54 protein-coding genes and 2 pseudogenes (2 of these 56 running past the window's edge) are annotated in these 55,983 nt (G+C 62.0%); 24 read left to right on the top strand and 32 right to left on the bottom strand.

Going from position 1 to position 55,983, the window contains the following annotated elements; all coding sequences use genetic code 11:
* The 10 genes and pseudogenes from hemH to BA011_RS16405 form a co-directional block, all read right to left on the bottom strand.
* On the bottom strand, nt 1-861 hold the 5' portion of the coding sequence (gene hemH / locus BA011_RS16450) for a ferrochelatase (protein ID WP_065281241.1). The gene continues 174 nt to the left of window position 1, outside the view; the window shows 861 of its 1,035 coding nt (coding positions 1-861); the start codon lies at nt 859-861; its stop codon lies beyond the left edge, outside the window.
* A gap of 124 nt (nt 862-985) precedes the next feature.
* On the bottom strand, nt 986-2,980 hold the full coding sequence (locus tag BA011_RS16445; RefSeq protein WP_065281240.1) for a bifunctional metallophosphatase/5'-nucleotidase: 1,995 nt from the start codon (nt 2,978-2,980) through the stop codon (nt 986-988).
* A gap of 175 nt (nt 2,981-3,155) precedes the next feature.
* A pseudogene (locus tag BA011_RS16440) lies at nt 3,156-3,436 on the bottom strand (hypothetical protein).
* Nucleotides 3,437-3,503: 67 nt separating this feature from the next.
* Nucleotides 3,504-3,872: an outer membrane lipoprotein Omp10 gene (omp10, locus tag BA011_RS16435; protein WP_065281239.1), complete on the bottom strand. Its 369-nt coding sequence runs from the start codon at nt 3,870-3,872 to the stop codon at nt 3,504-3,506.
* Nucleotides 3,873-4,043: 171 nt separating this feature from the next.
* Nucleotides 4,044-5,495 carry a homospermidine synthase gene (locus BA011_RS16430; RefSeq protein WP_065281238.1) on the bottom strand — a complete coding sequence of 484 codons (1,452 nt, stop codon included), beginning with the start codon at nt 5,493-5,495 and terminating at the stop codon, nt 4,044-4,046.
* A 197-nt stretch (nt 5,496-5,692) separates the two neighbouring features.
* Nucleotides 5,693-6,058 (bottom strand): DUF4440 domain-containing protein, encoded by a 366-nt coding sequence (locus BA011_RS16425; RefSeq protein ID WP_065282570.1) that lies wholly within the window; start codon nt 6,056-6,058, stop codon nt 5,693-5,695.
* 17 nt (nt 6,059-6,075) lie between these two features.
* Nucleotides 6,076-6,357, bottom strand: coding sequence for a YciI family protein (locus BA011_RS16420; protein ID WP_065281237.1), 282 nt, complete (start codon nt 6,355-6,357; stop codon nt 6,076-6,078).
* A 2-nt stretch (nt 6,358-6,359) separates the two neighbouring features.
* Entirely contained in the window at nt 6,360-6,989 is a 630-nt protein-coding gene (locus tag BA011_RS16415) for an aminotransferase class IV family protein (RefSeq protein ID WP_065282569.1), read from the bottom strand.
* Nucleotides 6,986-8,140: an aminodeoxychorismate synthase component I gene (locus BA011_RS16410; RefSeq protein WP_065281236.1), complete on the bottom strand. Its 1,155-nt coding sequence runs from the start codon at nt 8,138-8,140 to the stop codon at nt 6,986-6,988. Before BA011_RS16410 ends, BA011_RS16415 begins: the two co-directional genes overlap by 4 nt.
* 363 nt (nt 8,141-8,503) lie before the next feature.
* On the bottom strand, nt 8,504-10,357 hold the full coding sequence (locus tag BA011_RS16405) for a M3 family oligoendopeptidase (RefSeq protein ID WP_065281235.1): 1,854 nt from the start codon (nt 10,355-10,357) through the stop codon (nt 8,504-8,506).
* A 311-nt stretch (nt 10,358-10,668) separates the two neighbouring features.
* Here BA011_RS16405 and BA011_RS16400 point away from each other — a divergent pair, with 311 nt between their 5' ends.
* Entirely contained in the window at nt 10,669-12,216 is a 1,548-nt protein-coding gene (locus BA011_RS16400; RefSeq protein ID WP_065281234.1) for a sigma-54-dependent transcriptional regulator, read from the top strand.
* 178 nt (nt 12,217-12,394) lie between these two features.
* The gene (locus BA011_RS16395) at nt 12,395-14,239 is read left to right on the top strand and encodes a DUF882 domain-containing protein (protein WP_065281233.1); all 1,845 of its coding nucleotides are present in this window, start codon (nt 12,395-12,397) and stop codon (nt 14,237-14,239) included.
* A 152-nt stretch (nt 14,240-14,391) separates the two neighbouring features.
* On the opposite strand, the gene BA011_RS16390 is transcribed toward BA011_RS16395, so the two are convergent.
* The 3 genes from BA011_RS16390 to BA011_RS16380 form a co-directional block, all read right to left on the bottom strand.
* A complete protein-coding gene (locus tag BA011_RS16390; protein WP_003542853.1) occupies nt 14,392-14,655 on the bottom strand; it encodes a DUF2312 domain-containing protein in 264 nt (87 codons plus the stop codon).
* A gap of 91 nt (nt 14,656-14,746) precedes the next feature.
* A complete protein-coding gene (locus BA011_RS16385) occupies nt 14,747-15,052 on the bottom strand; it encodes a DUF1244 domain-containing protein (protein ID WP_065281232.1) in 306 nt (101 codons plus the stop codon).
* A gap of 15 nt (nt 15,053-15,067) precedes the next feature.
* Nucleotides 15,068-15,856: an N-formylglutamate amidohydrolase gene (locus BA011_RS16380; protein WP_065282568.1), complete on the bottom strand. Its 789-nt coding sequence runs from the start codon at nt 15,854-15,856 to the stop codon at nt 15,068-15,070.
* Nucleotides 15,857-16,057: 201 nt separating this feature from the next.
* On the opposite strand from BA011_RS16380, the gene BA011_RS16375 reads away from it, so the two are divergent.
* The 3 genes from BA011_RS16375 to BA011_RS16365 all read left to right on the top strand — a co-directional run bounded on the left by BA011_RS16375 (nt 16,058) and on the right by BA011_RS16365 (nt 18,748).
* On the top strand, nt 16,058-16,543 hold the full coding sequence (locus tag BA011_RS16375; protein ID WP_085996077.1) for a DUF1036 domain-containing protein: 486 nt from the start codon (nt 16,058-16,060) through the stop codon (nt 16,541-16,543).
* Nucleotides 16,543-17,982 carry a pyruvate kinase gene (gene pyk, locus BA011_RS16370; RefSeq protein WP_003542849.1) on the top strand — a complete coding sequence of 480 codons (1,440 nt, stop codon included), beginning with the start codon at nt 16,543-16,545 and terminating at the stop codon, nt 17,980-17,982. Before BA011_RS16375 ends, pyk begins: the two co-directional genes overlap by 1 nt.
* Before the next feature lie 130 nt (nt 17,983-18,112).
* Complete coding sequence (locus tag BA011_RS16365) at nt 18,113-18,748, top strand: LysE family translocator (protein ID WP_065281231.1); 636 nt, start codon at nt 18,113-18,115, stop codon at nt 18,746-18,748.
* Nucleotides 18,749-18,750: 2 nt separating this feature from the next.
* Here the strand turns inward: BA011_RS16365 and BA011_RS16360 are convergent, their stop codons facing one another.
* On the bottom strand, nt 18,751-19,305 hold the full coding sequence (locus tag BA011_RS16360; RefSeq protein WP_065281230.1) for a DUF4865 family protein: 555 nt from the start codon (nt 19,303-19,305) through the stop codon (nt 18,751-18,753).
* The gene (locus BA011_RS16355) at nt 19,302-19,721 is read right to left on the bottom strand and encodes a tautomerase family protein (RefSeq protein ID WP_065281229.1); all 420 of its coding nucleotides are present in this window, start codon (nt 19,719-19,721) and stop codon (nt 19,302-19,304) included. The genes BA011_RS16360 and BA011_RS16355 overlap by 4 nt, the downstream gene beginning before the upstream one ends.
* Before the next feature lie 117 nt (nt 19,722-19,838).
* On the opposite strand from BA011_RS16355, the gene BA011_RS16350 reads away from it, so the two are divergent.
* Nucleotides 19,839-20,765, top strand: coding sequence for a LysR substrate-binding domain-containing protein (locus tag BA011_RS16350; RefSeq protein ID WP_065282567.1), 927 nt, complete (start codon nt 19,839-19,841; stop codon nt 20,763-20,765).
* A 201-nt stretch (nt 20,766-20,966) separates the two neighbouring features.
* On the top strand, nt 20,967-21,773 hold the full coding sequence (locus tag BA011_RS16345) for a phytanoyl-CoA dioxygenase family protein (RefSeq protein WP_065281228.1): 807 nt from the start codon (nt 20,967-20,969) through the stop codon (nt 21,771-21,773).
* A gap of 39 nt (nt 21,774-21,812) precedes the next feature.
* Here the strand turns inward: BA011_RS16345 and BA011_RS16340 are convergent, their stop codons facing one another.
* The gene (locus BA011_RS16340) at nt 21,813-22,757 is read right to left on the bottom strand and encodes a GlxA family transcriptional regulator (protein WP_065281227.1); all 945 of its coding nucleotides are present in this window, start codon (nt 22,755-22,757) and stop codon (nt 21,813-21,815) included.
* Between the two features lie 125 nt (nt 22,758-22,882).
* Between BA011_RS16340 and BA011_RS16335 the strand changes: the two genes are divergently transcribed.
* Nucleotides 22,883-23,680 (top strand): SDR family NAD(P)-dependent oxidoreductase, encoded by a 798-nt coding sequence (locus BA011_RS16335; RefSeq protein WP_065281226.1) that lies wholly within the window; start codon nt 22,883-22,885, stop codon nt 23,678-23,680.
* A gap of 100 nt (nt 23,681-23,780) precedes the next feature.
* Here the strand turns inward: BA011_RS16335 and BA011_RS16330 are convergent, their stop codons facing one another.
* The 8 genes from BA011_RS16330 to BA011_RS16295 all read right to left on the bottom strand — a co-directional run bounded on the left by BA011_RS16330 (nt 23,781) and on the right by BA011_RS16295 (nt 30,898).
* Complete coding sequence (locus BA011_RS16330) at nt 23,781-24,755, bottom strand: threonine ammonia-lyase (protein ID WP_065281225.1); 975 nt, start codon at nt 24,753-24,755, stop codon at nt 23,781-23,783.
* A 157-nt stretch (nt 24,756-24,912) separates the two neighbouring features.
* The gene (gene ggt / locus BA011_RS16325) at nt 24,913-26,649 is read right to left on the bottom strand and encodes a gamma-glutamyltransferase (RefSeq protein WP_065281224.1); all 1,737 of its coding nucleotides are present in this window, start codon (nt 26,647-26,649) and stop codon (nt 24,913-24,915) included.
* 232 nt (nt 26,650-26,881) lie between these two features.
* Entirely contained in the window at nt 26,882-27,958 is a 1,077-nt protein-coding gene (locus BA011_RS16320) for an alpha/beta fold hydrolase (RefSeq protein WP_065281223.1), read from the bottom strand.
* A gap of 113 nt (nt 27,959-28,071) precedes the next feature.
* Nucleotides 28,072-28,707 (bottom strand): hypothetical protein, encoded by a 636-nt coding sequence (locus BA011_RS16315; RefSeq protein WP_065281222.1) that lies wholly within the window; start codon nt 28,705-28,707, stop codon nt 28,072-28,074.
* Between the two features lie 112 nt (nt 28,708-28,819).
* The gene (gene ykgO / locus BA011_RS16310) at nt 28,820-28,945 is read right to left on the bottom strand and encodes a type B 50S ribosomal protein L36 (protein WP_003542835.1); all 126 of its coding nucleotides are present in this window, start codon (nt 28,943-28,945) and stop codon (nt 28,820-28,822) included.
* A gap of 163 nt (nt 28,946-29,108) precedes the next feature.
* The gene (locus tag BA011_RS16305; protein ID WP_065281221.1) at nt 29,109-30,185 is read right to left on the bottom strand and encodes a 5-(carboxyamino)imidazole ribonucleotide synthase; all 1,077 of its coding nucleotides are present in this window, start codon (nt 30,183-30,185) and stop codon (nt 29,109-29,111) included.
* A complete protein-coding gene (gene purE / locus BA011_RS16300) occupies nt 30,182-30,676 on the bottom strand; it encodes a 5-(carboxyamino)imidazole ribonucleotide mutase (RefSeq protein ID WP_011653459.1) in 495 nt (164 codons plus the stop codon). The genes BA011_RS16305 and purE overlap by 4 nt, the downstream gene beginning before the upstream one ends.
* 18 nt (nt 30,677-30,694) lie before the next feature.
* The gene (locus BA011_RS16295; RefSeq protein WP_003542832.1) at nt 30,695-30,898 is read right to left on the bottom strand and encodes a YdcH family protein; all 204 of its coding nucleotides are present in this window, start codon (nt 30,896-30,898) and stop codon (nt 30,695-30,697) included.
* 228 nt (nt 30,899-31,126) lie between these two features.
* Here BA011_RS16295 and BA011_RS16290 point away from each other — a divergent pair, with 228 nt between their 5' ends.
* Entirely contained in the window at nt 31,127-31,300 is a 174-nt protein-coding gene (locus BA011_RS16290; protein ID WP_003542831.1) for a YdcH family protein, read from the top strand.
* A 206-nt stretch (nt 31,301-31,506) separates the two neighbouring features.
* Here BA011_RS16290 and BA011_RS16285 read toward each other — a convergent pair whose 3' ends face one another.
* Nucleotides 31,507-31,767, bottom strand: coding sequence for an ArsR/SmtB family transcription factor (locus BA011_RS16285; RefSeq protein ID WP_003552646.1), 261 nt, complete (start codon nt 31,765-31,767; stop codon nt 31,507-31,509).
* A gap of 164 nt (nt 31,768-31,931) precedes the next feature.
* Nucleotides 31,932-32,695: pseudogene (locus tag BA011_RS16280) on the bottom strand (sulfite exporter TauE/SafE family protein).
* A 106-nt stretch (nt 32,696-32,801) separates the two neighbouring features.
* On the opposite strand from BA011_RS16280, the gene BA011_RS16275 reads away from it, so the two are divergent.
* Complete coding sequence (locus BA011_RS16275) at nt 32,802-33,455, top strand: thiamine phosphate synthase (protein ID WP_065281220.1); 654 nt, start codon at nt 32,802-32,804, stop codon at nt 33,453-33,455.
* Nucleotides 33,456-33,465: 10 nt separating this feature from the next.
* Entirely contained in the window at nt 33,466-34,548 is a 1,083-nt protein-coding gene (locus tag BA011_RS16270) for a tetratricopeptide repeat protein (protein ID WP_065281219.1), read from the top strand.
* An 84-nt stretch (nt 34,549-34,632) separates the two neighbouring features.
* Here the strand turns inward: BA011_RS16270 and BA011_RS16265 are convergent, their stop codons facing one another.
* Nucleotides 34,633-36,375 carry a chemotaxis protein gene (locus BA011_RS16265; RefSeq protein ID WP_186806560.1) on the bottom strand — a complete coding sequence of 581 codons (1,743 nt, stop codon included), beginning with the start codon at nt 36,373-36,375 and terminating at the stop codon, nt 34,633-34,635.
* A 340-nt stretch (nt 36,376-36,715) separates the two neighbouring features.
* On the opposite strand from BA011_RS16265, the gene BA011_RS16260 reads away from it, so the two are divergent.
* The 13 genes from BA011_RS16260 to BA011_RS16200 all read left to right on the top strand — a co-directional run bounded on the left by BA011_RS16260 (nt 36,716) and on the right by BA011_RS16200 (nt 51,649).
* Nucleotides 36,716-37,045, top strand: coding sequence for an STAS domain-containing protein (locus BA011_RS16260; RefSeq protein WP_065281217.1), 330 nt, complete (start codon nt 36,716-36,718; stop codon nt 37,043-37,045).
* On the top strand, nt 37,042-37,410 hold the full coding sequence (locus tag BA011_RS16255; protein ID WP_065281216.1) for a response regulator: 369 nt from the start codon (nt 37,042-37,044) through the stop codon (nt 37,408-37,410). Before BA011_RS16260 ends, BA011_RS16255 begins: the two co-directional genes overlap by 4 nt.
* Entirely contained in the window at nt 37,407-39,452 is a 2,046-nt protein-coding gene (locus tag BA011_RS16250; RefSeq protein WP_065281215.1) for a chemotaxis protein CheA, read from the top strand. The genes BA011_RS16255 and BA011_RS16250 overlap by 4 nt, the downstream gene beginning before the upstream one ends.
* Nucleotides 39,449-39,958 carry a chemotaxis protein CheW gene (locus BA011_RS16245; protein ID WP_065281214.1) on the top strand — a complete coding sequence of 170 codons (510 nt, stop codon included), beginning with the start codon at nt 39,449-39,451 and terminating at the stop codon, nt 39,956-39,958. The genes BA011_RS16250 and BA011_RS16245 overlap by 4 nt, the downstream gene beginning before the upstream one ends.
* A 31-nt stretch (nt 39,959-39,989) precedes the next feature.
* Nucleotides 39,990-41,696: a methyl-accepting chemotaxis protein gene (locus BA011_RS16240; protein ID WP_065281213.1), complete on the top strand. Its 1,707-nt coding sequence runs from the start codon at nt 39,990-39,992 to the stop codon at nt 41,694-41,696.
* A 290-nt stretch (nt 41,697-41,986) separates the two neighbouring features.
* Entirely contained in the window at nt 41,987-43,912 is a 1,926-nt protein-coding gene (locus BA011_RS16235) for a HAMP domain-containing methyl-accepting chemotaxis protein (protein ID WP_065281212.1), read from the top strand.
* A 166-nt stretch (nt 43,913-44,078) separates the two neighbouring features.
* Nucleotides 44,079-45,896, top strand: a complete 1,818-nt coding sequence (locus BA011_RS16230; RefSeq protein ID WP_065281211.1) for a HAMP domain-containing methyl-accepting chemotaxis protein — start codon at nt 44,079-44,081, stop codon at nt 45,894-45,896.
* A complete protein-coding gene (locus tag BA011_RS16225) occupies nt 45,893-46,375 on the top strand; it encodes a chemotaxis protein CheW (RefSeq protein ID WP_003542818.1) in 483 nt (160 codons plus the stop codon). Before BA011_RS16230 ends, BA011_RS16225 begins: the two co-directional genes overlap by 4 nt.
* Before the next feature lie 30 nt (nt 46,376-46,405).
* Nucleotides 46,406-47,263 carry a CheR family methyltransferase gene (locus BA011_RS16220; protein WP_065281210.1) on the top strand — a complete coding sequence of 286 codons (858 nt, stop codon included), beginning with the start codon at nt 46,406-46,408 and terminating at the stop codon, nt 47,261-47,263.
* Nucleotides 47,264-47,325: 62 nt separating this feature from the next.
* Nucleotides 47,326-48,354 carry a protein-glutamate methylesterase/protein-glutamine glutaminase gene (locus tag BA011_RS16215; RefSeq protein ID WP_065281209.1) on the top strand — a complete coding sequence of 343 codons (1,029 nt, stop codon included), beginning with the start codon at nt 47,326-47,328 and terminating at the stop codon, nt 48,352-48,354.
* Between the two features lie 243 nt (nt 48,355-48,597).
* Nucleotides 48,598-49,398 carry an inositol monophosphatase family protein gene (locus BA011_RS16210; protein WP_065281208.1) on the top strand — a complete coding sequence of 267 codons (801 nt, stop codon included), beginning with the start codon at nt 48,598-48,600 and terminating at the stop codon, nt 49,396-49,398.
* A 112-nt stretch (nt 49,399-49,510) separates the two neighbouring features.
* Complete coding sequence (locus BA011_RS16205) at nt 49,511-50,614, top strand: MotA/TolQ/ExbB proton channel family protein (protein ID WP_065281207.1); 1,104 nt, start codon at nt 49,511-49,513, stop codon at nt 50,612-50,614.
* 3 nt (nt 50,615-50,617) lie between these two features.
* Nucleotides 50,618-51,649: a peptidoglycan -binding protein gene (locus BA011_RS16200; protein WP_065281206.1), complete on the top strand. Its 1,032-nt coding sequence runs from the start codon at nt 50,618-50,620 to the stop codon at nt 51,647-51,649.
* Between the two features lie 104 nt (nt 51,650-51,753).
* Here BA011_RS16200 and BA011_RS16195 read toward each other — a convergent pair whose 3' ends face one another.
* From BA011_RS16195 to BA011_RS16170, 5 genes are all read right to left on the bottom strand, one after another.
* On the bottom strand, nt 51,754-52,998 hold the full coding sequence (locus tag BA011_RS16195; protein ID WP_065281205.1) for an RNA polymerase sigma factor: 1,245 nt from the start codon (nt 52,996-52,998) through the stop codon (nt 51,754-51,756).
* A 7-nt stretch (nt 52,999-53,005) separates the two neighbouring features.
* On the bottom strand, nt 53,006-53,344 hold the full coding sequence (locus BA011_RS16190) for a YciI family protein (protein ID WP_065282566.1): 339 nt from the start codon (nt 53,342-53,344) through the stop codon (nt 53,006-53,008).
* 270 nt (nt 53,345-53,614) lie between these two features.
* Nucleotides 53,615-53,803, bottom strand: coding sequence for a YegP family protein (locus BA011_RS16185; protein ID WP_003542808.1), 189 nt, complete (start codon nt 53,801-53,803; stop codon nt 53,615-53,617).
* 263 nt (nt 53,804-54,066) lie between these two features.
* The gene (locus BA011_RS16175) at nt 54,067-55,059 is read right to left on the bottom strand and encodes a Bug family tripartite tricarboxylate transporter substrate binding protein (RefSeq protein WP_065281203.1); all 993 of its coding nucleotides are present in this window, start codon (nt 55,057-55,059) and stop codon (nt 54,067-54,069) included.
* Nucleotides 55,060-55,201: 142 nt separating this feature from the next.
* On the bottom strand, nt 55,202-55,983 hold the 3' portion of the coding sequence (locus tag BA011_RS16170; protein WP_065281202.1) for an ABC transporter transmembrane domain-containing protein. Its footprint extends 1,021 nt past the window's final position; the window shows 782 of its 1,803 coding nt (coding positions 1,022-1,803); its start codon lies beyond the right edge, outside the window — the gene reads right to left on this strand; it ends in the stop codon at nt 55,202-55,204.

The raw sequence follows: 55,983 nt of genomic DNA, 5'->3' as shown, positions 1-55,983 counted from the left end.
GGGATTGATGACGGCCATGCGCTTGACGCCGTCCCTGGCGAGCTTCTCCACCGTCTTGTCGGTGTAGGGTTGCAGCCATTCCTCCGGCCCGAAGCGGGACTGGAAGGTGACCATGAAGTTTTCCTTGGTGAGCCCGAGCCGCTCGCGCAGCAGCCGGCCGGTCTTCTGGCATTGACAGTAGTAGGGATCGCCCTGCTTGAAATAGGACATCGGAATGCCGTGGAAGGAGGCAAGCAGCATCTCGGGCTTCCAGTCGAGGGTCGAAAGATGCCTTTCGACCGACGCGGCGAGCGCCTCGATATAGGTCTCGTCGTCATGATAGGCGGGAACGGTGCGCAGCGCCGGCTGCCAGCGCATCGAGAGCAGCTTCTGAAAGGCTTTGTCGTTGACGGTGGCGGTCGTCGCCGCCGCATATTGCGGATAGAGCGGGAAGAGCACGATACGGTCGCAGCCTTCTTCTTTCAGCGCGTCGATGCGCGAGGCGATCGACGGTGTGCCGTAGCGCATCGCCCAGTCGACCTTGACGTTATCAAGATCCTTCAGGCGCTCAGCCATCAGTTCCGACTGATTGCGGGTGTAGGTGCGGAGATAACTTTCGTTCCGCTCCTTGTTCCAGATCAGCTCATAGGCCTTGCCGACCTTCTGCGGGCGGGTGTTGAGCACGATGCCGAACAGGATTGGATACCATTTCCAGGGCGACCATTCGATGACGCGGCGATCGGTCAGGAATTCCCTGAGGTAGCGGCGCATCGAGGTGTAGTCGGTGCCGTCAGGTGTGCCGAGATTGACCAGCAGGACGCCGACCTTGCCTGACCTGACGGGCGGATGATCCGCCGGGCGGAGTGAAATATCTGCTGTCATTCTGGCCCCAACGCTCTTTTGTCCCATCGGCTTATACGCAGCCTGGAGATCGTGGTTCACCCTATAGAAAGAAAAGCCGGCCCGGGAAACCCCGGACCGGCCAGTGGCGTCGAGACAAATCGTCTTACTTGGCGGGGACCTCGATCTCCTTGCCGACCGTCAGGTGACGCGGGTTCGGACTGCCATTGGCCTCCGAAAGTTTCCGCCACAGCGTGCCGTCGCCGTAGAAGGTCTCGGCAAGATCCCAGAAAGTGTCGCCCGCGGCGATGACGTGGGTGGAAGGCGTCGTCGCGGCAGGTGTGGAGGCTGCCGGTGCGGGTGCCGGTTCCGCGGCGGGTGCGGGTGCTGCTGGCGCCGGTGCCGCGGGTGCAGGAGTCGGTTCTGCAGGTGCCGCCGGCGCGGGAGCCGGTGCTGCTGGGGCCGGGGCAGCGGGTGCGGGAGCCGGCTCGGTGGATGGGGCGGGAGCAGCCGGTGCAGGGCTGGGTTCGGCAGAGGGAGCCGGAGCAGGCGCTGCCTGCGCCAGTTCGGTGACGCGGCCGTCCGTGTAGGGCTTGTAGGGCGAATGTGCTGCGACATATTCGGCGGTCACGTCGGCAAGGTCCGGGCCGTAATCATAGGCGTTCTTGCCGTCCTTGAAGATCGAATAGCCATCGCCGCCGGCCCGCATGAAGTTGTTGGTGGCGACTTTATAGGTCTTGGCAGGGTCGATCGGAGCGAAGCTGTCGGCTTCCTTCACCTGAACATCGCCGACGCGACTGCCGACGGGCTTCGACTGGTCGAACGAGAATTTCAGGCCGGCGACCTGCGGGAAGCGCCCGGCGCCCTGGTCGATCTGGCTGACACCATTTTCGAGCGCTTTGACGATGTCTGCGCCGGTCAGCTCAAACGTCGCGAGCGTGTTCTGGAAAGGCAGGACGGTGATGACCTCACCCTGGGTGACCTCGCCACCGTCGATCGAAGCGCGTAGGCCACCGCCGTTCTGGACGGCGATGGTGACGCCCTGGTTCTTGGTGCGATCGAGCATGGCGTCGGCCACCAGATTACCCATCGAGCATTCCTTGACGCGGCAGACCTTGCGGTCGCCTTCGATCGGACTTTCGGAGGAGCCGATCACCTTCTTGCGCAGTTCCTCGATCGGCTTTGCCAGTTCGGCAATGCGGGCAATGACGGCGGGATCGGGCGTGAAGGTGGAATCGATCAGGATCGGATCGCCCTTGGCATCCTTGACCACGCCGCTATCGTCGAAATTGACGACGAGATCGCCGAGATACTTGCTGTAGGAGGCAGCCTGGACGACCGGCACCTTGTAGCCGCCGGGATTGTCGACCATCGTCGGGTAGGGGCCTTCAGCCTTCGGATCGGTATTCGAGAGCAGGCTGTGCGAATGGCCGCCGACGACAATATCCACATCCGGGATTTTGGCGATCAGGGCGAGATCGCGGGGATAGCCGACATGGGTGAGCGCGATGATCTTGTTGACGCCCTGGCCTTTCAGATCCTGAATGGCTGCCGTGATGGTCTGGACGTCATCTTCAATCGTAACGTTCGGGCCGGGGGAGGAAAGCTCTGCCGTATCATTGGTGACCGCGCCGACGATGCCGATCTTCTGGCCGCCGACATCGAGCACCAGCGACGGCTTGATGCGGTCGCCGAGCTTGGAGGCGGTGGTCGCCTTGACGTTCGCCGTCACGACAGGGAACTGCACCTTGTCGAGGAAGGTTGCGAGCCCGTCCTCGCTGTCGTCGAATTCATGGTTGCCGACGGTCATGGCGTCGAACTTCATCAGGTTCAGGAATTCGGCTTCGGCCGCACCTTTGTAGGTCGTGTAGAAGAGCGAGCCCTGGAAATTGTCGCCGGCATTGAGGAGGACGATGTTCTTGCCGGATAGCGCCTGACGGCGCTGGTCGATCGCGATCTTCAGGCGGGCAGCACCGCCGAAGCATTCCTTCTTGCCTTCCTCCTCGGCGGAGCAGGTGGAGTCGAACTTGTTGATCGATTCGATGCGCGAATGGAAATCGTTGATATGAAGAATATTGAGTTCGTAATCCGCAAAGGCGGCGCCCGTGCTCAGCGCCAGCATGGACGCGGTCAAAAGACCGAAGCTGAAAGACTTCGTCATCCCTGTTCTCCTGATTGAGGCGAAAGATCCCCCTGATCCTCGCCTATCCCTTTCATCGTGCGCCGAGGCGGTCTCCCGGCGTGCGGATGTTCCATCAGACGATGCACGACCGCAAGAGAAAGCTGGGCCAGGCGGGCCGGTTTCCAAGGGGGCAGGGTAAAAAAGCCGGGTGGCTTTATTCCAGGCATTCGCCGTCGGCGGCGTTTCGGTAGAGTTCGTCTACGGCCTCTGCAATATTCGGAACCGTGGCGAGCGCGATGATCAAGCAGAGAAGGGAAACGAGGCGATGAAAGCGCCGGCCGGCCCGATAGGCAAGGAGCGCGCCTGCACCATAGATCAGTACTGCCGGCACGGCAAAGATCAGCACCTGCAGCGGCCCGTCGCAATCGGGAGCGGCGATACCCTGGGCACGATAGACATTGGTCGGAAAAACGACCGCAAGTGCCGCAGGGGCATGGGAAGCAGCAGGACGAGCTAAGAGGCGACGGCCCGCATGGTGTGCTCTAGCCTATCGCCGCATCTTTCAGCCGCGGCGGGTAAGCGTAAACTGTGCGCCGGAATCGGAGGTGCAATTGAGCTGGCTCGGGTTGACGAGGGCGCAATTGACCTTGGACTGCGTCTTGCGCACCAGTGAAGTCATGTTGATCTCCACCAGGGTCGGTGAGGTATTGATATAGGTGCCCGAGGCAAGAAGCTGGTTGCTGTCGGTCGTGCGGGTGGTGAAAGTACCGCCTTGGAAGGTGGAAACGATGCCGTTCGGATCGCTCCAGTTGCCTTCGACGCCGGTGGCGGCGGGCGCGGTTGCAACCGGCAGGCGACGCGGCTCCGATGAAACGCAAGCGGCGAGAGCGGCCGCTGCACCGACAAGAACGAGACCAGTTCTGATGTTCATAAGGCTTCTCCCGGCGAATCGGCGCGGCGGACAGCCGCCAAGTTCGGGCAAAACATGGCGCGCGCCCGGCATGAAGGCAAGCCTTGGTGGGGTGGCGAGCGGCATTTAGACAGCCGGCGTTACAAAAATGCCCGCCGCAAGGCGGGCATTGTCAAAGCCGTGCAGACAATCTCAGCGAACCAGAATGTTCCTGAACTGCCAGGGATCCTTGGTGTCGATATCCTCGGGGAAGAGGCCCGGGCGGCCGTCGAGCGGGGTCCAGTCGGTGTAGTGGCCTTCGACCGGGCCGAGATAGGGCATCTGCACTTCGAGGCAGCGCTTGTAATCGATCTCGTCGGCTTCGACGATGCCGGCATTCGGGTTTTCCAGCGCCCAGACCATGCCGGCGAGGACGGCGGAGGTCACCTGCAGGCCGGTGGCGTTCTGGTAGGGCGCGATGCGGCGTGTTTCTTCCAGCGACAGTCGCGAGCCATACCAGTAGGCATTCTTCTCATGACCGTAGAGCAGGACGCCGAGTTCGTCGATGCCATCCTCCAATTCGTCCTCGTCGAGAACGTGATGGACCGGCTGCGGCGTACCGCCATTGCCGAACATCTCGTGCAGCGAGAGCACGGCGTCGTTGGCCGGATGGTAGGCATAGTGGCAGGTCGGGCGGAAGGTTACTTCGCCGTCCTTGTCGCGAACCGTGAAGAAATCGGCGATCGAGATCGATTCGTTATGGGTGACGAGGAAGCCATATTGCGGGCCGGGCGTCGGGCACCAGGTGCGCACGCGGGTGTTGGCGCCCGGCTGCTCCAAGTAGATCGCCGCTTTGTTGCCCTTCTTATGCTTCTTGGCGTTTTTCGGCATCCATTCTTCATGCGTGCCCCAGCCGAGTTCAGCCGGCTGCAGGCCTTCAGAGATGAAGCCTTCGACGGACCAGGTATTCCAGAAGACGTTGAGCGGCTTCGGATGCTTGGTGCGCTGGGTGTCGCGCTCGGCGATGTGAATGCCCTTGACGCCGAGCTTCTTCATCAGCTTTGCCCAGCCTTCGCGATCGTGCTGGTCCGGTTCCTCGAACTTGAGGCCGATGTCGTTGGCGAGATTGACGAGCGCCTGCTTGACGAACCAAGAGACCATGCCGGGATTGGCGCCGCAGGTGGACACGGCGGTGGCGCCGCCCGGATTCTTCGCCTTTTCCTTGCGCATGGTTTCGCGCAGCGCATAGTTGGTGCGGTCGGCATTGCTCATGCTCTTGTCGAAATAGAAGCCGAGCCAAGGCTCGACGACGGTGTCGATATAGGGAACGTCGAGCTTGCGGCAGAGCTTGATGATGTCGAGCGAGGAGGTGTCGACCGAAAGGTTGACGCAGAAACCCTGGCCCTCGCCTTCCGCCAGCAGCGGCTTCAGCAGTTCCTTGTAATTGTCCTTGGTGACATATTCTTTGATGTGGCGAACGCCGTGCTTCTTCAGGATCTCCATGTCGGAGGGTTCCTCACGAGGGTCGATGACGACCATCCGGCTCTTGTCGAATTTGAAATGGCGCTCGATCAGGGGCAGGGTGCCGCGACCGATGGAGCCAAAGCCGATCATCACGATCGGACCGGTAATTTCGGCATATACCGGATAGTTCTGTTCCGTCATTCTTTTCTCCTGTGGAAGAGGACGAAGGCGTTCAGCCCGAAGAATTATTTTGAAATTGCCGCAGAGAGTGCGAGGTGACCGGCTCTAACCATAAAACGACGTCACAATAAAGAGCGTTGACGGGGAAAGACCAAATATCGAGTGGCGATAGGGGCCGGCGAAACCGTCCTGGGGATCGGCAGACCGCATGGATTGGCTTAACCGATGACGGTGCCCTGATGGAAGAGCATGCGCCAGTGCCCCTCCTCTTCCAGCCGCCAGATGGAACTGCGCAGCGTCCGCCTTTCGCTTCCGTCGGTGTCTGTGTAAATGGCGCGGTAGGTGACGAGCGCGATGTGCTCCGCAAGTCTTTGGGTTTCGAAATGCTCGCCGCGGGACGTTCCCGTTCGTTGCTCGGCCAAAAGACTGGGCACAATGACGGCGAAGGTATAGAGCCGTCCGGAACTGCCGATTTCACGGAAATCGCGCGAGAGCAGCGTAGTCAGCATCTCCCGCGAGGCGCGAACGGACGGGTCGAAGAGTTTTTCTTCGAGCTCCTTCAGATGGGCTGCGAGATCATCCATGATCGGCTCCTGCAAATTCAGCCCTTCAGGATTTCCAGTCCTTCGACCGCGGTCGTTACGGCAAGCTCGGTGATGTCGTATTCGGCAACGCCATGGATGATGAAGGGATCGGCGGCGACATAGGCCCCGATTGCGGTGCGATCGCCGATTGCGAGGATGACGCCGCCGGTGCGCGGCACCTTGCGGCCTGAGGCGAGGAACCAGCCCTTGGCATAACCCTCCTTCACCCAGGCCATATGCGGCTCCATGTGGCTGTCGGCTTCATCGGGTTTCACATAGGTGAGCGAGAGAATGAACACGGTCAGCTCCTGACGAGGTTTGCGCGGATCAGGCCGCGTAGCGAATTGCCGATATAAAGTGTGCCGGCATCGAGATCGGCAAGTGTGATACGGCCGACGCGGGCCTGGCGCCGGCAGATGAGTTCGGTGCGCAGCACGCCGGCGAGCAGGCCGCAGGAGATCGGCGGGGTGCGCAGGATGCCGGTTCCGTCGTCCAGGAAGATCGAGGTGATGGTGCCCTCGCAGACTTCGCCACGTTCGTTCAAAAGCATGACCTCATCGGCTTCATCAGGCCTATATTCGGCGCGCGCGGCCTCGTAGACGGCACGGCGCGTGGTCTTGACGCGCAGCAGCCTGTCGGCGGAATTCAGGCGGGTGTCGGCGACACGGACGGTCCAGATGGCATCGGGCGCGAGCGGCACGAAAGCGGCGCGCGTCACCTCGATCCGGCCTTGCGCGTCGAAGGTCAGGCGGATGCGCAGCGGACCGGTTGCACCCGCAACGGCTTCGTCGAGCTTGGCTGCCGCCTCGATCGGTTGCGGGAAGCCAAGGCGACGGGCGGAGCGGGAAAGCCGGGCGAGATGCAGCCGCAGCCGGAGGAAGCCTTCGCCGGGCTGCCAGCGCAGCGTCTCGATCAGCGAAAAATCGATCATCGCGCAATCCATTGGTCGCCGACAGCGAAGCGGGCCTTGAGCAGGCATTCCTCATATTCGGCCTCGGCGGTCGAATCGAAGACGATGCCGCCGCCGACATTGAAGACGGCCCTGCCGCCCTGAAAAAGCGCGATGGTGCGGATGGCGACGGAAAAACGCATGGCGCCGGTGGGCGAGATCATGCCGATCGCCCCGCAATAGGCGTCGCGCGGGACATCCTCGAGCGCATGGAGGATTTCCATTGCCCGCATCTTCGGCGCGCCGGTGATCGAACCGCAGGGGAACAGCGCGGAGAAGATGTCGCGGATCGAAAGATCGGGGCGGAGCCTTGCTTGGACATGGCTCACCATCTGGTGGACGGTCGGATATGTCTCGATGTCGAAGAGCTTCGGGACGTCGAGCGTGCCGACCTCGGTGATGCGGGAGATATCGTTGCGCAGGAGATCGACGATCATGCGGTTTTCCGCCTGCGTCTTGATATCGCTGCGCATCGCCTCGATGATTTCGGCATCTTCGGCGGTGGTAGCGCCGCGTTTCGCCGTGCCCTTCATCGGATGGGTTTCGATCCAGCCCTCGTCATCGGTGCGGAAGAAAAGTTCGGGCGAACGCGAAAGGATGATCGGGCCGCCGAGATCGACCAGCGCGCCGTATTTGACCGGCTGGCGTTCGATCAGTGACCAGAAGGCGGCACTGGGATCCCCGTTCCAGCGGGCCTCGACCGGCATGGTGAGGTTTGCCTGATAGGCGTCGCCGAGCCGCAGGTGCTGGTGGAGGCGGTCGAAGCGTTCTTTATATATAGGGAAATCCCAGGCGGCTTTCGGAGCGGTGAGGAATTCCTCGTTTTCGAGGCGCTGTTTTGGCTGGGCAAGCGGATGCGTATCGGCCTGCGGAGCGTCGAACACGCCGAAACAGATGAGCGGGGTCTCCCGATGTTCCCCGGCGAAGGGAGCAAGTTTTTCCTCGAAGAGGTATCCGGCCTCATAGGCCATGTAACCGGCAAGCCATTTGCCTGCGGCCTTGGCCTGCTCCATCCGGGCAAAGCCTGCAAAGAACTCGGCGCGCGTCCTGGCAATGATGATCTCCGCCGGCTCGGCAAAGAGCATCACCTGTCCGGTCACGTCGTCGCGGAAGAGAATGTAGGGATCAGACATGATTGCGCCGCATCTTGCCTGGTTATCCGATGCTTGCGACGGTTTTGTTCTCTGCAATGACGGGCGATGCGAAGCTCGTGGTTTCGCTGCAGGCCGAGACCGCAGCAATACCCGCATCCCTCATTCCTGTGCTTGTCACAGGAATCCAGCCACGGCGCGTCCGCGCTGTGAATGACTCATTTCCGACAGATAAAAAGTCTCCGGCACCCAAGGACTTGGGCGCGCTGGATTCCTGTGACAAGCACAGGAATGAGGGAGAGGGGGCTGCCGTCATGGTTCCTCATAGACGTTGCAGAATGCGGTTGGTAGATCAAACGTTACAATGCCGATCATGACCCCGCTTGTTTCAAGTCTTGGCCGGGCCTAGCCCTTATCCAACGCTTCCAGTTCGTCGATCAGCCCTTCGATCATCGAAAGGCCCTGGCTCCAGAACGACGGATCGGTGGCGTCGAGGCCGAAAGGTTTCAGCAGTTCCGAGTGATGCTTGGTGCCGCCGGCCCTCAGCAGTTCGAAATACTTCTCCTGGAAGCCCTTCTCGGCCTTCTGGTAGACGGCATAGAGCGAATTCACCAGGCAATCGCCGAAGGCATAGGCGTAGACATAGAAGGGCGAGTGGATGAAGTGGGGGATATAGGCCCAATAGGTCTCGTATCCCTCGGAAATGCTGATCGCCGGCCCAAGGCTTTCCGATTGGACGGAGAGCCAGAGTTCGCCGATGTCGTCAGCTGTGAGTTCGCCGGCCTTGCGGGCGGTGTGCAGCTTGCGCTCGAATTCGTAGAAGGCGATCTGGCGCACGACCGTGTTGATCATGTCCTCGACCTTCTGGGCGAGCATCGCCTTACGCTCGCGTGTATCGGTGGTCTTTTGCAGAAGCGCGCGGAAGGTCAGCATCTCGCCGAACACGGAAGCGGTTTCGGCAAGCGTCAGCGGCGTCTGGCACATTAGCGCTCCCTGCGCGCCGGCGAGAACCTGATGCACGCCGTGCCCGAGTTCATGGGCAAGAGTCATCACATCGCGCGGCTTGCCCATATAATTGACGAGCACATAGGGATGGGCCGAGGGAACCGTCGGATGCGCGAAGGCGCCGGGCGCCTTGCCGGCACGAACCGGAGCATCGATCCACTGTTCGTCGAAGAAGCGCCTGGCGATATCAGCCATCTCGGGCGCGAAATTGCTGTAGGCTGAAAGCACAGTGTCCTTCGCCTCCGGCCAGGAGATGATGGCGCTGGAGGTTTCCGGCAACGGTGCGTTACGGTCCCAGAAATTCATCTGCTCCATGCCGAGCCATTTCGCCTTCATCTTGTAATAGCGATGCGAAAGGCGAGGATAGGCTTCGCGGACGGCAGCGGCCAGCGCATCGACGACCTCGCGCTCGACGCGGTTTGCCAGGTGTCGGCTGTCGGCGATGTCCTCGAAGCCGCGCCAGCGGTCGGCGATCTCCTTGTCCTTGGCAAGCGTGTTGGTGATCAGCGTAAAGGTGCGGATATTCGCCTTGAAGGTTTCGGCGAGCGCCATGGCTGCCTTGCGGCGCACTTCCGGATCCTTTTCCTGCAGCTTGTTCAGCGCCACTTCGAGCGGCACTTTCTCGCCATCGATGTCGTAGCGAAGTTCCGCCATGGTTTCGTCGAAGAGGCGGTTGAAGGCGGCGGCCGATGTCATCGACTTCTCGAGGAATAGCTGTTCCAGCCTGTCGTCGAGCTGATAGGGCTTGTCCTTCCTGAGGTCGAGCAGCCAAGGGCGATAATGTCCGGCTGCGGGATCATTCGCCATGCAGGCGTCGAGCACCGCGTCGTCGATGCGGTTCAGTTCCAGCGCGAAGAACAGGAGATGGCCGGAAAATTCGGTGATCTTGGTCTGTACGTCGCCGTAGAGCTTGCCGTTTGTCGGATTGGTGGTGTCGGAGAAATAAGTGAGGCCGGCAAAGGAGCCGAGACGGCCGATGATGTCGTCCAGCGCCTCATATTCCTTCAGCGCCGCGCCGATGCCCTCAGCGCCGGTCTTCGCCGACGCCTCAGTGAGTGTGCCCTTCCACTTTTCTTCAAAGGCGATCGCTGCCTTGCCGGCCTTTTCCATGTCGGCGACGAAGGCGGTGGAGGTGGCGGAGGGATAAAGATCCTGCAGCTTCCAGACCGGCAGATCGCCGAGCGCCGGGTCGGCGGCCCCAGCTGGCACTGCTGCCGATAAAAGAAGGCCGGCGTGCGGGAGCTTGATTTTCATGGGCGCAATTCCTCTCCACTTTCATAACAGGTCTGATTGTCTACCGCATCGTTCCGAAAATCGGAATCGATTTTCGGAAAGCGCGATGCGTCGATTCAAAGTGTTACAGCTTCCTTTGCGCGTCTGAAAAGAGGCGCGGCGCTGTAAGCGCGCGAAGGCCCGGCATCAAGGGGTTTTCGGCGCATCAAGGGCCTCGCTTCGGCACGAAAACGACCCGTTGCAATCGTTAAAATGCAATTGTTTCTCAAAACTGGATGTTCAAGCCTTGCTGTCAGAGTGCGCTTTATGGTTTCGCATGAAGTGAGGCGACAATGACCGGTTACAATGAGCTCAAGGGAGCAGGGCAAATCCTCGTGGTCGAGGACGACCCCGTGCAGCGCCGCCTGCTCAAGAACGCAATCGAGCGTCACGGCCATGTCGTGCACCAGGCGGAAAATGGCCGCATCGGCCTGGAAATGGTCAAACGCGACAGCGGCCTTTTCAACGTCATCGTGCTCGACCTGATGATGCCGGAGATGACCGGCCTCGAATTCCTCGACGCCCTTCACGAATTCGGCACCCAGATCCCTGTCATCGTGCAGACGGGGCAGGGCGGCATCGAGACGGTGGTGCAGGCGATGCGCGCCGGCGCCTTCGATTTCGTCGTCAAGCCGGTCTCGCCCGAACGCATCGCCACTTCGATCTCGAACGCGATGAAGCTCGACCAGCGCGAGGTGAAGGCGCGGGCCGGACGCCGGTCGCGCTCAGGCTCGGTCGGCTTCGACGACATCGTCTCGGCAAGCCCGGCGATGCTCCGCGTCATCGATCTCGCCCAGCGGGCGGCTCAGTCCAACATTCCCGTCGTGCTCGAAGGCGAATCCGGCGTCGGCAAGGAATTGGTGGCGCGCGCCATCCAGTCCGGCGGCGACCGCTCGAACAAGCCCTTCGTCACGGTCAATTGCGGGGCGATCCCGCATAATCTGGTCGAGAGCATTCTCTTCGGTCACGAGAAGGGCGCGTTTACCGGCGCGACCGAGCGTCATATCGGCAAATTCATGGAAGCCGACGGCGGCACCATCTTCCTCGACGAGATCGGCGATCTGCCGCTCGAGGTGCAGGTGAAGCTCCTGCGTGCCGTGCAGCAGGGCGAGATCGAGACCGTCGGTGCGCGCACCGCGCACAAGGTCAATGTCCGGCTGATCTCTGCGACCAACAAGGATCTGATCGAGGAGGTCAAGAACGGCCATTTCCGTGAGGATCTCTACTATCGCCTCAACGTCTTCCCGATCACCATTCCGGCGCTGCGCAAACGCAAAGAAGACATTCCGCATCTGGTGCGCGTCTTTGCCGACCGCTTCTCCAGCGAGCAGAAGAACGGCCGCCGCATGACGGTGAATGCCGGCACGCTGGCTTTGCTGACCGCCTACGACTGGCCGGGCAATATCCGCCAGCTCGAAAACGCGATCTTCCGCGCAGTCGTCCTGGCCGAAGGGCCGGAGCTGACCGAGGCTGATTTCCCGCAGATCGCCGCCCAGCTTCCGGAATATGACGTGGTGGATCACCTAGCCCTCGTTGCCGACAATACCGGCCTCGATCCCGACAACGGCTATGGCGAGGACTTCAGGGCGTCGATGTCGGGAGAGGTGCACCACCACCGCCTGTCCGAGGCCCCGGAAAACGCGATCGCCAGCGTCAATCCTGCCGGAGACGTGCGCAAGCTTGCCGATGTCGAGGAGGAGCTCATCCGATTCGCACTCAAATTCTATCGCGGGCAGATGAGTCAAGTAGCGCGCAAGCTCGGCATCGGCCGATCCACACTTTATCGCAAGCTCAAGGACTACGGCATAGACCCCGACAATCCCCAGAAAGATGCGGCTTAAGCGCTTTTCATTAAGATTAAGGCAACCACGTTTTGTTACTAGTCATAAACCACTTGTTAGTGGCGCGTTCACTATGTAAAGAAAAGGTTGATCATGTGTGGCATTTTTGCCATCGTGTGACCGCATTTGACAGTCATCTGAGACAGTACGGGACATTGTCTGTCTGACGGGGATCGAGTTGCCGAATCTGAATGGGAATTCCAAGCCTTCGCGCTTGAGCTGGCGTTTGTTGTGCGCCGACATTTGCGGAAAGGCAATAAGGACGGTAGCGGCCGCCCTTCTTGCGCTCGCGGTTTCCTCACCGGTATTCGTTGGTACGCCTTCGCAGGCAGCGGGCGACACCCGCAGCCTCAAGCTTTATTTCATTCATACCGGTGAAAAAGCCGTCATCACCTACAAGCGGAACGGCAAGTTCGACCCCAAGGGTCTGGAGCAGCTGAACCGCTTCCTGCGCGACTGGCGCAAGAACCAGCCGACGAAGATGGACCCGCGCCTGTTCGACCTGATCTGGGAAGTCTATCGCCAGAGCGGTTCGAGGGATTACATCAACGTCGTCTGCGGTTTCCGTTCGCCGGGGACCAACGAGATGCTGCGCGGCCGCTCGCGCAAATCCGGCGTCGCCGAAAAGAGCCAGCATATGCTCGGCAAGGCGATGGATTTCTTCATTCCTGACGTCAAACTCGCGACGCTGCGCGCCATCGGCATGAAGATGCAGGTCGGCGGCGTCGGCTTCTATCCGAAATCGGGCTCGCCCTTCGTGCACATGGATGTCGGCGGCGTTCGCGCCTGGCCGCGGATGAGCCGCGACGAACTCGTCAGGCTTTTCCCCAACGGCAACACCATCCATATTCCGGCTGACGGCAAGCCGCTGCCGGGCTACCAGCAGGCGATGGCCGACTATAAGCGCCGCGGCAGTGGCCCGCAGATCCAGATCGCCAGCGCTTCCGAATCGGCGGCGCCGAAGCACAAGACGCTGTTTGCCGCGCTCTTTGGCGGCGGAGCGGACGAGCAGGAAGACGAGTCGGACGATTCCACGCCTGTCGCCGTTGCCAAGGCGACGCTGCCGAAGGCCGAGCCCGCTCCTGCCGAGCCGCAGCAGACCGAAGTCGCCGATCTGAACGCGCCGGTGCCGCAGGTTCGCCCGGCATTCAGCAATCAGCCGACGAGCAGCGAAGTGGCGAACGCGCTCGTAGCCCCGCCTTCGGGTAATGCCGCACAGCAGGCTCTTGCTGCGGCCCTTCCGGCCGATCAGGCCCAGCCGCAGCAGTTCGCCGATCTCAGCGCATACAGTATTCCGGTTCCCTCGCTTCTCGGTCAGCGCCGCGCCCCTGGCGACGCAGAGGTTGCATTGGCCGATCCCATGTTGACAGGCGCGAATGCACTGCCGGTTCCGACGCCGATCGAACGCCCCGCCGTTGCCGAGAACCTTCTTGCCGCGGCCGATGCCGATCCGGAAGCAGAGGCCGACGAAGCCGATCAGGACGCGCTGTCTCCTGCCCTTGCCGATGCGCTCGACCAGCAGCGAAACGAGGGGAAAAGCCAGATCGCGTCGAATGCGCCGCCGCAGACGGTCGAGCAGGCGATCAAAGCCGCGATGACGCAAAAGGCGCCTGCCGCAAAGCCGCCGCTCGAACTCGCCGCATTGGCGCCGATGACCAAATCGGCAAGCTTTGGCGACGGCTTCGACGAACCGGCTGTCGAAAGCGCCGTGGCGCAGGGGCTTCCCGCCAAGGGTGGTCGCCCGACGCATAAGGAAGCCGCGGCAGCGGGTGCCAGCCGTACGACGGTGCGCACCGAACCGAAGCTGACGGAAAAGATGATCTCGCAGTGGGCGCTCACCAATGCCCGCCTCGAAATGGCCTCCAAGCAGGTCAAGGCGCCGCGGTTCGTCAGCCAGACGATGCGTGCCCAGCCGATCGCCGTCTATGCCGAGGGCTTCAACGTTAAGACCGCTTCGGTCGACCCGGCCCGCTTCAGCGGCACGGCTGTGAACTTCATGGAAGTGCGCAAGTTCAACAACTAATCATGCCGATTATGGAATATTGAAAACCGCCGGAGCAATCCGGCGGTTTTCTTTTTGCTGTTTCGATGGAGCGAGATGGCTGTTCGCCTTGCTCGCGAAAGAAAAGCCGCCGGAAGGGTCCGGCGGCTTGCGATATCGGCGATGTCGGCGGATCAGCCTTCCGGTGGCGACTCGATCATGCCGAGCGCGAGCAGGTAGGTGTCGAGGATTGCTTCCTCTTCCATGCGCTCCTGCTCGTCCTTCTTGCGCAGCGCCACGACCTTCTTCAGGATCTTGGTATCGAAGCCCATTCCCTTGGCCTCGCCATAGACGTCCTTGATGTCGTCGGCGATGGTCTTCTTTTCTTCTTCCAGCCGTTCAATGCGCTCGATGAAAGCGCGAAGCTGATCGCGGGCGACGCCATGAGCATCAGACATCGTGTTCTCCTGGTTTTTCGGTGATCAATTTTGGATGCCAGTGACTGCCGCGAAGCGGCGTCACGGTCAAGCCTGTTCGCGGCCAGCCAAGCTATTTGTGTGGGTTGTTCAGTTCAAAAGCAGCCTTTTGCACAGGCGAGGCCTCGTTCTGGTGAAGATTCTTCCAGTCCTCATAGGACATGCCATAGACAACTTCGCGCGATTCGTCCCTGGTAACCGGGACACCTTCGGCCTCGGCGGCTTCGCGATACCAATTCGACAGGCAGTTGCGGCAGAAGCCGGCCAGATTCATCAGATCGATGTTCTGAACGTCGCTGCGTTCGCGAAGATGTGCGACGAGGCGGCGGAAGGCGGCGGCTTCGAATTCGGTCCGTTGTTCCTTGCTGAGCGCGGTCATCTTGCTTCCTTTCTTTCAATAGGGGCCGGTGCGTGACAGGTGGACGTCGTATCCGTGCAAAGCGGGATCGGCATTCATCGCCGCAAAGATCGGCGACAGGCGTTCGGCCCATGCCAAAATGCCGGCCTCGCCTGCAATCAGGTCCTGGCGCACCTCGAGCAGCGCATGCGGAATGCCGGTGATCATGCAATGGCGGTACATGGTATCGCCCTTCAGCGCGCCGTCATAGGGTTCATTGTCGCCAACGGTAAGATCGGGATCGGCGCGCAGCATGTCGAGCAACGGGCCGACGGCGCGATGGTCGCTATCCCAGAGCACGGCAGCGTGCCAGGGACGGGGAATGCCTTTCCAGGCCGGCGTGAAGGAGTGCAGTGACAGCACCAGCGGTGCCCTGCCGGTGGCATTCGCCACGCTGTCGATCGTTGCGGCGACAGCGTCGTGATAGGGGCGATGGAAGGTTTCGATGCGGTAGTTCCATTCCTGCGGCGTGATCGGATGATTGCCTGATATGACGGCGCCGTCGGAGATCTTCATGATCAGTGTCGGATCGTCTTCACCGCGATTCGGATCGATCAGCAGACGCGAAAAGCCGCCGAGCACGGCAGGAACGCCGAGTTTTTCCGAAAGCTGCCGCGTCAGGCCCTCGATGCCGATGTCATAGGCGATGTGGCGGGCGAAGGCCGCCTCGGGCAGTCCGAGCCGGCCATATCGCGCGGGAAGGCGGTTCATCGCGTGATCTGCGAGGATCACCATGCCTTTGTCATGTTTGCCGGATAGGATTTCGAAGGATTGGAAGTCGTCCATCAGGGAATTGCAGTTCGTCATTGCGCCGTCGGGCGCAGTGATCGCATGCACCTGCGGCAGGTTCAAGCGCGGCAGGGTGGGGAGAGGTTGAGTCGGACCCTCGACGGTGGTTATGAAAGGAAATATAATCGATTAGCATTGCGTTGACTTTCGCTTGACGGCGGCGCAAGAAGACACGGATACGAATAACCGTGGAGCTATTTGGGAGCCGTGTTGATCCAAGCCGCGCCAAGTTTCCTCACGCGGTCCGGACCGCTGGTCCGTTTCGCTCTGTTCGCTCTTGCAGCCGCCATGCCGTTTTTCATCGCAGATGCCGCACGCGCCGATTTTCGCGTCTGCAACGGAACACAGAATCTCGTCGGCGTTGCGATCGGATACCGGGCCAAGGATGGCTGGGTGACGGAGGGCTGGTGGCAGGTGCCGGCAACGACCTGCGCCACGCTGATCGAGGGAGAATTGCAGTCGCGTTATTATTACCTCTACGCAGAGGACGCCGCCCGGGGAGGACGATGGACGGGTGACGTGCAGATGTGCGTGGCGGAAAATGAATTCAAGATCTCGGGTGTGCAGGATTGTTATGCCCGCGGTTACCAGAAGATGGGATTCAAGGAATATGATACGGGCCGCCAGGGTAGCTGGATGGTTCAACTCTCCGACACCCCAGGGACGCAAGAAAGCCAGAATTGATGAAGCGTAATCGCAAAGTTAAAATCCTCGCCACCCTCGGGCCAGCCTCCTCCGAGGAATCGATGATCGAGAAGCTGCACCAGGCTGGTGCCGATGTCTTCCGCATCAATATGAGCCATGCGAGCCACGACATGATGCGTATGCTCATCCAGCGCATCCGCTCGGTCGAGGCGCGCTCCGGCCGGCCGATCGGCATTCTCGCCGACCTGCAGGGACCGAAACTGCGTGTCGGCAAGTTCGTCGACGGCAAGGTGGATCTGAAGCCCGGCCAGACTTTCACGCTCGACAACAACGAAGCCCTCGGCGACCAGAACCGCGTCTATCTGCCGCACCCCGAGATACTGGAGTCGGTACAGCCCGGCCACCGTCTGCTGATCGATGACGGCAAGCTCGCCCTGCGCGCAGAAAAATGCGACGGCAAGAGCATCGTCACGACTGTTATTTCGGGCACGCGCATCTCCGACCGCAAGGGCGTCAGCCTTCCCGACACGCTGCTCGGCGTCGGCGCGCTGACGGACAAGGACCGCGCCGATCTCGACGCCGTGCTTGCCACCGACGATGTCGACTGGGTGGCGCTTTCCTTCGTGCAGCGTCCCGACGACCTTGCCGAAGTGCGCAAGATCGCCCGCGGCCGCGTCGGCCTGATGTCGAAGATCGAAAAGCCGCAGGCTCTCGAGCGCATCGAGGAAATCATCGAACTGTCAGACGCATTGATGGTCGCCCGCGGCGATCTCGGCGTCGAAATGCCGCTCGAATCGGTTCCCGGCATCCAGAAGCAGCTGATCCGTGCCTGCCGCCGTTCGGGCAAGCCGGTGGTCGTTGCCACGCAGATGCTGGAATCGATGATCTCAGCGCCGGTGCCGACACGCGCCGAAGTATCCGACGTCGCGACTGCCGTCTTCGAAGGCGCGGATGCCGTCATGCTCTCGGCCGAATCGGCCTCGGGCGATTATCCCGTCGAAGCCGTCACGACGATGGCGTCGATTGCCACCGCCATCGAGCGCGAGCCGCATTATCCCGGTATCATCTATGCCCAGCGTGCCCAGCCGGAAGCGACCGGTGCCGATGCGATCTCGCTGGCCGCCCGTCAGATCGCCGAAACGCTGAAGCTGTCGGCGATTGTCTGTTACACCTCGTCGGGCACCACAGGCCTTCGTGCCTCGCGCGAGCGTCCGCAGGTGCCGATCCTGGCGCTGTCGCCGATCATCAAGACGGCGCGCCGTCTTGCCGTCGTCTGGGGCCTGCATTGCGTCGTCACCCACGACGCGACCGATCTCGACGACATGGTCAACCGCGCCTGCCGGATCGTCGCGGACGAAGGCTTCGGCAAGCCGGGTGACCGCATCATCATCTCGGCCGGTGTGCCGCTCGGCACGCCCGGCGCCACCAACATGATCCGCATCGCCTATATCGGCTCCGACGGCCAGAGCGGCGTCTGATCCGATCGCATCCCTTCGGAAGCCCGCTGCCTGAGGAGAGGCGGCGGACTTTTTCGTTGACGGACCGGCATTGCCAAGCGTGGCGGCGCGTGCAAGTTTCGGTCCCTAGGGCAGGGTTCGGAGGAGCATCATGGATATCGTCACACTTCTGGCTTTTGCGGCCGTTTCCTTCGTTGGCATCGCGACGCCGGGGCCAACGGTGCTGTTGGCGCTGACCAACGGCTCTCGGCACGGTCTGCGCCGCGCAGTTGCTGGCATGATCGGCGCGGTGCTGTCCGATTTCGTGCTGATCGGCGCTGTCGCGATCGGGCTTGGTGCGCTGCTCGCTGCATCGGAATTCTGGTTTTCGATGCTGAAATGGGCGGGTGCCGCCTATCTCGCCTTTCTCGGTATCATGCTGCTACGCTCCAGGGGCACGATCGATGCGGCGTTGAAGTCCGGAGCGCCTGCGGGCGCGACATCATCCCTCTCGATCGGGTTGAAGAGCTTCATGGTCGCGGCGACCAATCCGAAGGGCTACCTGGTCTTCTCGGCCTTCCTGCCGCAGTTCATCGATCCAACCATGCCGCAGGCGACGCAATATATGCTGCTCGCCCTTGTCTTTGCCGCGCTCGATTTCCTCATCATGTTCGGCTACGCCTTCTTCGGCTCGCAGGCGGTGCGTTTCCTGAAAACCTCGGGCGCCATGTGGCTGGAGCGGGCCTGCGGCGGCGCGCTGCTGGCGCTTGCCGGCTCACTGGCCTTCTATCGCCGGGCAACCGTCTGAGCTCAGGGTCTAGGCAGGGACAGGTGGCCAACGTGATAAGTCTGCGTATGCTCGCCGATTTCCGGAACCTCGCGCCATAGCTTGAAGCGTATTCGCGTCCATGTCGTCGGTTCGAAGCCGGAGACGGAGGCGAGCGCGCCTGTTGCCATATCGGCATCGGCTTCTGCGCTGTTGGCCCCGCCGAGATCGATGAGCGGCGCATAGGGTTCCGTCTGCAGGATATCGCAGGTGGCGAACTTGGCTGCGGCGATATCAGGCGAGATTTCCGCCTGCCAGACGATCCAGGTTTTGACCTGCGGCCAGCCGAAGGCGCCTGTTAACGCCTCAAACCCAGGACCGCAAAGGAAGTCGCTTACCCCTTCCGGCGTCTGCCAGAGGTAGAAGGGCGCGTAGAGGTTTTCGCGACTGCCGAATTCACCTTTGCGCGCTCTGAGATAGGCCTTGAAACCGAGATTGGGAAAGCCGTCGAGCAACGGTCCCTTGTCGCGGATGCGGCGGTCGATGATCGACATGTCGTAATCGGCTGGCAGGGTGAAGCTGTACTGCATGGCAATCATTGCCGATCTCCGATTGCACGAAGCCGCCAGTCTGGGTCGGTCATCTGGGCAATGCGATTGCCGAAGGACCAGTCTTCCGGTGTGCTGGTGCTGATGACGATCATCACGTCCTCGGGCCGGAGGCCCGGCGATTGCGCCAGGAGATCGGCGAGCCGCCGATAGAGTGCCGCCTTCATCTCGACGGTGCGAGGCCTGCCGATCGTGATCGAGATATAGACGAAGTCGTCCGAGCGCGGGCCGGCGAGATAGCTGCGGTCGAAGATCAATTCGTTCTCGTCATGCTGATGAATGGCCTGGAAGCGGTCGTTTTCGGGCACGTCGAAGGTCTCGACCAGGGCGCGCTGGATGCTGTCGGCCAGTGCCATGAGGTAGTCCGGCGACTTGCCTTTGCGAAGGGAAATGCGAACGAAGGGCATCGGGATCTCCGTGGTTCAGGCCGTCGGTCGGCCTTGACAGCAGAACCATCGCACGGCACGATGATGCTGAAAATCAGAATTTTATGGATGAATGATCCTGAAAAATGGGATTATGTAATGCGACGGACGATCTTCGATCTCGACGTGCTTCGAACCTTTTCGACTGGCATGGAGCTTGGTAATTTCGCCAAGGCGGCCGAGCGGCTCGGGCGTTCGACCTCGGCGGTCAGTGCGCAACTGAAGAAGCTGGAGGAGCAGGCGGGCACGCCGATCTTCCGCAAGGCGGGGCGCGGACTGGCGCTGACCGATGCCGGCGAGACGATGCTCGGTTATGCCAGGCGGCTGCTGGAACTCAACGACGAGGCGGCTGCTGCTGTCAACAGCGTCGAGCTGGAAGGCTGGGTGCGGCTCGGCCTGCAGGAGGATTTCGGCGAGACCTTGCTGCCTGATGTGCTCGGCCGCTTTGCGCGTGCTCATCCGAAGGTCCGGATCGAAGCGCGGGTGGTGCGCAATGCCGAACTGCTCGAGCGCGTCACCTCGGGCAAGCTCGATCTCGCGCTTGCCTGGAGTGACGGCACGCTGACGGCGCATTGCGAGCGGATCGGCGAAGTGCCGATGCGCTGGATCGGACCTTCCGAGGGGCAGCCGGCCTGGCAAACCGCAAGCGGTGAGCCGATGCCGCTCGCTTCGCTGGAGGCGCCGTGTCTGTTACGCAGCGCCGCGACCAAGGCGCTGGATGAGGCGGGCATCTCCTGGCGGCTCGCCTTCGTCAGTCCCAGTCTCGGCGGTCTCTGGGCCGCGACGGCGGCAGGCCTCGGTCTCACCATCCGCACGCCGATCGGCCTGCCGGCGAAGGTCCGGCCGCTGGCGCCGGAGACGATCGGTCTGCCGGATTTGCCGAAGCTCGGTCTGGTCCTGCATCGGGCGGAAGCCGAACCGCAGCCGGCTGCGGCCCGGCTTGCCGAGCTCGTGCTTCAGTCGGTACATGGCGCGCTGAGCGGGGTAGCGGCGCGAGATCTCAGCATTGACCGTTCGGACGCGTGACTGTAGTTTCGAGCCGCTATGAAGACGTTCACCCTCAATATCGCTTCGGTCTTCTTCTTGAGCCTCTAAGGCTCTGCCTTCGGGCATCAGAAGATGCGGCCACCGACCAGCCTTCTTGCTGGCGCGTCGCCGTGAACTGTAACCACCCTGCATGTGGCCAAGGAAAGAGAGCCGGCAGGTTTGGCGATAGAGAGATATATCATGACATCAGATGTTTATCCGGCGGCACTGAGTGCTGCGCAGATCGAGCAATTCATCGAGGACGGTTTCGTCAGGATCGACGACGCTTTTCCCCGCGCATTGGCCAAGGAAGCTCGCGCCATCATGTGGCGCGACATTCCCTTCGATGCGGATGATCCAAAGACGTGGACGCAGCCAGTCGTGCGACTTGCCGGTTATGGCGGCGGACCATTCGAGAAAGCCGTCAATACGCCGGTGTTGCATTCGGCCTTCGACCAGCTCGTCGGCAAGGGTCGCTGGGAGGCACGCAGTGGGCTTGGCAGTTTCCCGGTGCGCTTTCCCCATCCAGATGATCCCGGCGATGCCGGCTGGCATGTCGATCTGAGCTTTCCCGGCGAGGATTCCAATCCGGATGAGCAACGGGACTTTTCTGCCTGGCGGGTGAACATCACCTCGCGCGGCCGGGCGCTGCTGATGCTCTTCCTGTTTTCGGATGTCGGGGAGGAGGATGCGCCGACCCGTATCCGCGTCGGATCGCACAAGGATATCGCCCGCCTTCTGGAACCGGCGGGCGAAGCAGGGATGGCGCATCTTTGGCTGGAGCATGTCGGAGAAGACCGGCCGCTAGGGTTGGCGACAGGTCCGGCGGGCACCGTCTATCTGTGCCATCCATTCCTCATCCATGCCGCGCAGATGCATCGCGGCAAGCAGCCGCGCTTCATGGCGCAGCCCGGCCTTGCGCCTTCCGAACCACTTCGGCTCGAACGGGAGGACGGCGCCTATTCGCCGGTCGAGACTGCGATCCGCCGGGCGCTTCAAGAGCGGTAACGAGAACAGCATGCGTCCTGCCGTCGCAGGCTGGATGCATCACATCTGCAGCTCCTGCAGGGCGGCGCGCCGAATTGCCTGCGGCGGCTGGCCGAAAGCGCGAAGGAACGCGCGGCGCATGCGCTCGCGATCGGCAAAGCCGGTTTCGCGGGCAACGACATCGATCGGATGGCGGCCCTGCTCCATCATCAGCCGGGCCGCTTCCAACCGCAGGTTCTCCACGGCCTTGGCCGGCGATTGGCCGGTTTCAGCGCGGAAGGCGCGGCTGAACTGGCGGGGGCTGAGATGGGCCGCTTCCGCCAGTTCCTCCACAGACAGCGCCGATTTCAGATTGCTGCGGGCGTGGGCGAGCGCCTTCTGGATACGGTCCGATTTGGGCTCCAGCTCCAGCAGGGCGGAAAACTGCGACTGGCCGCCGGCGCGGCGATGATAGACGACGAGCATGCGGGCAACGGCGCGCGCCACCTCGAAGCCGTGATCCTTCTCGACCATGGCCAGCGCCAGATCGATACCGGCGGTCATGCCCGCGGATGTCCAAACGGAGCCGTCGATGATGAAGATTCGGTCCTCCTCCATCTTTACGTGGGGATATCGGCTTTGCAGTTCGCGGGAGACATACCAGTGGGTCGTCGCCCGGCGACCGTCGAGGACGCCGGCTTCGGCAAGAAAGAAGGCGCCGGTGCAGATCGACGCCAAACGACGTGCGACGGGTAGGGCGGCGCGGATAAAGGCGGCTTCTACGGCATTCGGCAGGCGGATGCCCGGGGCTCCTGCCACAATCAGCGTGTCGAGGGCCGGGTCGCCGAAGGCTTCCGTATCCATCACCATGCCAAGAGAATTGGTAATCGGCCCACCATTCTCGGAAAGATAGCGGATGTCGTAAACCTTTTCCTCAAGCTCGATATTGGTGAACTCGAAGGCCGAGATGGCAGCCAAGCTCATGATCTGGAATCCGGGATAGAGCAGAAAGCCAATTTGCTGCATTTCGTCGCCTCCGAAAAGATGATGTCTTAAAAAGTGGTATATACGACATTTGGGACATCAGCAATCAGGCGTAAGACTCTCCTCAAGCGCAAGGCATCGGGCCGGCGTATTCAAGGAGACAGGTCATGTTGCAGGAACATAAGGGCACGGCGCTGGTGACCGGCGCATCCTCGGGCATTGGCGCGATCTACGCCAATAGGCTGGCAAAGCAGGGTTACGATCTCATCCTCGTTGCCCGCAACGGCGAGCGCCTGCAGGCGCTGGCAAGTCGGTTGAGTGATGAGACCGGACGGACCGTCGAGACTGTCGTCGCCGATCTCGGCAACAGGGCCGGCCTAGCTCGCGTCGAAAGCGTGCTGAAGGAAGATCGGAGCATCACGCTTCTCGTCAACAATGCCGGTTTCGGCGGGACGGCGCCGCTGCTTGCCGCCGATGTCGACAAGATGCAGGAAATGATCGAACTCAACGTCACGGCGCTAATGCGATTGACCTATGCCGCTGTTCCTGGCTTCGTTGCGCGTGGCGGCGGTACGATCATCAACATTGCGTCTATTGTCGCGATCGCACCGGAACTCTTGAACGGCGTTTATGGCGGTACGAAAGCCTTCGCGCTCGCCTTCAGCCAATCGCTGAAGCATGAACTGGCGGAGAAGAACATTCGCATCCAGGCCGTTCTGCCCGGGGCCACGGCAACGGAATTCTGGGGCATCGCCGGCACGCCAGTCGAACACCTGCCCAAGGAGATCGTGATGTCGGCGGAGGATATGGTCGATGCGTCGCTCGCAGGCCTCGGGCAGGGCGAATTCGCGACCATTCCGTCGCTTGAGGATGCCGGTCTGCTTGCCGCCTATGAGCAGGCGCGCGAGGCGCTGATGCCGAACCTGTCTCGCAGCATGCCGGCGGAGCGCTACAAGATCGCGTGAGGCTTACCGATGAAAAGCCATCCGCGGCAGCGCTGCGGATGGCCCAAAAAGTGCTCACGGCATTTGCGGCCGATTGCAACCTTGTACGCTGCGCGCTGTCTCAGCCGAAGCGTCCGAGCGCCATGGCGAAGATATCGGCATCGACATTGCCGCCGGAGGTGACGGCGACGATCGTGTCGCTTTCCAGGGCGTCGCCGTGGAAGAGGGCGGCGGCAAGCGCCACGGCGCCGCCGGGCTCGACGACGATCTTCAGCCGTGTGAAGGCGAGCGCCATGGCGCGCAACGCCTCCTCGTCGGTGACGACGATGCCGGCGCCGGCGAGGCGCTTGAGGATCGGGAAAGTGATATTGCCGGGTTGCGGCGTGACGATTGCATCGCAGATCGAGCCTGATACCGACGTGTTGCGTTCGATCTTGCCGGAGGCGAGCGAGCGGGTGGTGTCGTCGAAATCCTTGGGCTCGCAGGGGCGGACGCGAAAGCCGGGGGCGCTGGCTTCGAGGGCGAGCGCAATGCCTGAGGTCAATCCGCCGCCGCCGCAGGGAACGAGAACTTCGGCTGATGTCACGCCTTCCTCTTCCGCCTGTTCGGAGATTTCGAGACCGGTCGTGCCCTGACCGGCGATGACCAGCGGTTCGTCGAAGGGCTTGATCAGCGTCAGGCCGCGCTCGGCCGAAAGCCTGGCGCCGATCTCGTCGCGATCCTCATTGACGCGGTCGTAGAGCACCACTTCGGCGCCGAAGGCGCGGGTGTTGGCAATCTTCAGCTTCGGCGCATCGCTCGGCATGATGATGACGGAGGGGATATTGTGCAGCTTGGCCGCAAGCGCAACGCCCTGGGCGTGGTTGCCGGAGGAGAAGGCGATGACGCCCTTCGAGCGTACCGCCGGATCGAGGCCGGAGACGGCCGACCAGCCACCGCGAAACTTGAACGAGCCGGAATGCTGCAGACATTCCGCTTTCACGAATAGGCGCCGGCCGGCAATCTCATTCAAAAAAGGAGAGGAGAGAAGCGGCGTGCGCCTTGCATGACCGCGCAGACGGGCGCGGGCTGCGACAATCATTTCAATGCTGGCCATTCGGGAATCTTTCTGCTTGCGGGTTCGCCCATGCATAGGGCGAGGTAAGCCAATTGTGAACGGCGACTTTGTCACGGTGACATGAATGGTGCCACCGCTGCTTCTTGAGCCGCGTTGCGCTTTGCGCCGACTGTTTGACCAGGCGATCCCCGAAGCGTCAGTAGCCGCTTGCCGACCCCTCCGTTGCGCGGCTGTCCATGGCGCCGTTATAGCGGGCGCCGCCCCCCTTTTCGATGGCCGCAAGGCTTTTACCGCCGACGAGGATGCCGGCGGCCTGGCCCCATTGCGGCGTGTCATTGCCGCCATCGAAGCTGTAGCCCATGGCGGCAAGCGTCTTTTCCGTATCCGGCGAAAGTGCATAGGGTTCGAGAAAGACCTTGTCGGGCTGCCATTGGTGGTGGAGACGCGGGGCGTTGACCGCCTGACTGATATCCATGCCGAAATCGACGACATTGAGGATCGCTTCCAGCGTGATGGTAATGATGCGCGAGCCGCCGGGGCTGCCGATGACCATGAAGGGCTTGCCGTCCCGGGTGACGATCGTCGGGCTCATCGAGGAGAGCGGCGTCTTCTTCGGGGCGATGGCATTGGCCTCGCCCTGCACCAGTCCGTAGAGGTTCGGCACGCCGGGCTTGGAGGTGAAATCGTCCATCTCGTTGTTGAGTAGGACACCGGTGCCGGGCGCTACGACGGCGGCACCGAAGGAGCCATTCAGCGTATAGGTGACGGCGACCGCATTGCCCTCGTCGTCGATGATTGAATAATGCGTGGTTTCGGTGCTTTCCTTGCCGCCGAGCGGTTTCAGGTTCGCCGAGGTGCCGGCCTTGTAAGGGTCGATCTTGGCGGCGATCTCCAAAGCATACTTCTTGTCGAGCAGCTTTGTGACCGGGTTCTCGACGAAATCGGGATCGCCGAGCGCAGCATTGCGGTCGACGTAAGCATAGCGCATCGCCTCGACCATGATGTGCACGGTTTCGGCCGAGTTATAGCCGAGATAGGAAAGCGGGTATCCTTCCAGAACGTTGAGGATCTCGCAAATGATGACGCCGCCGGAAGACGGCGGCGGCGAGGAGATGATGTCGTAGCCACGGTAATTGCACTCGATCGGCTTCAGTTCGCGCACCGCATATTGCTCGAAATCCTCCTTGGCGAGGATGCCGCCCTTGGCCTGGCTCGCCTTGACGATCGCCTCGGCGGGCGCGGCCTTGTAGAAGGCGTCGGGGCCTTTTTCGGAGATGCCTGCCAGGACGGCGGCAAGGTCCGGTTGCTGGAGTTTTTCGCCGGATGCATAGGGTTTGCCATCCGGTTTCAGGAAGATCTTTGCCGTGGCTTCATCTTTGGCAAGGCGTTTGGCGTTGCCGGCGAAACTTGCGGCGTCGCCCTGTTCCAGCGTGAAACCTTCCTTGGCGAAGCGGAGCGCCGGCGCGATCAGTTCTTCGCGCGATTTGCTGCCGTATTTCTCGCGCGCGGTCTCGAAGCCCATGACGGAGCCCGGCACGCCGACGGCAAGATAACCGTCGAGGCTGGCACGCGGCACGATATCGCCATTGGCGTCCAGATACATGGTCTTCGTGGCGGCAAGCGGCGCGCGTTCGCGGAAATCGAGGAAGGTCTTGGTGCCATCCTTCAGGCGGATGGTCATGAAGCCGCCACCGCCGAGGTTGCCGGCCGAGGGATATACAACCGCCAGCGCATAACCGACGGCGACCGCCGCATCGACGGCATTGCCGCCGCCTTTCAGCACCTCGACGCCGACATCGGTCGCCAGGTGCTGGGCGGTGACGACCATGCCGTGCTCGGCTTCGACGGGCGCAGGCGAGGCGGCGAGAGCCGCGGTCAGGCTCAACGACAATGCTGATATGACGGAGATCGTCCCGATATGCAGGCTGCCCATGATTTCCCCTCCTATGGACAATGATGGAAAAACATATGGGACTGCCTGGGCCCGAGGCAATGCAAGGGGTTGGCTTTAAAGCATGCCGCGCAAAACTATGTCGCGGGTTTGCGAGGACGGCAGGCGTAAAAATAAATCCCAAAGCGTCAGGAGTTCGGCGAGTTTCTGGCTTGTGTCGTCGTCGGGCCGGTCGAAGGACATGCGGCCTTCGATAGCGATGCAATTCGACGTGCTACAGGATCCTTTGTGCGTCTGAAAAGACACGCGGCGCTGCAGGCGCCAGCGACGGCGCGGTTGCGACCGTCCGATCGCGTGAGGTGCCGGCAAGCCTCTCTTCCGCCTTGCGGGCGATCGCCTGCAGGTCGCGCGGCTTGCCTGATATCTTCTCCATGGCGGCGATGGCGACATCGGTTGCGAGGTAATCCGGCTTGTGGCCGACGCCGCTGACGGTAATGAGCTCGGAGCCTGATATATCGCGGGCAAGGCCGCGCGAATGCAGGTGTTCCCAGACGATCTCGTCGCGGTCGCCCGTTATGATCACGGTCGGCGCGGTGATCTGCGGATAGAACAGCGACTGCTCCTTCACATAGGCGAGCAGTCTTTTGAAATCGGCAGCATTGTTGTGGAAGGCGCTGGGGCGCAGCACCAGCGACGGACCGGTTTTTTCGATGTAGTCGGCCGGGCGCGGATTGGGGCGGAAGACATTCAGCGTGCCGCGCTCCAGCCGTCTCAGCCCGAGCGGCACGACGATTGCGTGAGTGAAGAGCCAGCCGACGACCGGTGTCGTGGCGACATGATAGTACCAGTCGATGCCGCCCGGCCAGGGATGGGTGGCGGGCGCGAGGAAGAGCAGGCCGGCAGTCTTGTCAGGATGGCGCAGGCCGAAGGCGGCGGTGATCGCGCCGCCGAAGGAATGCCCGACGATGATCGCCTTTTCGATGCCGCGCTTTTCCATCAGCCTGGCGATCGCATCGGCCTGTCCGGAGGGGACAGCGTTCTCAGGGCCGCCGCGTTCGGAATAGCCATGACCGGGACGATCGACGAAGAGCATTTCCGCCCGGCCTTCGAGTGCGGCGCGGAAGGCAACGACCTGGTCGAGCAGATTACCGCTGGCGCCGTGAATGAAGACCAGCGCCGGCAGATCCGCATTTTCGGGACGCTCGACGTGGACGGCATTCATGCGGTAGCCGCCGACATCCGTCAGTTCGCCGATATTCGGATAGGCGTGTTCGAATTGCCGCGCCTTATAAGTGGAGTAACCGATGGCGGCGGCGAGCGGGGCGAGAAGAGCGGAAACTTCTGCAAGCATGATCTCAACGAGTGATATTTGCGGGACGGCCTGCGGCGGACAACCGCCTCATCGTTCCCTCTCTATTCTAAAATTGTGCAGCGTGATCCGACGTCAAGATCGATGACCGGGAATCAGGTGCGGTTGCCGGCAAGTTTTTCCGCAAGCGTGTTGGCCTGTTCCTGCGCGGTGCGTTCGGCGGGATAGATATCGAGAAAACGCTCCCAAGCCTTCAAGGTCAGCTGGTCGTTGCCGGAATTGCTGAGGATCGCCGCCATGCCGGAGAGAGCGCCGAAATGGCGCGGCTCGAGATCGAGCACACGTTCGATGTCGGACATCGACTTGCGATAATTTCCCATGACGAAATTCAGCGTGGCGCGGCGGTTCCAGCTTTCGGCATAATCGGGCTTCAGCGCGATCGCCTCATCGAGGAAATCGAGGGCGGCGGGGTTGCGCTTTTCCTCGATCGCCTTGTCGGCCCACTGCATCAGCAGATTGACGGTAGCACTGCCGGAATCGTTCCATTCCATGCGGATTTCATTGGCGATGCCGCTGGCCTTTTCGGGATCGCGTTCACGCTTCAGCTGGCTGAAGAGCTGGTCGAGGTGCTGCTTCGGCGAATTGTTGACATCCGTCTGCTCGATGATGACGTCCTTTTTCGCCGCGGCTGCCGGCTCTTCCGCGGCGGCGGCCGGAAAGGAGGAGGTGAGGAAAATGAGAGCGAGCGGCAGCGCCGCTGATGTCAAAGCAAAAAAGCGCATGGCGAACATATTAGCCCGCCAGCGCCGAAGATCAAACAAATTTGACGTGATCACCGCAGCGACCCACCGGATATATCTGCCGGCGCAAGCTCACGCGGCAGGGCGATCCGGGCGCGCGAAATCAGCCCTGACGAGCCTTGAAGCGCGGGTTCAGCTTGTTGATGATGTACATGCGGCCCTTGCGGCGAACCAGACGGTTGTCACGGTGACGAGCCTTGAGCGACTTGAGCGAATTCTTGATCTTCATTTTTCTGATCCGCGATCTCTATGGGGGAATTCACATTCGCCCGTATCTTTAACAATCAAAAGCGCGCCATCGGGCGCGCTGTTTAGGTGGGGAGCAGATACCCCGTCACCTTTTCCGTGTCAACCACATGCAGGTGTTTTTCCCAAGGCACAGGGGTGTTTTCTCAGGCCAAAACCGGCGATTTCGGCGTCAAGGCGGTGATGTGGCCCATCTTGCGGCCGGGGCGCCACTCGGTCTTGCCATAGAGATGAACCAGCGTATCGGGGCGACGCAGCCAGTCGGGAACGGCAAGGATATCGTCGCCGATCAGGTTCTGCATGACGCAGTCGGAATGGCGCTCGGCATTGCCGAGCGGCAGGCCGGCAACAGCGCGGATATGCTGCTCGAACTGGCTGACGACGCAGGCAGCTTCCGTCCAGTGACCGGAGTTGTGGACACGCGGCGCCATCTCGTTGGCGATCAGACCGCCATCGGCAAGCACGAAGAATTCGATGCCGATGACGCCGACATAGTTCAATGCAGCAAGGATTTTCTCGGCCGATTGCCACGCGGCGTCCGCCGCCGGCGCAGAGATCGCAGCGGGAACCGTAGAGGTGTGGAGGATACCGTTGCGGTGGACATTCTCGGCGGGATCGAAGCAGACGACCGTCCCGTCGATGGCGCGGGCGGCGATGATCGAGACCTCACGCTTGAAGGCGACGAAGCTTTCGAGGATGAGCGGCACGCCGCCAAGTGCTGCATAGGCGCCATCCGGGCTGTCTGCGGCCGAGCGGAAAACCTTCTGGCCCTTGCCGTCATAACCGAGACGGCGGGTCTTCAGCACGCCCTGGCCGCCGAAATCCTTCAGTGCCGTCTCGAGATCGGCCTGGCTGTCGATCACATGGAAGCGGGCAGTGGTTATGCCGCAGCCGTTGAGAAAGCGTTTTTCGACGAGGCGGTCCTGGGCGGCTTCCAGCGCCTTGGGCGGCGGATAGACGGACACGCTCGCCGACAGCGTTTCGGCGGCTGCGACGGGCACGTTCTCGAATTCGTAGGTGACGACGTCGCAGATATCGGCGAGCTCGGCCAGTGCCAAGGGATCGTCATAGGCGGCGGTAATCTGCCGGTTGGCGAGCTGGGCGGCCGGGCAGTCTGCCTGCGGCTCGAGGATGACCGTGCGAAAATTCAACCTGGCGGCGGCAATGGCCAGCATGCGGCCGAGCTGGCCGCCGCCGATAATGCCGATCGTTCTCGCCGTCATAGGTCGTCCATCGGGTATTCGGCGACGGCAGCACTCTGGCGCTCGCGCCATTCGTCGAGCCGGTCGGCGATTTCTTCGTCGGAAAGGGCAAGCACGGCGGCGGCGAGAAGGGCGGCGTTGACTGCGCCGGCCTTGCCGATGGCGAGCGTGCCGACGGGAATACCGGCCGGCATCTGCACGATGGAAAGGAGGCTGTCCTGGCCGGACAGGGCTTTCGACTGGACCGGCACGCCGAAGACCGGCAGCGGCGTCATCGCGGCGGTCATGCCCGGCAGGTGGGCGGCGCCGCCGGCGCCGGCGATGATGACCTTGAAGCCCTCCGCGCGTGCGCCCTTGGCGAAATTGACCAGCCGGTCGACTGTGCGGTGCGCCGAAATGATGCGCGCGTCATAGGGAATTTCCAGCGCCTCCAGCGTGTCGGCGGCGTTTTTCATGGTCTCCCAGTCGGACTGGCTGCCCATGATGATGGCGACGGGTGGTCTGTCTGTCATCGTTGCTGCTATTCCCTCTCAGGCGATGATGTCAGGGATGATCTGATCTTCCAGCTTGGAGAGCCTGTCTTTGATAACGAGCTTCTTCTTTTTCATGCGCTGGATCCGCAGAGCGTCGCATCCGGTCTGGATCATGGCGTTGATCGCGGCGTCGAAATCCTCGTGCTCCTGGCGCAGGCGCGCCACTATGAGCCTGATTTCCGCCTGTTCCTGATCGGCCATATACATTCCCCGTTATCGTCCTTGGACCTTGTCCGATCTGGCGATGATTTCCGCAAGCTCCTATCACCAAATACAGGTAACGGCTAGTTAGTCTTGATCATGAAATTGCCATGCAGTCTTCATCTTTTGGCCTTCGACAAGCCGTCAAAAATATGTCACAGTCCCGCCCGTTGACACCTTGATCCCCGACGATGTTGGCCGGGGAGGGTAAGAGGAAGGAAGGGTCATATGACTGTTCAAGCTCATCTTGAGTCACTCCAGAAAAAGCATGTCGCTCTCGAGGAGGAGTTGCACGCGCTCAGAACATCTCCCTCTATTTCCGATACGGAACTTGCCGAATGCAAGCGCCGCAAGCTGCGCATCAAGGACGAGATTCAGCGTCTTAAGTCATCCGTCCACTAGTCTTCCCAAGGGTCGCCGGGCGATCATCTTGCGCAACAAGGTAAATCCATCCATTCCGCCAAAAATTTGCAAGAACCGGTGATTTGACACCATATTTGCGCCAGTCCGATGCATCCGGCATCGTGGCTGGCGCTTTTGGGTCTGTCACGTCTCACATCGCATTCTTATGATTCGCATCGTATCCCCAGATCTTACGGGAACATGCATCAGGCCCAGAACTGATCCAGCCACAAATTGAGCTTGTCGAAGCCACGGTTATTGACTGCGTAGATGCGTTTGGTGCCTTCCGAGGTCACGGAAACGAGATTGCTGTCGAGAAGCGCCTTCAGGTGCTGTGAAACAGCAGGACGGCTGATCGGCAGGCCTTCGGCGAGCTCATTGACCGTCCGTGGCGCGCGACGCAATTCCTCCAGCAGAAACCGCCGGTTCGGATCGGCAATCGCAGAGAAAGGGTCCGTGTTCGACATGGCGGCAACGCTACGTCAAACCGGCCGTGCCAGCAAGGAAATTGTGCATTGCAGCGTGCTGCTGCAAAACTCCTTAATTCGAGATTGATCTAAGGAATTATGCAGCAATTCAAAGCGCTACAGCGTCCTTTGCGCGTCTGAAGAGACGTGCGGCGCTGGGCCTTTTACCAGCCAAGGCCCTCGCGCACGATCAGGAAGGCGGCGATCAGCGCCATTGCATACATGAAGGGGTAGAAGATCTGTGGCTTCATGCGGCGCACGCACCAGGCGCCGGCAATGGTGGCGAGCGGGGCGAAGGGCAGAAGCGTTGCCGAGGTCGCAAGGTTCTGGGTGCCGAGCTGGCCGAGCGCGAAATATGGGATCAGCTTGATGGCGTTGAGGATCGCGAAGAAGCGTACGCTGGTGCCGGTATATTCGCGTGGCTGCAATTTGAGCGGCAGGGCATAGATCTGGAACGGCGCGCCGCCGGCATGGGCGACGAAGCTGCCGTAACCGGAAAATGTGCCCCAGAGGCTGGCGGCCACCGGCCGCTGGTTGCGCGGCGGGATCACCTTGCCGGCGGCCGGGCCGAAATTGCTCCAGAAATAGCGCAGGCAGAAGAGGATGGTCACCGCGCCGATGACGATGCGCAGCATGTTGCCGGAACCAGCGCCGAGGTTGCCCAGCCCAGCGCGATGCCGAAGACGGCGCCCGGCAGCATGATCTTCAGCGTCGTCCAGTCGCCATGCTTGCGCCAGATGACAAGCGAAATCATGTCCATCAAAATCAGGATCGGCAGCAGGATGGCGGCCGCCTCCACCGGCGAGACGACGAGGGCGAGGAAGGGCAAGCCGATCAGCGACAAAGCGTCGCCCATGCCGCCCTTTGCGAGGCCTACCAGCAGAACGGCGGGCACGGCGGCGTAGTAGAATGACAAATCCTGCGGCATGCTTTCGACGTCCTCCTCTTGCCAGCCTCGTCTAACGGAACTACTCACACAAAACGAGTGTGGATCCCTCATTTCCAAGGGGAATCGCAGGAAACGGAAAGACCCTATGACCGAACCGGAAAACCGCTGCCGCCTTGTGCTCATCGTAGCCGATATCGCCGATGCCGATGAACAGGCAAGGATCGTCGCCGACGCGCTGAAGGGCGGCGATGTCGCCTCGGTGATCGTGCCGCAATACGGGCTCGACGACGGCACCTTCCAGAAACATGCAGAAAAGCTGGTGCCGTTGATCCAGGACGCTGGCGCCGCCGCGCTGATTGCAGGCGACAGCCGTGTCGCAGGCCGGGCGAAGGCCGACGGCCTGCACCTTTCCGGCAATGCGGAGGCCCTTTCGGAGGCGATCGACAAACATGCACCGAAGCTGATCGTCGGCGGCGGCAACGCGGCCGACCGGCACCATGCGCTGGAGATCGGCGAAGTCAGGCCGGACTATATCTTCTTCGGCAAGCTCGACGGGGACATCAAGCCGGAGGCGCATCCGAAGAACCTGGCGCTTGGCGAATGGTGGGCCTCGATGATCGAGATTCCCTGCATCGTCATGGGCGGCACCGATCCAGCCTCGGCGCTCGCCGTCGCCGAGACCGGAGCGGAGTTCGTGGCGATGCGGCTGGCGGTTTTCGGCGAGCCCGACCGGGCGCCGGCCGTCGTCGCCGAGATCAATGCGTTGCTTGACGAAAAAGCGCCACGGTTTGAGGATTGAAATCGCGCTCATGCCGATCCCGCCCGCCCGTCTTTTGAAATATTTCCTCGCCGGTATGGCCGCCTTCCTTGCGGCCGGGCCGAATATTGCCTTGGCGCAGGCGCCGGACAGCGTCATCAGCCAGCCGGGCACGGGGCCGGCTTCGACCTTCCGTACCGACCGGCCTTCCAGCCCGGGCGTGCAGCCCTCCGATGGTGTCGGCGTATTCGACCGCATGGGCGCGAAGCTGCCGGACCTGCCGCCGGAGAAGGATTACAAGGGGCCGATCGACGAGGCCTACGGCGCCTTCCAGCGCGGTTATTACCTGACGGCAATGGACAAGGCGCTGCCGCGCGCCCAGCTCGGCGATCCGGCGGCGCAGACGCTGATCGGCGAAATCCTCTCGCAGGGCCTCGGCGTCAAGAAGGACGTGAAGAATGCTGCCTTTTGGTACGGCAAGGCGGCCGAAGGCGGCGATGCGGCGGCGATGTTCAAATATGCGCTGATCCTGATGGAAGGCGAGGGCGTGCCGCGTGACAAGGTCAAGGCCGACGACTACATGCGCAAGGCGGCCGAGGCGGGCAATCCTTCGGCGGAATTCAACTGGGCGCAGCTTCTCATCGCCGACAATCCCGGCGAGAAGGGACTGAGGCTGGCGCTGCCATTCTACGAGAAATCGGCCGAGCAGGGCATTGCCGATTCGCAATATGCCGTGGCGCAGATCTATGCGACGCTAAAGGACCTGCCGGAGGAAAAGAAGAAGCTCGCCCGCGAATGGATGGCGCGTGCAGCGCGCGCCGGCTTCGACACGGCCCAACTCGATCTCGGCATCTGGCTGGTCAACGGCGTCGGCGGGCCGAAGGATTACGTCAAGGGCTTCGAATGGCTGAAACTTGCCGCCAATGGCGGCAACGTCGCTGCGCAGAACAAGCTCGCCCACCTCTATATCAATGCGATCGGCACGGCGCCCAACCCGATCGAGGCGGCGAAGTGGTACGTGCTGTCGCGCCGGGCCGGGCTCGCCGATCCGGCGCTCGAGGATTTCTATCTCGGCATCGAGGACACCCAGCAGAAGGCGGCGATCGATGCCGCCAACAAGTTCCGGCGGCGATAGCGGCCGCGCAGCGCCGCTATAACGACATGCGTAAAAACAAAGGGTTGAAGCGCGAGGCGCGAATCTGAACGATTGCGACGCGCTTTAGAAAAGCGCGTCGGCGAAAAGATCCTCGTCGTTTTCGGCTTTGGCGGTTTCGGCGGGAGCGGAGGTGCTGTCCTCGCTCGCCGGAATGATGCCGCGATGAATGCTGCGTTCCTGGACCATCGTATAGTGCTTGAAGATCTTGCGGTCGAGCGGCGCGATCGTCTCTGCGAGATCGGAGATATCGGCGACATCGGTGCCGGCGACGCCTTCGAGCATATCGGCGCAGCCGGCAAGGACTTCACCCAGATTATGCTGGAAATCGAGCTTGCCGATCAGCAGGCTGATCTTGGTGGCGACCTCGCGACCGTTCTCGGCGAGCACCTTCAGTTCTTTTTCCATCAGGTTGGCTGCAGAGCGGATGTTGCCGACGGCCGAGGTCAGGCTTTCTCCGAGATTGCCGGCTCCGGCATCAGTGGCGGGGGCGACGCGCCCGGCCGCAGCTTCGAGCGCCGGCAGGCCGTTGACGATGGCGTCGGCGGAATCGTCGAGTTTGCCGGCGAAGATGCGCAGTTCGGCGGTGACGACGTTGATCGACCTGCCTTCCTCGCCGAGGCGGCTGCAGCGCAGGTTGGTGTTCAAAGCCATATAGTGAATGTCGGTCTTGACGGCGCGGATATTGCCGATCGCTTCGGAGAGCTTGGCTGCCGTACCGATCGTCGACTGGCTCACCTGGTCGGCCTGGCGGCTTGCCGTGTCGACCTGCTTGACGATTTCATGGGCGGCCGAAACGCTGGATTCCAGCGCGCGCATGAAGTTGCCGCCGGCCTCGCCACTCTCACCGCTCATCTGATCGCGCAGCTTGAGAATCTCCCGCATGTCGTGGTCGAAACTCGCGATCGTCTTGACGACGTTTTCGGAGTCCCGCTGGAAATTTGCGCACATGTCGCTCATCTGCGCCGCGGTCAAATGGTGGATGACGTTCTGCAGGCGCTTGCGCGCACCGGTATCGAGCTTTGCGCCCTCCGCGCCGGCAAAGAATTCCTCAAGCAGTGAAAGGGTGGCCTGCACATGCTCGATGCGCTGGCGGGTGATGTCGCCGATCTGCAGGGCAGAGAGCGTCGAGGCGACCTTGCTCTGGACGCCGCGGGCAATCGCGCCGACCTCGCGGGCGATGACGCCGAGATCCTTGCGGTGTCCGGCGATCTTGGCGGCATCGTCGCGCAGGGCTCCGGCGACGGCCGGAACAGTATCGGCATAACTCTTGGAAACACCGGCGCCAAAGGAGGCGGCGAGCTTGACCTCTTTGTCGAGACTGTCGAGGTGCGTGGCGAAACGATTGACCTCATCGGTGCCGGAATAGATGCGCTCCAGGATCTCCTGGGCGAAGCCGGCAAATTCGGCAAGGCCGGCACCGGTGATCTTCACGGTCACCGCGAAGGTTCTGAGATAACGCATCGTCTCCTGCATGTCGGCGACGTATTTGCGCAGCTCCCTGCCGGTCTGCGCCAGCGAGACGAGTGCCTGTTGACGATTTTCTTCGGTGACCGGCAGTGCCGTCAGGCTCTCCACCGTGGCACGGAGATCGGCGCCGGTATCGCTCGACTCGCTATTGTCGAGCGCCGCGGTGACGCTCTCTAGAGAATTCAACAGACGGTTGAGAACATCCATCACCGAGAGCAACACGGTACCGCCTTCGAGAAAACGTTCTTCGACCCGGCTGCGGGCGGATTCCAGGGGCCGGCCGATGTCCCCCCCGGACATGTAGGCTGTAGCGGTCGGCGATACCAGAGCGTGTGCCAACATTTATACCTTTTCTTAAAACACAGGCTAATCTGACTCTATTTCTACGGGCAGGATGGAAACGTCCGGTAAACGCGCCAGACTCGTCTGCGTTGTGATTAACGAAAGATGGATGGCGCCGCCGCTCGTATCTCATGGTTGGTTAATATGCTTAACCTACTGCTTTTATTTTATTTGTTTCTAAATTTGGAGAGGAAAATACAACTTATTCCGGATGAGAATTGGGGGGCTCAGGACTCGTTATACGGTAGTTTCCTACAACCGCTGTTTACCCTGCATTAACGCTGTCGTGAGAGTCCTCTTAGGGTCATCAAGTATTTCTCTGGTTGCGGGGGCTGCGTTGGATACTCCAAAACAATATTACGAATCTATAAATTTGCCGGATTTGCTGAGTATTCGCTGCGCGTCCGAATTATATTCAAAGATTACGGATGAATTTCACAGCCGTGATGTAATCATCATCGAGATTCCCGAAAGTGCTGAAGCGGATCTGAGTTTCATTCAGCTCATCGAATCCGCTCGCCGCCAAGCAAAGGCCAAGGGAAAGACGTTCAAACTTTCTTCGCCGGCCCGCGGCTCGGTTCTGAAGGTACTTGAGCGCGCAGGTTTCATCGAATCCTTCGACAAAGAAGACGAAAATTTCTGGTTGCATAAAAAGGTGACATTATGACTGCAAATATCCTGACCGTTGACGATTCCGCCAGCATTCGCCTGACCACCAATGTCACGCTGACCAATGCCGGTTACACCGTCACCGAGGCCGCCGACGGGGCAGAAGGCCTCGCGAAGGCCAAGAGCAGCAGCTTCGATCTGATCGTGACCGATCTCAACATGCCCGTCATGGACGGGTTGACGATGATCGAGGAACTGCGCAGGCTGCCGGCGCAGGCCGGTGTTCCGATTATCTTTCTGACGACGGAATCGGACGCCGATCTCAAGGCTCGCGCCAAGGCAGCGGGCGCAACGGGCTGGCTGACCAAGCCGTTCGACCCGGAAAATCTCGTGAAGATCGTCAAAAAGGTCCTCGGAAGATGAGTACGCTCGATCCGGTCGCCGTATTCCGCATGGAAGCAGCCGAATGCCTCGAAGCGATCGAGGCCGGTCTTCTCGACCTGACCCACCAGCTCGACAATAAGGATCTCGTCGACGCCGTGTTCCGCGGCCTCCACACGCTCAAGGGCTCCGGCGCGATGTTCGGTTTCGAGGCGCTCGCCGCCTTCACCCATCATTGCGAAACGGCCTTCGACCGCGTCCGCAAGGGCGAGGTCGCGGCAACCAGCGAACTTGTCGCCGCCGTTCTCGCTGCTCAGGACCATATGCGTGCCCTCGTCGACCAGCCGGATGCCGATCACGGCGATACCGGGCATAAGCTTCTGGCGCAGCTGCAGGCAGCCGTCGGCGGCAAGGAAGCGGCGCCTGCCGCTGTTCCCGCAACCGCAGCCGTGTGCGAAGCACCGGCGAAGAAGACGAACAGCTGGCGCATCCGCTTCAGCCTGCCGGCCAATTCGATGGCCAACGGCACCAACCCGCTCGGCCTGCTGGACGAGTTGCGCGATCTCGGCGAATGCACCGTACGCGCCAATACCTCGGCCATTCCGCCGCTCGACGAGCTCACTCCAACGGAACTCCACATTTCCTGGGACGTGACGCTGACCAGCGAGCAGGACCGCTCGGCGATCGACGACGTCTTCATCTTCGTACTCGACGACATGGAACTCAGCGTCGAGGAGATCAGCGGGCAGGCAGCGGCAACCGCCGCTCCGGTCGAGGAAAAGGCTGCACCTGCCCCTGTCGCCGCAGCATCGGCGGCCCCCGTTTCACCGGCCACCGTCCCGGAATTCCGTCCCGTCGAGGCGGTTCCGGCCAGGCGCGAGGCGCCTGCGCCAGCCAGCCAGGCGAAGGCGGCCGAGAATGTCCGCGTTCCGGCCGAGCGTCTCGACGAGCTGATGGACCGCGTCGGCGAGCTCGTCATCGCCCAGTCGCGCCTTAGCCAGCTCGCCAGCGCCAGTGCCGATATCGCGCTGCGCTCCGTCTCGGAAGAAATCGAACGCCTCTCCGGCGAGTTGCGCGACACGATGATGGTGCTGCGCATGGTACCGGTTGCCACCCTCTTCTCCCGCTTCCGCCGCCTCGTCCACGATCTCGCCCGCGAGACCGGCAAGGTGATCGAACTGGTGACGGAGGGCGAGAGCACCGAAGTCGACAAGACAGTCATCGAGCGTCTGGCCGATCCGCTGGTGCATCTGGTGCGCAACTCGATCGATCACGGGCTTGAAACGCCCGCCGACCGGCTTGCCTCCGGCAAGACCGAAGCCGGCACGGTGACCCTTTCGGCCCGCCAGGCCGGCGGCGAGGTGATCATCTCGATCAAGGACGACGGCCGCGGCATCAATCGCGAACGGGTTCGCGCCAAGGCGGAATCCTCCGGCCTTATCCAGCCCGGCCAGCCGCTTTCCGACTCCGAGCTGCTGCAGCTGATCTTCGCCCCCGGCTTCTCGACGGCCGCAGCGATCACCAATCTGTCCGGCCGCGGGGTCGGCATGGACGTGGTGAAGAAGACGGTCGAGGCGCTCCGCGGCGCGATCGACATTGTCAGCGTGCCGGGACAGGGTTCGGAAGTGTCGCTGCGCATCCCGCTGACGCTCGCCATCATCGACGGCCTGCTGGTGCGCGTCGGTTCCGGCCGCTACGTCATCCCGCTCTCGGCGGTCGAGGAATGCCTCGAACTGTCGCTCGAGGAAGATCTTCGCTCGCGCGGCCGCAGCTTCATCTCGCTGCGCGACAGCCTGGTGCCGTTTCTGCGCCTGCGCGACCTCTTCCGCACCGGCACCAAGCCCGACGTGCATCAGAAGGTCGTCGTCATCTCGACCGGCACTGAGCGCGTCGGCCTCGTCGTCGACCAGATCATCGGCGACCACCAGACAGTCATCAAGTCGATGTCGAAGCTGCACAATAACGTCGCGACCTTCTCGGGCGCCACCATTCTCGGCGACGGCAGCGTCGCTCTCATTCTCGACGTCGGGCACCTGGTTGCCGCGGGTCAGCAACAGGAGGCGCAATTGCGTGTAGCAGGATGAGTGCAACAGCAGCAGCCGAACGATTTGACAATCACTGGAGCTATGCCGAGGAAGTCGAGGTCCTGACCTTCGATCTCAACGGCGAAACCTTCGCGCTGGAAGCGGTCATCGTCCAGGAAATCCTGGACCTGCTTCCCGAGACCGCGGTGCCGGGCAGCCAGCCCTTCGTCGCCAGCGTCATCAACTTTCGCGGCAAGGTCATTCCGCTCGCCGACCTGCGTCTCGCCTTCGGGATGGAAGCAGCAGAGGCGACGATCGACAGCCGCTTCATCGTCATCGAGATCGATCTGCAGGGCGAGCCGACGCTCGTCGGCCTCAGGACCGATAAGGTGAACGAGGTGACGACGCTTGCAAAATCCGCCAGCGAGGCGCCACCGAGCGTCGGCATGCGCTGGCGCGCCGATTACATCAACTGCCTGGTGAAGAGGGGCGGAGAATTCATCATTCTCCCCAATCTGCAGGCGATCTTTTCATCGAGGCACGACGCGGCGGGAGCCGCCAGCTGATGTCGGCTGAGTTCAAATTGGGGTTAGACCGATGCGATTGACAATCAAGACAAAACTGGTGACGGCGTTCACTTTCGTCATCCTCATGCTCATGGGCACCGCTGCCTACGGCGTCTTCAGCCTAGGATCGCTGAACGACACGATTGGCAATCTTCTCGCCGGTCCCGCAGCCCGTCTCGACCTCGCCCAGCAAATCAACATTGCTCAGCTCGAGGCCATCCGCCAGCAGAAGAACCTGCTCGCTGCCCGCACTGCCGACGAAACCGCAGGTGCGATCGCCAAGGGCAATCAAGCCCGCAAGGACTTCGCAGATGCCTTCGGCCAGGTACTGGCGTTGGCAACCGAAGAAGGCAAGGCGCGCTGGGCGCGCATTGCCGAACTTTCCAAGACCTTCACGGCAGCCGACGATCAGATCCGTGACTATGTGAAGGCCGGCAACGCCGAAGGCGCAAATACCGTCTCCGTGACCGCGGCGCGGGCCGCTGCCAACGACATCGACTCGACACTTAGCGAAATCCTGGCACTTGAAAAACAGCGCATGAAGGCCGCCGACGATGACGCCGACGCCCAGTATGCTGCCACGCGCACCATGATGATGGCGGTGGCAGCCGTTGCCCTGCTGGTTGCTGCGATTACCGCATTCTGGATCGCCAGCACGATAAGCAAGGGCCTTAGCCGTGCCAACGCCGTGGTTCGCGAAGTGTCGGAAGGTGATCTGACGAAGATGGCCGACATCACAAGCCGTGACGAAATCGGCGAACTTCTGGGCAACGTCAACACCATGATCGAACGTCTGCGCGGCGTCGTTGCCGACGCACTGTCGGCCGCCGACAATGTCTCTTCCGGCAGCCAGGAACTTTCGGCGAGTTCTGAACAGGTATCGCAGGGCGCCACCGAACAGGCCGCGTCGGCCGAAGAGGCTTCCGCCTCGATGGAGCAGATGGCCGCCAACATCAAACAGAACGCCGATAACGCCGCCCAGACCGAAAAGATCGCCCGCCAGTCGGCCAAGGATGCGGAGATGAGCGGGGAAGCGGTGACGCGTGCCGTCGACGCCATGCGCACGATCGCCCAGAAGATCGGCATCGTCCAGGAGATCGCCCGCCAGACAGACCTTCTCGCCCTCAACGCTGCCGTCGAAGCCGCTCGTGCCGGCGAGCATGGCAAGGGTTTTGCAGTCGTCGCTTCGGAGGTGCGCAAGCTTGCTGAACGCAGCCAGTCGGCTGCCGCGGAAATCAGCTCGATGTCGAGCGATACCGTCAAGGCTGCCGCCGATGCCGGCGACATGCTCGGCCGCCTGGTGCCCGACATCCGCAAGACGGCGGAGCTGGTCTCCGAGATCAGTGCTGCCTGCCGCGAACAGGATATCGGCGCCTCGCAGATCAACGAGGCGATCCAGCAGCTCGACAAGGTAACGCAGCAGAATGCCGGCGCCTCCGAGCAGATGTCGGCAACCTCGGAAGAGCTCGCTGCCCAGGCCGAGGAACTGCAGACGTCGATCGCCTTCTTCAAGGTCGATACGGCAGGCAGCGCGCGGTCCGGTGCCTACAAGGCGCAGCCAAAAGCTTCGGCCAAGGTGAAGGCCCCGGCCGCTGTCCGCAAGCCCGGCCCGCAGGCTCACAGCCAAGGTCGCGGCCAGACGATTTCGGCTCAGCAGCACCGCCTCAAGGGCTTTGCTCTCGATATGTCGATGGGCGGTCCAGACGCCAGCGACGACGACTTTAGGGAGAGCGCATAAGCGCTCCCTTGGGGAAAGCGCATAAGCGCTCCCCTGGGAGAGGCTAAGCTCTCTCAGGGAAAAGCGCGTGAGCGCTTCGCCTCAATGTGATCCCTCGGGCTGCTTCGGTGGCCTGAGGCGAGAACATCCCCCAACGCATGTAGGCGTTGGCGCTGCGATGGATAGATGTCCGGCTGCCGGGAAGTGAATGTAGTCGCTTTTCCCCGTTTCAGCACATCACTTCCAAGCTTGACGTCCCGCCAAGGGGACATGTCTCTCCATTCGTTTTGACCGCAAATCGGGGGTATCACATGCGTTTCACCATTAAACTCAAACTGGGTCTTGCCTTTGGCATCATGACGCTGCTGCTGATCGGCATCGCGGTTTATGGAAGCCTGAGCCTCGGCACTCTGAATGAGGCCAGCGGCAAGATGATCGACGGCTCGGTACGCCGTCTGGAACTTGCCCTCAACGCCAATATTGCCGAAGTCGACGCCATCCGTTACCAAAAGAACGCTTTGCTCTCGACGGATCCCACAGCCGCTGCAGGTTTCTATAAGGAGGCAGACCAGCATCTGCAGACGATGCTTGATACTGTCGATGCCGGCTACGCCATCGCCCTGCCGGAGGGCAAACCCTATTGGGAGAAGCTGCAGGCAATCGGCGCAAAATTTCGTGAAAGATCCGCTGAGCTGCAGCAGCTGGACGCCAGTGGCGATCAGGCCGGAGCGCTGGCGCTTTCGCTCGGTGACCTGCGCACGATGACCGACGACATGGGCGATGCGATCTCCGTCCTTATCGACATCCAGCGCAAGGGCATGCAGGCGACGAACCAATCGAACACCAATCTCTATAACTCAACGAAACTGATCCTCACCACCGCGTCCGGCATCGCCGTGCTCGTGGCGCTCGGTGCTGCGTTGTGGATTACGCTCGGGATCAACAATGGCCTTAAGAAGATCACCACCGTCGCAAACGCCGTCGCAATCGGTGACCTCAACCAGAAGGTCGATGTCAGAACCAATGACGAGATCAAGGATCTGATCAATACGGTCAATACCATGACTGCCAATCTGCGCGCCACGGCAGCACTTGCCGATCAGATTGCCATGGGCGACCTCAGCACCGATGCCAAGCCGCTTTCGGACAAAGACGCGCTCGGCATCGCGATGCAGAGCATGATCTCCAACCTGCGGACCACGGCAGGCATCGCCGATCAAATCGCGAACGGCGACCTGACGGTGTCTCCAAAGCCGCTCTCCAACAAGGATGCGCTGGGCATCGCGCTCGAACAGATGGTCGAGCGCCTGCGTGGCGTCGTCGCCGATGCGATCTCCGCCGCCGAGAACGTCTCATCCGGCAGCCAGGAACTTTCGGCAAGCTCGGAACAGGTGTCGCAGGGAGCCACCGAACAGGCGGCTTCCGCCGAAGAGGCGTCCGCCTCGATGGAGGAAATGGCGTCGAACATCAAGCAGAACGCCGACAATGCCGCGCAGACCGAAAAGATCGCTCGTCAGTCGGCCAAGGATGCGGAAGCCAGCGGCGAGGCTGTCTCCCGCGCTGTCGACGCCATGCGTACGATTGCCCAGAAGATCGGCATCGTCCAGGAAATCGCCCGCCAGACCGACCTTCTCGCCCTCAACGCTGCCGTGGAAGCGGCTCGTGCGGGTGAGCACGGCAAGGGTTTTGCAGTCGTTGCATCCGAAGTGCGCAAGCTTGCTGAACGCAGCCAGTCGGCTGCCGCCGAGATCAGCTCGATGTCGAGCGATACGGTGACGGCGGCCCAGGAAGCGGGCGAAATGCTCGGCCGGCTGGTGCCCGATATCCGCAAGACGGCCGAGCTGGTCTCCGAGATCAGCGCTGCCTGCCGTGAACAGGATATCGGGGCGGCCCAGATCAACGAGGCAATCCAGCAGCTCGACAAGGTGACGCAGCAGAATGCCGGCGCCTCAGAGCAGATGTCGGCAACTTCCGAGGAACTCGCCTCCCAGGCCGAAGAGCTACAGACGTCGATCGCTTTCTTCAAGGTCGATATGGCAGGCGGGCGCCGCGAGCGCGCGCCGGCTGCAAAACTCACCGTCCGAAGCCGGGCTTCGGCCGCAGCGCGCAAACCTGCCGGCAAGACGGCTCCCGCCAACAGCGTCGCGGGCCAGCAGGCCCGCGCGAAGGGGTTTGCCCTCGACATGTCGATGGGAGGGCCGGATACGGCCGATGATGATTTCCGGGAAAGCGCATAAGCGCTTACCGGCAGGCATTGGGGCCGCGACAACAGCGGCCCCGTTATGGCCGGCGCATGGACGCGCCGGGGCACACCGGCTCGGCCGGTAACGCATGAAGCGTTTTCACGGCGGCACAATGTGTCAATTCGCGGGATATCCGCTGCAGTCCTAAGGGGGTTTTGGAATGCGCTTCACGATCAAACTCAAACTGAGCCTGGTGTTCGGTTTCATCGTTCTCCTGACCTGTGCCATGGCCGGTCTCTCGATCTACAATCTCTCGTCGCTGAACAGCGAGATCTCGATCATGGTTGCCGGTCCGGTCGCCAATCTGCGTGATTCCGGCGATCTCTCCGATGCCGTGATGCGCTCGATCCGCGCCGAAAAGGATGCGATCATCAACACCGATCCGACCAAGATCGCCGGTTATGTCGATGAGATCTCGCAGCAGCGCGAGCAGATCAAGACATTGCAGGCTCGCCTCGCTGCTTCGGAAGACCCTGATATCAGGAATGGCATGGGCCAGTTCGGCGATCTCTACGGCAAGTGGACAGCGCTGCAGGATCGCGTCGCCGGTCTCGCCACGCAGAACACGACGGAGTCCAACGCTCGGGCCGGCGTCATCTCGATGGGCGAAGGCCAGCAGGTGACGACCCAGCTTCTCGGCATCCTCACTAAGCTGAACGACACGGTGACCGGCAATGTCGCCGAAACCGACGCCGCCACCAACGACCAGTATGCGCGGTCACGCAATCTGCTTGTCATGATGACGATCGGCCTGATCATCGTCTCGTCGGCAGCAGCGATCTGGATCCTGCTCAACATTTCGCGCGGCCTGAAGCGCGCCGTCAACCTTGCCGATGCCGTCAGCATCGGCGATCTCGAACAGAACATCGAGCACAAGAGCAACGACGAAATCCGCGATCTCGTCCATTCGATGAGCCGGATGACGGCGAACCTGCGCACTACCGCAACGATCGCCAACCAGATCTCGAACGGCGACCTGACTGTCTCTCCGAAGCCCCTTTCGGAGAAGGATATGCTCGGCATCGCGCTGGAGCAGATGGTCGAGCGCCTGCGCGGCGTCGTCGCCGATGCGATCGCCGCCGCTGAGAATGTCTCGGCCGGCAGCCAGGAACTGTCCTCGAGCTCCGAGCAGGTGTCGCAGGGCGCCACCGAACAGGCCGCATCGGCCGAAGAAGCATCCGCCTCGATGGAAGAGATGGCCGCCAACATCAAGCAGAACGCCGACAACGCTGCACAGACAGAAAAGATCGCCCGCCAGTCGGCCAAGGATGCCGAAGCCAGCGGCGAAGCCGTCTCTCGCGCTGTCGATGCGATGCGCACGATTGCCCAGAAGATCGGCATCGTCCAGGAGATCGCCCGCCAGACAGACCTTCTCGCTCTCAACGCTGCCGTCGAAGCCGCTCGTGCCGGCGAGCATGGCAAGGGTTTTGCGGTCGTCGCTTCGGAGGTGCGCAAGCTTGCCGAGCGCAGCCAGTCGGCCGCTGCCGAAATCGGCGCGATGTCCGGTGATACTGTCAAAGCCGCCCAGGAAGCGGGCGACATGCTCGGCCGCCTGGTACCCGACATCCGCAAGACGGCGGAACTGGTCTCCGAGATCAGCGCTGCCTGCCGCGAACAGGATATCGGCGCCTCGCAGATCAACGAGGCGATCCAGCAGCTCGACAAGGTAACGCAGCAGAATGCCGGCGCCTCCGAGCAGATGTCCGCAACCTCGGAAGAGCTCGCCTCCCAGGCCGAGGAACTGCAGACGTCGATCGCCTTCTTCAAGGTCGATATGGCGGGCGGCCGCCGTGACCGCACGCCAGCTGCCAGGATGACGGTGCGCAGTCCGGCTCCGGCCACCGCGCGCAAGCCGGGGGCCAAAAAACCAGCCGCCAACAGCGTCGCCGGTCAGCAGGCGCGGGCGAAAGGCTTCGCTCTCGATCTCTCCATGGGCGGTCCCGATGATGGGGACGCCGAATTCAAGGAAAGCGCATGATCATGGCCACGACCTCCCTGGAAGCGCAATTCGTGACCTTCAGCCTCGGCGACGAGATCTTCGCGGTGCCGGTTGAGGTGGTGCGGGAAATCCTCGACTATGCGGAGGCCTTCAAGATTCCGAATGGTCCCGACTATTTGCTCGGTCTGCGCGACGTGCGCGGGCAGGGCGTGCCGACGATCGATCTTCGCTTGAAGCTCGGCATGACGAAGACCGTGCCGACGCCGCACACGCGCGTGCTCGTGCTCGACGTGCCGATGGAAAGCCGGCTGCTGACGCTCGGCCTCGTGGCCGACCGGGTCTTCGAGGTCACGCCGTTCCGGCGTGAGCAGATCGAGGCGGCGCCCGATATCGGCGTGCGCTGGCGCTCGGACTATATCGCCGGCGTCGTTCGCCGTGAAAACGGTTTTGTCGTCATCATCGATCTTGCACGCTTGCTGTCGCGCGAGGATGCCTCGGCACTGCAATCGGCGGCCTGATCCGCGCATCAACTCGGAGTACTGCATTCTATGGGTATGGCAGCAGCGGTGGAAACCCAATTGCCGGGCGACCGGATCAGCAAGCGCAATTTCGACAAGCTTGCCCGGTTCATCTACGACTATAGCGGCATCAAGATGCCGCCAACCAAGCTGACGATGCTCGAAGGCCGGTTGAGGCGCCGCCTTCGCGCAACCAACCACGCGACATTCGACGATTATTGCGACTTCCTGTTTAATGAGGATGGCCTCGCCCAGGAAACCGTCTACCTCATCGACGTGGTGACGACGAACAAGACCGACTTCTTCCGCGAAGCCAAGCATTTCGACTACCTGCAGAGCGTGGCGTTGCCGGCGATCACCAATAGCGGCGTGCGGACTATCCGCACTTGGAGTGCGGCTTGCTCGACGGGGGCGGAACCCTACACGATGGCCATGGTGCTGGCGGAGTTTGCCGAAGGCCGCAACGACGTCTCCTACAGCGTGCTGGCGACCGACCTTTCCACCGACGTTCTGCAGACGGCGCGCCGTGGCATCTATCCGGAAGATTTGATCGCACCCGTGCCGCGCGACCTGCAGCGCAAATACGTGCTGACGGCCAAGCAGCCGGGTCGGCGGGAGGTGCGCATCACGCCGAAACTGCGCAGCAAGATCGGTTTTGCCCGTATGAACCTGATGGACGAGAAATACGCGATCGGCGAACCGATGCACGTCATCTTCTGCCGCAACGTGCTAATCTACTTCGACAAGCAGACTCAGGCCGGTGTTCTCAACCGCCTCTGTGATTGCCTGGCGAAGGGCGGCTATATGTTCATCGGTCATTCCGAATCGATCACCGGCTTCGATCTGCCGTTGAAGCAGGTCTCGAATACGGTGTTCCAGCGCAGCTAAGGCGCATCCCGTCATCCCAAAACCGCTGCGCACTTCTGGACTGGCATGCATTAGGGGCACTTATGGCTAAGAAAATCCGCGTTCTCATCATCGACGATTCCGCCAGCATCCGCCAGACGCTGACCCATGTGCTGGAGCAGGATCCCGATATCGAGATCATGGCGGTCGCATCCGACCCGTTCATGGCGGCGCGGAAGTTGCAGGAAGAGATCCCCGATGTCATCACGCTCGATGTGGAGATGCCGCGCATGGATGGCATCACCTTCCTGCGCAAGTTGATGTCGCAACGGCCGATCCCCGTCGACGTCATCCTGAAATCGAAGATCGGCGCCGCTGACAGCCTTTCCGACGACGCGATGCGCATTCGCGAAGTCGTCAAGAGCGCCTCGCATGCACGGCTTTCCAACGTCCGCCGCGCCGCCGGAACCATCCGCTCCGTCTCAGTGGAGGGGCCTGCCAAGAAGCTGACCGCGGATGTGATGCTGCCGCCGCCGACGGGGCGGGCCATGGCGAAGACGACCGAGATGGTCGTCTGCGTCGGCGCCTCCACCGGCGGCACCGAAGCACTGCGCGAGTTCCTGGAAGAACTGCCGGCCAATGCGCCTGGCATGGTGATCGTCCAGCATATGCCGGAGAAATTCACCGCCGCCTTCGCCAAGCGGTTGAACGGGCTCTGCGAGGTCGAGGTCAAGGAAGCCGTCGATGGCGATCCGGTGCTGCGCGGCCATGTGCTGATCGCGCCAGGCGACAAGCACATGCTGCTCGAACGCCAGGGTGCGCGCTACTATGTGAGCGTCAAGACCGGGCCTCTGGTGTCGCGACACCGGCCTTCCGTCGACGTGCTCTTCCGCTCGGCGGCGCGCTCGGCCGGCTCGAACGCCATGGGGATCATCATGACCGGCATGGGCGACGACGGCGCGCGCGGCATGCTGGAAATGCACCAGACCGGCGCCTACACGGTGGCGCAGGACGAGGCGAGTTCCGTTGTTTTCGGCATGCCGAAGGAGGCGATCGCCATAGGCGGCGTCGACCGGGTCCTGCCGCTCGATCAGATTGCTCGTGAAGTGCTGATGACGCAGCAGAAGTTTTAAGTCGGTTTCAACGGAATCGTGCAAGCCGCAAGTATTCGAAGATGCCGTCGGAGTTGTTCCGTCCAGAATAAGATCGGCGGTTTCTGGCGCCGCAGGTCAGCCATGCGCGCCTCCCCTTGAAATTTCCGCGATTTTGTGGTCTTGAGGCCGCCAATCTATGCAGCGCTGCATGTCATGCATGTTCAGGGACACTTCCCGCCCCTGGCAGCGCGGACCTCGTATCAGTCCCAAGGAAAATGCCCGATGGCTCGTTCAGCTCTTCTCAATGTCATGGTTCAGGCTGCCCTCAAGGCAGGAAAATCGCTGGGGCGTGATTTCGGCGAAGTGCAGAACCTGCAGGTTTCCGTGAAGGGGCCGGGCGATTTCGTTTCCACCGCCGATCGCAAGGCCGAAAAGATCGTCAGGGAAGAGCTACTGAAGGCGCGTCCGACCTATGGCTTCCTCGGCGAGGAAAGTGAGGAAATCAAGGGCACGGACGGTGCGCATCGCTGGATCGTCGACCCGCTCGACGGCACGACGAACTTTTTGCACGGCATCCCAGCCTTCGCGGTCTCGGTCGCTCTCGAGCGCAACGGCGAGATCGTTGCCGCCGTCGTCTTCAATCCGGCGACCGACGAGCTCTATACCGCCGAGCGCGGCGGCGGCGCCTTCCTTAACGACCGGCGCCTGCGCGTCGCCGCGCGCCGGGCGCTGTCGGATTGCGTCATCGGCTGTGGCGTGCCGGCTCTCGGCAAGCGCAATCACGGCAAGTTCCTGGTCGAGCTTCGCCACGTAATGGGCGAAGTGGCAGGCATCCGGCGCCTGGGCTCGCCGACGCTTGATCTTGCCTATGTCGCGGCCGGGCGGTTCGACGGTTTCTGGGAGGCCGAGCTTGCGCCGTGGGACATGGCGGCCGGCATCCTGCTCATCCGTGAAGCTGGCGGTTTCGCCACCGATTGGGACGGAGGCGCAACGATGCTGGAGAGCGGCACCATCGTCGCCGGCAACGAGATTATCCACAAGGCGCTGATCGAAGTCGTCAAGCGGCCGGTTCCCGCCAAGTGACCGAACGAAAATCTGGCTGTTGTAAAGTCACGGTTTTCTCCCCGGCATACTTCAATTCGGCACAATGTTGTTCTAGTCTCCGCCAGCAGGGAATCCGGAGGCTGCGTAACCTATGGAAAATGTGAATGTGGCGGAGATCGGCTCCACCGAAAAGACGGCGGGCACTTATGCCTACAGGCTTTCGAGCCCCATGCCCTTCCTCTGGACGATGCTGCTTTTCCTCGTCATCGTCGGCTTTATCGCCGCCATCCTTTTCCGGCAGACGCAAACCGCCTTCATGCACAACCCGGGCCTCAACGGCCTGATCCTCGGCGTTCTCGCGGTCGGAATCATCCTTGTTTTCAATCATGTACTGGCGCTTCGCCCCGAGGTGCGCTGGTTTAATTCCTTCCGCGCCGCCGGCAGCGCCGACAAGGTCAACCGCAATCCGCGGCTGCTTGCGCCAATGCGGGCGCTGCTCGGCAGCCGCAAGTCCTCACTGGCACTGTCGACGACGGCGCTGCGCTCGATCCTCGATTCGATCGCCACCCGCCTCGACGAATCGCGCGACGTTTCGCGCTACCTGATCGGCCTCTTGGTCTTCCTCGGCCTGCTCGGCACCTTCTGGGGCCTCATCGGCACGATCGGTTCGATCAGCATTGTCATCCAGTCCCTCGATGCCGGCTCGAACGGCACCGGAGACGTGCTCTCGGCGCTGAAGGAAGGGCTTTCCACGCCGCTTTCGGGCATGGGCCAGGCGTTTTCCTCCTCGCTGCTCGGCCTTTCCGGTTCGCTCATTCTCGGCTTCCTCGACCTGCAGGCCGGCCGCGCGCAAAACCGCTTCTACATGGAGCTGGAAAACTGGCTGTCCTCGGTCACGGATGTCGGCTCCGATCTTGCCCCAGCTCTCGAGGCCGTTTCCGGCGCTTCCTCGGACGACATGCGCGCGCTCTCCGATTATCTGCGTAAGGTCTCCGAAGAGGGCGGCGCCGGCAGCCAGCGCTCCGTCGCCGCCATGGCAAGCCTTGCCGAAGGCATTCAAGGCCTCGTCAAGAACATGCGCAACGAGCAGCAGATGCTGCGCGACTGGATCGAGGCGCAGCAGGACGAGGCCAAGGCGATGCGTCGCACGCTCGACCGGCTTGCCGAACGCATCGGCGTGCAGGAGCGCGGCGGCGAGAGGGGCGAGCGCTTGCGCGACCGCGCCAGCCACGCAGAAAAGAGCGAGGGCAAGTAAGCCATGGCTCTTGCCCGCAACCGGCGCCGCGAACGCACGGTGGATTACTGGCCGGGTTTCGTCGACGCGCTGTCGACGCTGCTCATTTCTATCATGTTCCTGCTGACGGTCTTTGTCGTCGGGCAATTCATCCTCAGCCGCGAGATTAGCGGACGCGATGAGGTGCTCAATCGTCTCAACAGTCAGATCAACGAGCTGACGCAGCTTCTTGCGCTTGAAAAGGGCAGCAATCAGGATCTCCAGGATTCGGTCGCCAATCTGCAGGCCTCGCTTGCCAGTGCCGAAGGTGACCGGTCGCGGCTGCAGGCGCTGCTGAATGCCGGTTCGGGCGGCCAGGATGCGGCGCAAAAGCGGATCGGGGCGATGACGCAGGAGCTCGACCAGCAGAAGCAGGTGAGCGAACGGGCGCTCAGCCAGGTCGAACTGCTGAACCAGCAGATCGCAGCGCTTCGCAGCCAGATCGCCGCCGTCGAAGCAGCCCTTCAGGCGTCGGAGGAGAAAGACCGGGTCTCGCAGACCAAGATCGCCGATCTCGGCAGCCGCCTCAACGTGGCGCTCGCCGCGCGCGTGCAGGAGCTGAACCGCTACCGCTCCGACTTCTTCGGCCGTCTGCGCGAGATCCTTTCGGACCGCGAAAATATCCGCATCGTCGGCGACCGGTTCGTTTTCCAGTCGGAAGTGCTGTTTCCCTCGGGCGGCGCCGATCTCAACCCGGAGGGGCGGACCGAGATGGCGAAGCTTGCTAGCGCCCTTCTCGATCTTGCCAAGGAAATTCCGCCCGAGATTAACTGGGTGCTGCGCGTCGATGGCCATACCGACAATGTGCCGCTTGGCGGAACGGGCCGCTATCGCGACAATTGGGAACTCTCCTCGGCGCGCGCGATTTCGGTCGTCAAGTTCCTGATCGCACAGGGCGTGCCGGCCGACCGGCTGGTTGCCGCCGGCTTCGGCGAGTTCCAGCCGATCGCGCCTGGCGATACGCCGGATGCGCGCTCTACCAACCGCCGCATCGAGCTGAAGCTGACCGAGAAGTGATTACAGCGCCGCGCGTCTTTCGGACGCGCAAAGGACGCTGTAACACTCTGAATTGCTGCATAATTCCTTAAATCGGCTCCGATTTAAGGAATTATGCAGTGGCCTCATATCGCCTGCCACGCGTCCTTTAGCCGGCCGGTGAGAAAATCGCGCACGGCGGGGCTGTCGCTGAGGCCGATGGCTGTCATATAGGCATCGGCTGCCGCGGTATCATCGCCGGCCTTGGTCAGGAGAAAGGCACGCACCGCCCAGTAGGGCTGGTAGCTTGCGATGTCGCGCGGATCGAGCTTGTCGAGTTGCTCCAGGCCGGCAGTGGCGCTCGAGGCCCTGCCGATCACCGCAGCCTGGCTGACACGCGCACCCAGCATCGGCTTCATCATCACCAGCGCTGCGTAGAGTGTCGTCAGCGCCTGCCAGTCGGTCGTTCCCGACAGCCGGCGCGCTGCATGCACGGATTGGATCGCCGCTTGGCACTGGAAGGGGCCGAAACGGTCGAAGCTGCCGGCCTTGCGCAGCAGTGCATCCGCCTCGGCAATCATGATCGCGTTCCACGCGGCCGCATCCTGCTCGTCCAGCGGCACATATCGGCCGCTATCGTCGCGCCGGGCGCTGCGGCGGGCTTCGCAGTGGAGCATCAGCGACAGCAGGCCGATCGCTTCCGGCTCGTTCGGCAGCACCGCCAGAAGCGCACGGCCGAGCCAGATCGCCTCGCCGGCGAGCGAATGGCGCTCTTCCTCGCCATCGAGACCGTCCCAGCCAAGACCGTAAGCCGCGTAGATCGCCGAAAGCACCGCCGCCAACCGCCCGGGCAAGGCGGGGCGAGGCGGGACGGCGAAGGGAATGCCGGCATCGCGGATCTTCACCTTGGCCCGCACCAGCCGCTGGCTTATTGTTTCTGGCGAAACGACGAAGGTCCGTGCGATGGTTCTCGCCTCGATGCCGAGAACGGTCTGCAGCATCAGCGCCGTATGCACGGAGCTGTCGATGGTGGGATGGGTGCAGGCGAAGAGCAGTTTGAGCCGCTCATCGGGAAAGACGGCACTGCCGGCCGCATTCATGCGTTCCTCCGCCTCCTCGAAGGCGACCGATATCGTCGTTTGTGCATTGGCCTCGACGGTGCGGTGGCGGGCCGCCTGCATGAGGTTGCGGCGGGCAGCCACCACCAGCCAGGCTTCCGGATTGCGGGGAATGCCGCGTTCCGGCCAGACGCGAAGCGCCGAAGCCAGCGCTTCCGACAATGCATCCTCTGCCGCCGGCACGTCGCGCGAGCGGGCGGCGAGAAAGGCGATCAGCTTGCCGTAGGACTGACGCGCCACCTTTTCGGCAGCGCGTCCGGCATCGAGCGGCATTGCCACCTCACATCTGCAGGCGCGGGCGCACCTCGACCGAACCCTTGTCGGAGATCGGAACGCGGGTCGCCCATTCGAGCGCGGTGTCCATGTCGGGGACGTCGATCAGATAGAAACCGCCGAGCTGTTCCTTGCCGTCCGGATAGGGGCCGTCCTGCACATCATGGTCCTCGCCTTTGCGGCGCACGATCGTGCCGGTTTCAGGGCCCGTCAGCCCGGCGCCGCCAGTCATGATCCCGGCCTGGGCGAGCGCCTGGCTGTAGGCGACCCAGCCGTCGCGGTAGGTGGGATCGCCACGGCGAGCGAAGTCCTCGGCGGCTTCGCGAATGATGAGAGCATATTGCATGGAAAACTCCTGATCTCGTTGTTGCGTTGATCCGGGCATGCCGATAGCGGGGATCGAGATTCCGAAAACCGTAAAGCCCGGCGGAGCGGCATGGCCGTTCCGAAACAATGAGGCGCGGCCACCGGTCGTTTCGACATGGCTTTCAAAAAATATGCGAAAAAGAAAAATGGCGCCGAAAATCGCAAGCAAGCGAGCCTGGCTCAAGGGCGCCGGCGCTGCTTACGGGCGCGAAAGGGCAGGGCGGCAATCACGCCGCCGCTGCCGGTCTGCTCAGGATTCGGCCTTCGTCTGGTCGACGATCTCGGCGCTTGGCGTGTTCTTCTTGATGGATTCGATGGCACTCATGGCGGACGCCTTCGCCTTGTAGCCCTCCGACGAGAACATGGCTTCCCCGTTCGATGCTTTGAAGCGGAAGCGGAACTCCCCGCCCTTGTCCTTATAGACTTCGAATTTATACATAGATGTCTCCCGAAATCCCAAAATGCTGAATTGCAACCATCAGCTTAGCGGAGGCTAGATCAAAATGGCGAGCTTTTCCACTGCCTTAATCAGGATTGGGTTGCTTAGCGTCCAATTGTCACCGTTTCCATTGGACGCAAGCGAATGAGGGCGCCGGCGCCTATGCCCCGGCCAGCCTAAAATCTGAATCCTGTTCTCAATTAAAGAGTAGAGCATGATGTCATCCGAAAACCGCTCACACTTTTCGGCATCATGCTTTGGCATCACTCCATCTGGATGTTTGCGCCCTTGACGACCGGTCCCCATTTGGCGAGTTCGGCCTTCACATGGGCGGCGAGTTCCTCCGGCGTCGAGCCGACGATGGTGGCGCTGAATTCTTTCATCCGTTCCGCGACGGCTGGGTCGGCGAGCGCCTTTTTAGCCGAGGCGTTGAGGCGCGTCACGACCTCGCTCGGCGTCGTGGCCGGGGCGAAAAGCGCGTTCCAGGTATAGGTCTCGTAACCTGGAATGCCTGACTCGGCGACGGTCGGTACGTCGGGGAAGGAGGGCGCGCGCTCGGCCGTGGTCACTGCCAGCGCCCGCAGAGTGCCGGCCTTGATGTGGCTCGACGAGGAGGGCAGGTTGTCGAACATGATCGGCACCTGGTTGCCGATGACGTCGTTCAATGCCGGACCAGCACCCTTATAGGGGATGTGTTGCATGCTGACGCCGGCCATGGACTTGAAGAGTTCGCCGGAAAGATGCAAAGGCGTGCCGTTGCCCGATGAGGCGTAGCTGTATTTGTCGGGCTCGGCCTTCAGCAGGGCGACCAGTTCCTGCACGGTCTTTGCCGGCAGTTCCGGATTGACGACCAGCACATTCGGCACGACGACGAGCAGCGAGATCGGTGCGAAATCCTTTTCGGCGTCATATGGCGTCGATTTCAGGATCAGCGGATTGAGGGCGTGGGTCGCGACCGTGCCCATCAGGATGGTGTAGCCGTCCGGTTCGGCGCGGGCGACGTTACCGGCGCCGAGATTGCCGCCGGCGCCGGCGACGTTCTGGACGATCACCTGTTGGCCGAGATCCTCCGACATCTTCTGCGCGACGATGCGGGCGACGACATCGGTCGAGCCGCCGGCCGCGAAGGGCACGACCATGGTGATCGCGCGATCGGGAAAATCTGCAGCGGTGGCAGAGGCGCCGACGGCAATGGCCGCAAGCATACCGAAACCGAGCGCAAGGCCCGCACGTCGCGTCATATCGGAAAGCGCCATTCCTATCTCCTCCCAAGGATTTCAGCAGCGATATCCCCACCCGGGGAATGAAGAGCTTAGGGCGGGACGCGCGAAAGACAACCGCAGAGAAGCGCGGCGGGTTCAAACTTTAGTCGCTGTTGGCGGGAGAAGTGCGCGCCGGCTATTTCGCGGCAGCGAGCACATCCTCGTTGGCGGCGTCGAATTGCAGCCGCGCCAGCCGCGCATAGATGCCGCCGTGGCGGATCAGGCTCTGATGCGTGCCCTCTTCGACGACCCGGCCCTGATCCATGACGAGAATGCGGTCGGCTTTCAGCACCGTTGCCAGGCGATGGGCGATGACGAGCGTCGTGCGGCCGTCCACCAGACCGTCAAGCGCCTTCTGCACCAGCGTCTCGCTTTCGGCGTCAAGCGCGGAGGTTGCCTCGTCAAGCAGCAGCACGGGCGCGTTCTTCAGGATGGCGCGGGCAATGGCGATGCGTTGGCGCTGGCCGCCTGACAGAGTGATGCCGCGTTCGCCGACCTCGGTCTCGTAGCCCTGGTCCAGCCGGGCGATGAATTCGTCGGCCTGCGCGGCAAGAGCCGCGGCGCGGACCTCGTCACGCGAGGCGCCGGGACGGCCGAAGGCGATGTTGTCATGGATCGAGGCGGCAAAGATGGTGACGTCCTGCGGCACGATGGCGATGCGCTGGCGCAGCTCATCAGGCGTTGTCAGCTGCGCGTCGACACCGTCGATCTTCACGCTGCCCTGCTGCGGATCGTAGAAGCGCAGCAGCAGCGAGAATACGGTGCTCTTGCCGGCACCGGAAGGGCCGACGATGGCGACGGTCTCACCTGGCGTGATTGCGAAGCTTAAGCCATGCAGCGCCGATTTGCCGGGGCGCGAGGGATAGGCAAAGTGCACGCCGGAAAATTCGACACGGCCACGGCTGGGCGACGGAAGCG

This window comes from Rhizobium leguminosarum, from assembly GCF_001679785.1.
In the GTDB taxonomy this organism is placed as follows: Bacteria; Pseudomonadota; Alphaproteobacteria; order Rhizobiales; family Rhizobiaceae; genus Rhizobium; species Rhizobium leguminosarum_R.
Note: the sequence above shows the minus strand (reverse complement) of the source record. Positions and strands in the feature narration are given on the sequence as shown.

What these genes read in the sequence shown, in the direction of transcription:
- BA011_RS16305 (WP_065281221.1), bottom strand. Translation starts at nt 30,185, where the DNA reads ATGACGGCGAGAACGATCGGCATTATCGGCGGCGGCCAGCTCGGCCGC.
- BA011_RS16365 (WP_065281231.1), top strand. Translation starts at nt 18,113, where the DNA reads ATGGATATCGTCACACTTCTGGCTTTTGCGGCCGTTTCCTTCGTTGGC.
- BA011_RS16380 (WP_065282568.1), bottom strand. Translation starts at nt 15,856, where the DNA reads ATGGACGACTTCCAATCCTTCGAAATCCTATCCGGCAAACATGACAAA.
- BA011_RS16335 (WP_065281226.1), top strand. Translation starts at nt 22,883, where the DNA reads ATGTTGCAGGAACATAAGGGCACGGCGCTGGTGACCGGCGCATCCTCG.
- BA011_RS16410 (WP_065281236.1), bottom strand. Translation starts at nt 8,140, where the DNA reads ATGTCTGATCCCTACATTCTCTTCCGCGACGACGTGACCGGACAGGTG.
- BA011_RS16345 (WP_065281228.1), top strand. Translation starts at nt 20,967, where the DNA reads ATGACATCAGATGTTTATCCGGCGGCACTGAGTGCTGCGCAGATCGAG.
- BA011_RS16255 (WP_065281216.1), top strand. Translation starts at nt 37,042, where the DNA reads ATGACTGCAAATATCCTGACCGTTGACGATTCCGCCAGCATTCGCCTG.
- BA011_RS16275 (WP_065281220.1), top strand. Translation starts at nt 32,802, where the DNA reads ATGACCGAACCGGAAAACCGCTGCCGCCTTGTGCTCATCGTAGCCGAT.
- BA011_RS16185 (WP_003542808.1), bottom strand. Translation starts at nt 53,803, where the DNA reads ATGTATAAATTCGAAGTCTATAAGGACAAGGGCGGGGAGTTCCGCTTC.
- purE (WP_011653459.1), bottom strand. Translation starts at nt 30,676, where the DNA reads ATGACAGACAGACCACCCGTCGCCATCATCATGGGCAGCCAGTCCGAC.
- BA011_RS16405 (WP_065281235.1), bottom strand. Translation starts at nt 10,357, where the DNA reads ATGAAAATCAAGCTCCCGCACGCCGGCCTTCTTTTATCGGCAGCAGTG.
- BA011_RS16215 (WP_065281209.1), top strand. Translation starts at nt 47,326, where the DNA reads ATGGCTAAGAAAATCCGCGTTCTCATCATCGACGATTCCGCCAGCATC.
- BA011_RS16385 (WP_065281232.1), bottom strand. Translation starts at nt 15,052, where the DNA reads ATGACCGCGCTCAGCAAGGAACAACGGACCGAATTCGAAGCCGCCGCC.
- BA011_RS16430 (WP_065281238.1), bottom strand. Translation starts at nt 5,495, where the DNA reads ATGACGGAACAGAACTATCCGGTATATGCCGAAATTACCGGTCCGATC.
- BA011_RS16205 (WP_065281207.1), top strand. Translation starts at nt 49,511, where the DNA reads ATGGAAAATGTGAATGTGGCGGAGATCGGCTCCACCGAAAAGACGGCG.
- BA011_RS16390 (WP_003542853.1), bottom strand. Translation starts at nt 14,655, where the DNA reads ATGTCTGATGCTCATGGCGTCGCCCGCGATCAGCTTCGCGCTTTCATC.
- BA011_RS16230 (WP_065281211.1), top strand. Translation starts at nt 44,079, where the DNA reads ATGCGCTTCACGATCAAACTCAAACTGAGCCTGGTGTTCGGTTTCATC.
- BA011_RS16330 (WP_065281225.1), bottom strand. Translation starts at nt 24,755, where the DNA reads ATGGCCAGCATTGAAATGATTGTCGCAGCCCGCGCCCGTCTGCGCGGT.
- BA011_RS16350 (WP_065282567.1), top strand. Translation starts at nt 19,839, where the DNA reads ATGCGACGGACGATCTTCGATCTCGACGTGCTTCGAACCTTTTCGACT.
- BA011_RS16200 (WP_065281206.1), top strand. Translation starts at nt 50,618, where the DNA reads ATGGCTCTTGCCCGCAACCGGCGCCGCGAACGCACGGTGGATTACTGG.
- BA011_RS16270 (WP_065281219.1), top strand. Translation starts at nt 33,466, where the DNA reads ATGCCGATCCCGCCCGCCCGTCTTTTGAAATATTTCCTCGCCGGTATG.
- BA011_RS16290 (WP_003542831.1), top strand. Translation starts at nt 31,127, where the DNA reads ATGACTGTTCAAGCTCATCTTGAGTCACTCCAGAAAAAGCATGTCGCT.
- BA011_RS16285 (WP_003552646.1), bottom strand. Translation starts at nt 31,767, where the DNA reads ATGTCGAACACGGACCCTTTCTCTGCGATTGCCGATCCGAACCGGCGG.
- BA011_RS16320 (WP_065281223.1), bottom strand. Translation starts at nt 27,958, where the DNA reads ATGCTTGCAGAAGTTTCCGCTCTTCTCGCCCCGCTCGCCGCCGCCATC.
- BA011_RS16190 (WP_065282566.1), bottom strand. Translation starts at nt 53,344, where the DNA reads ATGCAATATGCTCTCATCATTCGCGAAGCCGCCGAGGACTTCGCTCGC.
- BA011_RS16360 (WP_065281230.1), bottom strand. Translation starts at nt 19,305, where the DNA reads ATGATTGCCATGCAGTACAGCTTCACCCTGCCAGCCGATTACGACATG.
- BA011_RS16245 (WP_065281214.1), top strand. Translation starts at nt 39,449, where the DNA reads ATGAGTGCAACAGCAGCAGCCGAACGATTTGACAATCACTGGAGCTAT.
- BA011_RS16195 (WP_065281205.1), bottom strand. Translation starts at nt 52,998, where the DNA reads ATGCCGCTCGATGCCGGACGCGCTGCCGAAAAGGTGGCGCGTCAGTCC.
- BA011_RS16315 (WP_065281222.1), bottom strand. Translation starts at nt 28,707, where the DNA reads ATGTTCGCCATGCGCTTTTTTGCTTTGACATCAGCGGCGCTGCCGCTC.
- BA011_RS16240 (WP_065281213.1), top strand. Translation starts at nt 39,990, where the DNA reads ATGCGATTGACAATCAAGACAAAACTGGTGACGGCGTTCACTTTCGTC.
- BA011_RS16415 (WP_065282569.1), bottom strand. Translation starts at nt 6,989, where the DNA reads ATGATCGATTTTTCGCTGATCGAGACGCTGCGCTGGCAGCCCGGCGAA.
- ggt (WP_065281224.1), bottom strand. Translation starts at nt 26,649, where the DNA reads ATGGGCAGCCTGCATATCGGGACGATCTCCGTCATATCAGCATTGTCG.
- BA011_RS16295 (WP_003542832.1), bottom strand. Translation starts at nt 30,898, where the DNA reads ATGGCCGATCAGGAACAGGCGGAAATCAGGCTCATAGTGGCGCGCCTG.
- BA011_RS16210 (WP_065281208.1), top strand. Translation starts at nt 48,598, where the DNA reads ATGGCTCGTTCAGCTCTTCTCAATGTCATGGTTCAGGCTGCCCTCAAG.
- BA011_RS16445 (WP_065281240.1), bottom strand. Translation starts at nt 2,980, where the DNA reads ATGACGAAGTCTTTCAGCTTCGGTCTTTTGACCGCGTCCATGCTGGCG.
- BA011_RS16220 (WP_065281210.1), top strand. Translation starts at nt 46,406, where the DNA reads ATGGGTATGGCAGCAGCGGTGGAAACCCAATTGCCGGGCGACCGGATC.
- BA011_RS16340 (WP_065281227.1), bottom strand. Translation starts at nt 22,757, where the DNA reads ATGCAGCAAATTGGCTTTCTGCTCTATCCCGGATTCCAGATCATGAGC.
- pyk (WP_003542849.1), top strand. Translation starts at nt 16,543, where the DNA reads ATGAAGCGTAATCGCAAAGTTAAAATCCTCGCCACCCTCGGGCCAGCC.
- BA011_RS16400 (WP_065281234.1), top strand. Translation starts at nt 10,669, where the DNA reads ATGACCGGTTACAATGAGCTCAAGGGAGCAGGGCAAATCCTCGTGGTC.
- BA011_RS16250 (WP_065281215.1), top strand. Translation starts at nt 37,407, where the DNA reads ATGAGTACGCTCGATCCGGTCGCCGTATTCCGCATGGAAGCAGCCGAA.
- omp10 (WP_065281239.1), bottom strand. Translation starts at nt 3,872, where the DNA reads ATGAACATCAGAACTGGTCTCGTTCTTGTCGGTGCAGCGGCCGCTCTC.
- BA011_RS16425 (WP_065282570.1), bottom strand. Translation starts at nt 6,058, where the DNA reads ATGGATGATCTCGCAGCCCATCTGAAGGAGCTCGAAGAAAAACTCTTC.
- BA011_RS16175 (WP_065281203.1), bottom strand. Translation starts at nt 55,059, where the DNA reads ATGGCGCTTTCCGATATGACGCGACGTGCGGGCCTTGCGCTCGGTTTC.
- BA011_RS16235 (WP_065281212.1), top strand. Translation starts at nt 41,987, where the DNA reads ATGCGTTTCACCATTAAACTCAAACTGGGTCTTGCCTTTGGCATCATG.
- BA011_RS16225 (WP_003542818.1), top strand. Translation starts at nt 45,893, where the DNA reads ATGATCATGGCCACGACCTCCCTGGAAGCGCAATTCGTGACCTTCAGC.
- BA011_RS16355 (WP_065281229.1), bottom strand. Translation starts at nt 19,721, where the DNA reads ATGCCCTTCGTTCGCATTTCCCTTCGCAAAGGCAAGTCGCCGGACTAC.
- ykgO (WP_003542835.1), bottom strand. Translation starts at nt 28,945, where the DNA reads ATGAAGATCAAGAATTCGCTCAAGTCGCTCAAGGCTCGTCACCGTGAC.